Source organism: Caproiciproducens sp. MSJ-32, assembly GCF_018918055.1.
In the GTDB taxonomy this organism is placed as follows: Bacteria; Bacillota; Clostridia; order Clostridiales; family Clostridiaceae; genus Clostridium.
This window is the reverse complement of sequence record NZ_JAHLPS010000036.1, coordinates 1-44,260: the sequence shown is the minus strand read 5'-3', so window position 1 is coordinate 44,260 and position 44,260 is coordinate 1. Positions and strand designations below refer to the sequence as shown.

Below are 44,260 nucleotides of genomic sequence, written 5' to 3'. Positions count from 1 at the left end.
ATTAAATTTTCTAGTGTCCTGTAATTGAGTTATTCCATTTCTGCGAAATGCGGAGCGCCATCTTTTACCTGATAGTTCAACACGTTTCATACCTAAAATATCTATGTTAAATCCACATTCCTCAAATATTTCTCTTGGGAACTTTCCACTTTGATTTTCAATTATAAATCTTCTTTTAAATTCATCTGTGTATGTAATTCCTTTACTACTAACTTTTTTTACATATTTATTTTAAATAGAAATTAGTTTTTTATTATTTAAGATAAATTATTACAAAGATTTTAAAATTAATAAAAAAATAATGAAAAAATATCCATAAAGTGATATTATAATATTATAATATAACATTATGTAAAAGTAGGAGAATTATGAGTAACAGTAGTAGCTTTATTAAAAAAAGAAGAAGAAAAAAATTAATTAAGAAATTTACTTTAGGATTTTTGGTTATAGTGGTTGGAATAATTATATTTATTTATAAAGCACCAATTTTTAATTTAAAAGACATAAAGGTTAATGGACTTGTCACATTAACAAAGGAAACAATTCAAGAAATGTTAAAATATGAAATAGGCCAAAATATTTTTACTATTAATTACAAGGAAATGGAAAATACTTTAAAAGAAAACCCATATATAAAAAGTGTCAAAATAACAAAAAATGGTATTAATTCTTTAGATATAAAAATTGAGGAAAACAAGATTGGTTTTTATAGTCTTAGAGATAATACTATTTTTACAATTAATAATGAAGGAATAATAGTGGAAGAATTAACAACAATAGAAGATAAAAATTTAATAAAAATTGAAGGAATAGATTTAACTAATAAATCTATAGGACAGAAGATTTTAGATGATAAAAATGTATCTCTTATATTAGATGAATTCTATAGAATGGAAGAAGTTATTAGAGAATATTATCAAATTTCTAAATTAAATTTGGAAAATATAAATAACATTAGTTGTTACATAGAAGATATCAAAATAATATTGGGAAATAAAAATAATTTACAAGAAAAAATGAATTTAGCCTTGAATATAATAGAGCAAGAATTTACTGAAAAAGGATATTCAAAGGGATACATAGATTTAAGTTTTGAGGGTAATCCAGTGATGAAAGTAGAAAAGTGAAGAAAGGAGATAGCTTTGTGAAAAAGATCACATCACAGATATTTGTTGCGGTAGTTTGTGCAATATTAGGTTTTTTATTAGCTCATCAATTTAAAATGTTAAATGAGAAAAATAAAGGGACAATAGCTAATCAAAATCTAGATATTATTGCAGAAATTGATGCATTAAATAAAGAAAAAGAAGAATTGCTTAAGGTAAATAGCGAGTTGTTAGAAGAACTAAAAAAATTAGAAGAAACAGCTGCAACAGAAGGTGCTATGGAAGCTGAAATAAAGAAACAACTTGATAATAGCAGAATGCATTTAGGATTAATAGATGTTAAAGGACCAGGTATTATTATAACAATAACACCAAAGACAAATATTTTTGGTGGAAATTCTACAGACACAACAAGAAACATAAGTGAAAGTGAAATTGTTCATATTGTAAATTCATTGAGATATATAAGAGCTGAAGCTATTTCTGTTAATGATTATAGATTAACTCCTCAAACAGGAATTAAGGATTCAGGAGGATGGATTTGGATAGGTAACGAAAAAATAAATCCTAAGGATAAAATCGTTATAAAGGCAATAGGAGATAAGGAATCTTTAAGTTATGCGGCAAATTTCGTAGGAGTTTTAGATTATGGAGCACTTCAAAATTATTATAGTGAAGTAAAAGAAAGTGATGAAATTATAATAAGGAAAACAAGTCAGACAATTCGAAGTGAATTTATAAGTCCAGTTGAATAGGAGGAAAGAGAGTATGATAGCACTAATCGGACTACTAATAGGAGTGCTTCTTGGATTAATTTTAAATATAAATATACCACAAAGCTTATCACCTTATTTATCAGTAGCTATATTAGCTTGTCTTGACTCGGTATTTGGAGCTGTTAGAGCTACTTTATCTAATAATTTTAAAGCTGACATCTTTATTTCTGGTTTTTTTGGAAATGCGGCTTTGGCGGCAGTTTTAGCATATTTAGGTGATAAATTAGGAATACCTATATATATAGCAGCAGTCATTGTTTTTGGTGGAAGAATATTTGATAATTTTGCAGTTGTTAGAAGGTTATTGATTGAAAGGTTAAAATCTCGTAATCGAGGTGATTAAATGAATTTTACTAAAGGAAAGCTTTTTATTCTTATTGGTGGAATTATAACTGGATTTTTTATAACTAATAATATTGGAAAAACTGCTAAAATTACAAGTAATTTTTTAAGTTCTCAGGAATATCAAGATGCAATAGAGGAAAGAAATAAATTGTTAAGAGAAATTGAAAATATACGTGAAGAAAATATAGAGTATCGCTTTAAAATTAGTAAATATAAAGGGAATAGCCCAGAAAAAACACAAAAGATTATTGAAGATATGAAAAAACAGTTAGCTGATTATGGCCGATTATCTGGTATTAATGCTGTAACTGGACCAGGGGTTGTGTTAACAATTCAAGATGGGGAATTTAATAAAATATTAGATACTCAGGCAGACATATGGAGAAAAATATTTCATGAGGATGATATGGCATTAGTCTTAAATGAAATAAGAAATACAAGCGCTGAAGCAATTGCAATAAATGATAGAAGAATTTTACCTAATACAGGTGTTAGTTGTTCTTGGGCTTTTATTGGTTTTGAAGATGATGCTAAAGAGCATCCTCCTTTTTATATTTATATAATAGGTAATCCAGATGAATTAATGACTTCATTACTAGCTGAAGATAGTTATATTCAAAAATTAATATTAAGGGAAATTAAAGTTGAAATAGAAAAAAGAGAGGAAATTGTCATTCCTGCTACTTTTCAAAATACTATAGCGAAATATATGGAAATCTATGGTGAAGCTTTTGAAAATAAAAAATAATCTATTTTTTTGAAGGATTTTTGCTATTTTTGAAGAATATTTTTAATTGAGTATAATTGAATTTATACTTCTTTAGGAGGAATTATATTGAGTATTAAAGAAGAAATTATTAAGATTAGAAATTCTATTCCAAGTGATGTAAAATTAGTTGCTGTATCAAAAACAAAACCTATAGAAGATATAATGGAAGCTTATGAAGTTGGTCAAAGAGATTTTGGTGAAAATAAGGTTCAAGAATTACTAGAAAAAGAAAATTCTCTTCCAAAAGATATTAATTGGCATTTAATTGGAAAACTTCAGACGAATAAGGTAAAATATATAGTAGGAAAGGTATGTTTGATACATTCCTTATCAAGCATAAAATTATTAAATACTATAGAAAAAGAATATTCTAAAAAAAATATGATTGCAAATACATTAATACAAATAAATATAGGTAGAGAAGAAAGTAAAAACGGAATTTTACTTGAAGATTTGGATGTGTTAATAGAAGCTGTTGAGAAATGCAGCTATTGTAAAGTGAAAGGTATTATGACCATAATACCAAAGGGTACAGACGAGGAAAATAGATTTTATTTTAAAGAGATTAAAAAAATATACGATAATTTAAAACAAAAACAATTTAAAAATATTTCTATGGAGATATTATCTATGGGAATGTCAAATGATTATAAAATAGCAATTGAAGAAGGAGCCAATTTGATTAGAATTGGTCAAGTAATATTTGGAAAAAGAGTATTAGGAGGTAATAATAATGGCTAATGTTTTTGGAAAATTTAAAGAGATGATAGGTATGGGAGATGATTATGAAGAAGAATTAAATGAATTTGAAGATACAGCTTTAGAAGAAGAATATGAGGAGGAAATCGAACCAATTATATCAAAGCAAAAAGGAAATAAAGTTGTAAATATTCATACTACGGCTACTACTAAAGTAATGATTACAAAACCTAATAATTATGATGATGCTAGAGAAATTGCTGATGCAATTAAAGCTAGAAAAATAGTTTTAGTAAATGCTACAACATTAGAAACTAAAATTGCTCAAAGATTGGTTGATTTTATTAGTGGAGCTTGCTATGTATTAGGAGCAACATTACAAGAAATAGAACAAAGAGTTTATTTGCTTTCTCCTTCTAATGTAGAAGTAACTAATGAACTTAAAAATGAACTAAGTTCAAAAGCTTTATTTAATTGGAATAAGTAGAAAATTAATAATATATTTTAAGATTATATGAGTATGAGGAAATACAGAAGATGATAAAAAAAGAATTATTATTAAATACTTTTAATGAGGAAGATCTTAATATAGCTATTAAGGTATATGAAAAATATAAACTTGCTTATGAAAAAGGTATACCTGTCTATGTTAATGAATTTATTTCACCTAATATTTGGTACTTCTTTTTAAAAAACTCAAAAAAATCAGAAGTATTAGTAGAAACATTTGGGGTTTTTGAAGAAGCTGAAAGAAGAATAATATTTTTTAATAATTTTTATAATTCCTCATATCCTGTTAAAATTTTAAAAATTAATAATAAATCTAATTTTTCAAAGTTAGAACATAAGGATTACTTAGGGGCAGTACTCTCTTTAGGAATTGAGAGAAGTAAATTAGGTGATATTGTAGTAGTTGAAAATACTGCTTATTTTCCTGTTTTAGAGGAAATAAGCGAATACATAATTAATAATTTATCTAATATTGGGAGATCACCAGTAGAGATAATTGAAATAAGTGAGCATAATAGCTTACCTAAAATAAGTTTTGAAGAGACTGTTGCTAATGTAGTTTCAATGCGTTTAGATAATATTGTTTCAAAATTAGCTAATATATCAAGAAGCAAAGCTGCTCAAAGTATCGATAATGGGAAAGTGTTAATCAACTATGTAAGAGCGAAAGATAAAAGTCAGGAAATTAAGAAAGATGATAGACTTACAATAAGAGGAATAGGTAAATTTGTAATAGGAGATTTAGTGGGGGTTAGTAAAAGCGGTAAAATAATGGTTAATATAAAAAAATATAAATAGAGGTGATATTATGAAGCTTACTCCTATGGATATAAGCAATAAAGAGTTTAAAAAAGGCTTTAGAGGTTATGATATTGAAGAAGTTGATGAATTTATAAATGAAATAATAGAAAATTATGAAAATCTTTATAAAGAAAATTCAAGATTAAAAGAAAATTTAGCTAGAGTAAATGAAAAATTAGAACATTATATTAAGATAGAAAATACAATTCAAAATACTTTATTACTAGCACAAAACGCAGCTGAGCAAGCAAGAGAAAATGCGCAAAAAGAATCTGAATTAATAATAAGAAATGCCAATGAAACAGCTAAGAAAATTTTAGATAAAGCTCACAATGATGTAGTGCAAATTAATGATGAATATGAAAAAGTAAAACAAGAATTTATTAAATTCAGAGCAAAGTTCAGAAACTTTATGAATGCGCAAACTCAAACTTTTGATGAATTAGAAAAAGATTTAATAAAAAATTACAATGTTTTAGAACAATTAGAGGAAGAAAATTATAGTAATGAAATAGAATTAACTAATAAAAATATAGAAGAAGTAGAAGAAATTTACTCAGATGATATGAACGAAATAAAAAGCTTCTTCGTTGAAAATAAGTAAATTAAATCCCTTATAAGGGATTTTTTATTGCATTATTGTTATAATCATCTTAATATATAATATTATGTTAAGTAATAGAAAACGGAGTTTTGTTATGGAAGAATTCGCTATAAAAATAGAAGACGAAAAAAATGTTGGAATTCGAATAGATAAATATTTAGCTCTTATTTTAGAGGGGAAATCAAGATCTTTTATTCAAGGGTTAATTGATTCAAATTCTATTGTTGTAAATGGAAAAGAGATAAAAAGTAATTATAAGTTAAAATTAAATGATGAAATAAGAGGAATAATAGAAGAACCTATTGATTTTGAAGTAAAGCCAGAAAAAATAGATTTAGATATAATTTATGAAGATGATGATCTAATTGTTGTAAATAAGCCAAAGGGAATGGTAGTTCATCCTGCACCTGGTAATTATAGTGGAACTTTAGTAAATGCTCTTCTTTATCATTATAAAGATTTATCAAAAATTAATGGAGAAGTAAGGCCAGGAATTGTGCATAGAATTGATAAAGATACTTCAGGAATTTTAGTTGTGGCAAAAAATGATGAAGCTCATAAAGATTTAGCTGAACAATTTAAAGAACACTCAATAAAAAGAGAATATTATGCCCTTGTTGAAGGAAAATTCAGTAATATTGAAGGAACAATTAATAAACCTATTGGAAGAAATAAAAAAGATAGATTAAAAATGGGAATAGTAGAAGATGGAAAAAGAGCTATTACTCATTATATTGTTTTAGAACAGTATAATAATAACTTATCTTTAATTAAGTGTATTTTAGAAACTGGTAGAACTCATCAAATTAGAGTTCATATGGCTTCAATAAATCATCCCTTAGTTGGTGATACTGTTTATGGGAGTAAGAAACAAAAATACAAATTACAAGGGCAGGTTCTTCATGCTAAGACTTTAGGTTTTATTCATCCAAGGAGTAAAGAATATATAGAATTTACTTCTGATTTACCAGATTATTTTATAAAGCTGCTAGAAAAATTAAGAAAGTAAATAGAGGTGTGATTTATGAAATTAAAGGCAAATTTATTAGATGATAAAGCTATTAAAAGAACATTAATAAGAATATCCCATGAAATTATTGAAAAAAATAAAGGTACAGATGATTTAGTATTAATAGGTATAAAAAGAAGGGGATATCCATTAGCACAAAGAATTGCAAAAAATATAGAAAATTTTGAGGGAGTAAAAGTCCCTGTTGGGGCTGTAGATATCACTCTATATAGAGATGATATAACAGAAATTATAGGAGAACCCATGTTAAATAATGAAAATATAGGTGTAGATGTAGCAGGTAAAAAAGTTGTGTTAGTAGATGATGTTCTTTACACTGGAAGAACAGTAAGGGCTGCCATTGATGCAATAATGGATGTAGGAAGACCCCAACAAATTCAATTAGCGGTACTTATAGATAGAGGACATAAAGAATTACCAATAAGGGCAGACTATGTAGGAAAGAATATACCAACTTCAAAAAGTGAAATTGTAGCAGTTGAAATAGAAGAAATAGACAATATAGAAGGTGTTAAAATATACGAAGGAAAATAGAGGAGAGAATATGGAATACAAATTAATTGCAACAACAACCTTTGGATTAGAGGGGATAACTGCTAAAGAGTTAAAATCCTTAGGCTATGAAAATTTAAGAACTGAAAATGGTAAGGTACATTTTGAAGGTGATGAAATGGATATTGCTATAGCCAATATCCATTTAAGAACTGCAGATAGAATTCTTATAAATATGGGAGAATTTAATGCTGTAACTTTTGAAGAACTTTATCAAGGAACTAAAAAGATAAATTGGAGTGAAATAATACCTAAGGATGGTATTATGCATGTAAATGGTAAGTCCGTAAAATCCACTCTTTATAGTGTACCAGACTGCCAATCAATTGTAAAAAAAGCTATAGTAGATAGTATGAGTGCTTCTTATGGAATAAAAGAATTTGAGGAGTCTGGTCCTTTATATAAAATTGAAGTTTCAATATTAAAAGATAAGGTAACTCTAACGATTGATACATCCGGACCAGGACTTCATAAAAGAGGATATAGGGAAGAAGCTGGGATTGCCCCTCTAAAAGAGACTTTGGCGGCAGCAATGGTTTTAATTTCAAGATGGAAAGAAGACTTTATTCTTATAGATCCATTCTGTGGTTCTGGAACAATTCTTATTGAAGCAGCTATGATAATGCAAAACATAGCTCCTGGACTTTGCAGAACTTTTACTTGTGAAACATGGCCAACTTTTGATGAAGAGATATTCGAACAAGTAAGAGAAGGTGCTGAAAGAGCTATTAAGAATAAAAATATTAAATTATTAGGCTATGATATAGATGGTAAAGTTTTAAAGGTTGCTAGAAGCAATGCTGAAAAAGCCGGAGTTGCTAAATATATAGATTTTCATAAAAGAGATTTTATGGAATTCTCAAGTAGTGAAAGATATGGTTTTGTAATATCTAATCCTCCTTATGGTGAGAGACTTGGAGATAAAAAAGAAGTAGAAGAATTATATAGAAGATTTGGTGAATATAAAGGAAAGTATAGGAGTTGGGATTTTAATATTCTAACTTCATTTGAAGGTTTTGAAAAGCCCTTTGGAAGAAAAGCCTCTAAAAATAGAAAATTATATAATGGAAAATTAAAATGCTACTATTATCAATATTTTGACAATGAGTTAATAAAGAACGAAGGTAATATGCTTATTAATTATATTTAATTTTTTTAAGTTTACTTTTATAGACTTTAATAACCTTATTCTTAATAAAAACTGCTGGAAATTTTCCAGCAGTTATATTTTTGTTAGCTATTATAATTTATGCTTTTATTGAACTTTTGGAAGGAAATTAATAAATTATTTTACTGATTATAAACTATTCTATTTCCGTTAAAATTAAATTTATTAAAATCTAATGGTTTTACCGTTATAGAAGAATTAGTATGGTAAATAACCATGCCTGGTTTTGCTCCATTAGGCTTTTTTAAATTTTTTACTTTAGTATAATCAACTTCAAGTTTTGATGAATCTCTTCCTTTACTATAGTAAGCTGCAATAATGGCAGCTTCTTCTAAAGCAATTTCTGAAGGGCTTTCACTACATAAAATTACATGAGAACCAGGAAGATTCTTTGTATGTAACCAAATATAATTTTTATTTGCAAATTTTAAACTTAAATAATCATTTTGAATATTATTTTTTCCTACATAGATATCTATCCCATCAGAGGAAATAAAATGCATTGCTTTAGATGATTTTTCACTTTTTGAATTTTTATAACTTCCTTTTGCTTTAAGGTAGCCGGTTTCAATAAGTTCTTTCTTAATTTCGTCTATTTCTTCATAACTATCGCAATTTTTAATATTAGTTAATACTGAATTGAGGTAATCAAGTTCTTCTTTATTCTTTTCTAACTGTTCTAAAGCAGATTCTTCTGATTTTTTTAATTTATTATATTTTTTATATATCTTTTGAATATTTTCTGATGGAGTTAAATTTTCGTCAAGTTGAATTGTAATATAATCATCAGCCTTTTCACTGAAAAAGTTAAGTAAAGTAATTTCTTTTATTCCTTTATCAAGCATATATATATATGAAGTTAATAAATCACCTTGGATCTTGTATTTTTCTTTATCTTTTGCTTCTTTTAATATTGAATTTAGTTTTTTACTTTTATTATTACACCTTTCAATATTTGTATTAATAAGTTTTTGAAGGTCTGTAGATCTACTTGATAATCTATCTTGTTTATCTTTAATAAAATAATATTCTTCAAGTAATGTTGACGGACTATTAAATTCTAATGTATTATATTGAGAATTTTCTTCAAATAAATTTATACAATGAAAGTCTTTATATATTCCATTATCAGAATAAATAGTAAAAATAAAATTTTTATCTAAATTTTCTATGAAAGCTTTAAAGAAATTAAAAATTTTTTCAAGATTTATGGTATTATTATCTTGTGGCAATTTTTCGTAAAGAGCTTTTGATAGAGTTTTTCCAATACCAGTAAAAACTTTAGAAAAAAAGTTTTCATCTATGCATAATTCTTGAGAAAAAGAAATAAACTCTTTTATGCTAAAGTTAAATGGATTTAATTTATTTGAAGTTGGAGGATATACATATTCAACCCCAGGATGTAAAATTCTATAACTATTTACATCCGAAGAAATGTGTTTAATACATTCCATTATTTTATTATCTCTTTCTCTAACGAGAGATATATTACTATGTCTTCCCATAATTTCTACTATCAAAATATATTTACTAAAAAAGCCTAATTCATCGGTATTTTCTATTAAAAGTTTGATTATTCTATCTCCATTAACCTGAGAAATATCTGTTATTTTTCCACCTAATAGATATTTTCTCATTACCATAGTAAACATAGGAGCTTTAATTGGATTTGTTTTGCTTATATTAGTGAAATGTATTCTAGGAAACCTTGATGAAGCAGAAATTAACAATTTAATATTTTTTCTATCTTTACGTAAAGTTAATATCACTTCATCTTTTTCTGGTTGATTTATTTTATCTATTTTAGCATCAATAATAGATCCTTTTAATTCTTTTACAATGCTATATAAATATATACCATCTAATGCCACCTTGATCATCCTTTCTTTGGTAATAAGGATAGTATACATATAAAAATTAATTTTATCAATAAGATAAAAGTAAATAATAATATATAATCGGAAAGGCTGAATTAATTTGAAATGGTGAAATATTATAAAATAAGTAGTGAACCAAAAATAAATAAATTAGTAAAAAAAATAATTAAATACCTATTAATAATGTCTAGTATTTTCTTAATATCCTGTGGTAATACTGAAGAAATAATAGATAATCCTTTAAAAATTAATAGTGGCTCAATAATTAAAGAAAATTTAGGCAAATATGAATTTTATAATTTAATTAATAATTCATATAGTGCAGTAGAGAACAATAACATACCATTATTTTATGATATAAAAAGTAATAATTATATTTTTAATGAAAATGGAGAAATAAAATTAAATTATTTTGGAAAGAAGTTAATTTTAGATGAGGAAGGGGAAATAATAGTTCCTAAGTTATCAATAGGAGGAAACTATATTTCATATTTTGTTAAAGAAGATTTTTTGAAATTAATAATTAAAGATTTATCTAATTCAAAGCTTATAAAAATAGACAGTAATGTTGCTATTTCAGGTTATTTAGTAGATTGGCTTAATGAAGATACAATTATATACTATGGAGTAGATAAAGAAAAAAATAATGGTATTTTTAGTTATAATATAAAAGAAAAAAAAGAAGAACTTTTGTATAAATTAGATATTGGATTTATAGAATTCTTAAAAGTAGATGGTAATAAAATTTCTTTTGTTCAAGTTAAAGAGAATCATGATAAAGTTTTAAAAATATTAGATGAAAGCGGTAAAATTATAGATGAAATAGACAAAATTCTTGATATTAGTGATATAGAGATAAAAGCTGATATAATTTATTTTTTGGGAAAAATTGAGAGTAATGATTATTCCTTATATAAGCATAAAAATAATATTACAAAAAGATTGATTTATGATTTCCCTAAAATTATAAATTTGGAAAAAGGTCTTTCAAAAGATTATAATGGAAATATACTTTTTATGGGCAGTGATGAGAATTATAATTTAAATGGTGTTTATTTATGTGAAGATGAAACTATTAGTATAATTAACTCTAATGAAAGTAATTATTACTTTATAGAATTTAAGTAAGAATATTTATAATAAACATTATAAATATTCTTATTTTTTGCAATTAAATGTATATAAAATACAAAAATGTAAATAATTATAATGGTGATTGTATGAAGGAGTTTAACATTGAGATAGCAGATGTAAATTTAGAAATTGCAAGAAAAATAAATAAAAGCAGGGCATGTAAAAATAAGTATTTGCCAATAAAAATAGAAAATAATGAGTTATTATTATTAATTTCAAATGAGAATATTAAAGATATTAAAGAATTAGAATTTTTGTATTCTTCCAAGATTAAGCTGAAATTAATAGATGAAGAGTATCTTTTAGCCCTTATTGATGCTGTATTTTTAGGTCAAAAAGAGAATATATTAGAAGAACTCCTTAAAAGGGCAGTAAACCAAAACTCTTCAGACATACATTTTGAACCTCAAAAAGAGGATGTGTTAATAAGATTTAGGATAGACGGAATTTTACATCCAATTTATAAACTTAATTATGAAGAATATATAAAATTAATTACTAAGGTAAAAGTTATGGGGAATATGGATATAACTGAAAAAAGAAGACCCCAAGACGGAAAATTGTATCATAAAATCCATGATAAGAATTATGATTTAAGATTATCAACAATACCTATATTATATGGAGAAAAATTGGTAATAAGGATACTTTATAGTGAGGTATTTAATTATAATCTTGATAGCTTAAATTTGAATTTAAAGCAAAAAAATAAATTAAATAAAATAATAAGCTTAAACAATGGCCTTGTTATAATTAATGGTCCAACTGGCAGTGGTAAATCAAGTACTTTATATTCCATTTTAAAAGAAATAAATAATAAGGAAATTAATATTACCACTTTGGAGGATCCAATTGAAGTAATAATAGAAGGAATAAATCAAATGAGCTTAAATCGAAAGGCTGGAGTAACATTTTCAAATGGCCTTAGAAGTATATTAAGGCAGGATCCAGATGTAATAATGGTTGGAGAAATAAGAGATGAAGAAACAGCAAAGATGGCTGTAACAGCTTCATTAACTGGACATAAGGTTTATTCCACAATTCATACTAAGACTCCTGGAGAAGTATTTTATAGATTAGAAGATATGGGAGTAAAACCATATTTAATAAAAGATTCATTAGTAGGAATCATTTCTCAAAGATTAATAAGAACTCTTTGCAATGAATGCAAAAGAAAGGAAAAATTGTATAGTTTAGATACGGGAAGTTTTTACAATTATATTAGTAAAGGCTGTAGATCATGTAATTTTACTGGATATAAGGGAAGGAAAGCTGTTAGTACAGTTGTGCTAATTGACAGCAAGGATAATAAAGAAGAAGTATTTGAAGAAATTCAGAAGATAGGGAACAATGAAATGATTGATAATTTAAAGGAATTATTAATACAGGGGGAAATATCTATAAGAGATTATAACAAATTTTTAATTGAAGAAGGTTTGGCCTATGAGGAAAACAAAATTATTTGCTAGTAAGAGAGATAGTAATAGCTTAGCATTAATTGCAGGAAATATGGCAGCCTTATATGAAAGTGGAATATCATTTTTACTAATTATGGATTTGCTTATAGAGCTACCTGTAAAGAAATGCTATAAAGAAAGTCTATATAAAATTAAGGAAGAGATTAAATCTGGAAAGACTTTAGAAGATGCCTTTAGTATTTATAAAGATTTATATCCAGAATTTTTTATAGGTATGATATCCTTGGGTGAAAAAAGTGGAAATTTAAATAGAGTTCTTAAAGGAATTGAAAGATATTATAAAAAAATTAATTATATTAGGGAAACAATATTAAATGCATTATCATATCCTATTATACTTTTGGCATCAATTATAATATTAATATTATTAATTTTTTCTATTATAGTTCCAAATTTATATAGTTTTTTTATTGATTTAGATATGGAAGTACCTTTAATATTTAGAATTGCTAATGAATTAAGTAAATTTGGTAAAGAAAGTCCCCTTTTACTGCTTATTTATATCATTTTTTGGGGAATTTTACTTCCATATTTTACATTAAAAGGATTTTTTAATAAATATATAAAAAGATTTTTTGTGAAATTTAAAGTTATAAGAGATTTTTATGAACTAATTTTCCTATTGATAGTAACTATTATTATTCAAAGTGGCGTAAGCTTGACTAAAGGTCTTATTTTTACGTCTAATAGTTTTAAAAGTTCTATATTAAAAGAAAAATTAATAAACTTACACAATAGCCTTATACAAGGAAAAAGTATTTCTGAAAGTCTAGAAAAAAGTAAGGAATATAGCAATTATACAATATCAATTATAAAATTAGGTGAAGAAAGTGGATCCATAGAGGATAGGTTAGACATTTTAACAGAGTATTTAGAAAGTAAAGTGATAAAAAATATAAATAAATATCTTACCCTTTTACAGCCAGGAATGATTATATTTATGGGAGGAATGGTTATGGTTTTTATTATTATTTTTGTTCTTCCAATTTTTGATTTGCTTTCAGGAAGTGCTATTAGATGAAAAAGAGAGCTTTTACTCTTATTGAAGTTATTATTGTAATTTCAATTCTTTCAATAATTTCAGGAATTACTTATATAGGGATAAATAATTATTTTAAAACAAAGAGCAAGTTAACTTTTGAAAGTACAGTTTCTGATGTTAGGAGATTATTAAGCTATGGTAAGCAATATTGTAGAAAGTATAAGGTAAAAGGATATATTCTTGTGGATATAAGGGGTAAAACAGTTCAGTTTAGTACTTTTGATTTAAATCATAATATAACTAAGGAAATAGAAATAGATAAAGATATTATAATAACTAGCAAGTTTAATAGTAATAACATAGAAATAAGTGAAAAAGGTTTTATAAAAAGTTCAGGAACTATCACTATTATTTATAATAATGAATATAAAAAGGAGATAAAAGTAGGGGTAGGAAATGACATAATAGGCATAAAGGATGGGGATTTAATAGAGTGAAAAGAAAAAAAGGAAGTATATTAGTTGAAGCAATTATAAGTTTATCAATTTTATTATTAGCTGCTTCAATTTCTGCAAATTTAATTAAATTTATGCAAAAATCTTTTATTATAAGGGAAGAAAGAGAAAGGGCAAATAGATTAGCTTATGCTATTGAAAATGAGATAAAACATAATCTGAAAATTGAAGAAATACTCAATGAATTAAATATTAATACTTATATTAAATATGAATTTTCACAGGAGAATTTTGAAAAGCTTTTAAGTATGCCTCTATTTAGTTTAAATAAGGGTGAAGGGGTAGAAATTAAAATTAAAGAAGTTAATGAGAATAATACAATATTATTAATGAATATTACTATTAAGGATAATACGGGGGCTATTTTAAGTGAGAGGGAATTTGTTAAAACAAATTGGGTTAAAAGATAAGAAAAAAGCTTATACATTAATTGAATTGGTAATAGCCATTGCTCTAGAATTAATAGTATTAGGAGTATCTTTTCAAATAATTTTAACTGCATATAAAAGTTATAAAATCTACAATGAGAAATCTATTATAAATGATTCCTTTGATGATGCACAATTGAATATTGATAGATTATTAAAAAATGAAATGATTGAAAATATTGAAATAATTGATAATGAGATTATTATTTATTACAAAGAAAAACATTCTGAGAGTTCAGTATATAAAAAGCTAATAAGGTTAGATAGTCTTAATAATAAAATTATAATCGAAACTTTTAATAATAATTTAAGAATAGGTGTAAATGTGGTTCTGAGGAATGTATCCGAATTTACAATAATAAATAAGGAGAATATATATTACTTAATTATAACAAATTTAAATGGAGAAAAGAGGATTCAATGTTTATAAAGAAAAAATTTAAAAAAGGATTTATTTTATTACAGGCTTCTATTGTTCTTATGCTTACTATTTTCATAGCTTCATTATCATTAAAAATAATTTCAAATAATTTTTTAAAATCTAAATTATACTACAGTTATGAAGATCTCAGTAGTTTAAATTTTAATGAAAGCGAATTTTTACAACTAGCTATTGAGGCCATAAATTTAGATTTATCTTCTTATGAAAATTTAAAAAATAAGGCTATAGAAAATTCAAAGGAAGTAAAAATTTATTCTAATAGTAATTATAAGAGTTTCTCAATTATTCATAATAGCAAAAAATTATATATGGTAGAAGCAAAAGGAAATGGGAAAAGATATATAGGACTTGATGAAGTAATAAAAGATGATAAATTATATTTAGTGCCTAATAGCTATAGAACGGATTATATATTATAAATAGGAGGGCTTATGCAAAGTATCCTTGGAGTTATTAAAGATAAATATTATTTTAAAGGTAAGGAATACAGTATTTATAAGCTAAGAGATTTACAAGATAAGCTAAATAATAATAGAAAAATTATTATATTTGATGAAAATATATTTATTAAGAAATATAAATTCGAAGGCAAATATTTGGAGAAATTTGTTGAAGAGAAGATAATAGATGAATTTTCTAATAGAGAGGAACTATTATTTCATTATGAATACAGAAAAAAAGATAAGATAATTTTTTTATATTCAATAAGGAATATTATATATAATGAATTATATAAAAATATTAAATCTTTGGAAATAAATCCTATTCAATTTTGGCTTAAGAGTTATATAAGTAAAAATAATAAAATAAAAAATTATGTAGCTATTTTCAAATTTTTTGATAAATATTATCTAATTGATGTTGAAGATAATATTATAATTAATTCTTATATTTATAGAAATTTAGATGAATTAAAAAAGATAATAAGTGAAATTAATAAGCAAATAATTATAGATACTTTAGTTTCAGATTTAAAAGTTGATAAAGCTTTTATAGAAGGAAAGGCTGGAGAAAAATTATATGAAAAATTATGTAAAAAATAAAAATTTCATACCTATAGATTATTTTGAAAAAATAAATGAAAAAAATAATATAGTTCGAAAAAGGTTATTAGATATTTTAATTTTAATTAATATTTTTATCTTTCCAATTACAATTAGTAACTTAAAAAATTATAAATCTGAATCTGCAGTTGAAGTTATCAGCATAGTTGAAGAGCCTAAAAATAAGGAAAATATTCTAACTTTTATTGAGGAAATAGATAAGGACATTATTAAATTAGAAATTATAAATGGAGCAGGAACTATGAAAATTAGAAATATAGATAAAATATATAATATTGAAGAAGCAAATAAAATAAAGATTATGTCAATTTCTAAGGATAAAGATAAAAAATATATCGTAGGAGTAGAAAGATGAAAAAAAGAGAAATTACTTTAGTAATTGTATTAATATTAACCTTTTTGCAAATATTTTTATTAAGATATAAGGATGTTGAGAAGAAAAATGAAATTACAGAATGTATAAGTGAAGTAAAAACTGTTAAAAATATAAAGGATATAGAAAATGAATTAACTTTAATAAAAAATTTAGAAATTATTAATTATAATAAAAAAGAAGGAAGTTGGATTGGAAGACTAATTATAGAAGGTAGTAAAGATGAGGTTTTAGAAGCATTTAATAATTTAAAAGACTACAGAATAAATAACTATAGTATTAAATACTATGAAAATAAATTAGCTTTAGAGTTAGAAGTAGAAAAGATTTGATACCATATTAATCAAGTTAATATAAATAATTGCTTTTATTAATAAATTTTGATAAAATATTTTTGTTATGTCATAGAATAATATGACTAATGAGGCAATAATAAGTTAAATTAAATATTGAAAAGTTTTGGAGGGATATTTAATGATATCAGCAGGAGATTTAAGAAAAGGTACTACTTTTGAGTATGAAGGACAAGTTTATACTGTTATAGACTTCTTACATGTTAAACCTGGTAAGGGAGCTGCTTTTGTAAGAACAAAGCTTAGAAATGTTATTTCTGGTGGAGTTACAGAAACAACTTTTAACCCTACTGCTAAATTACAAGAAGCTGTAATAGAAAGAAAAGAAATGCAATATCTTTATTCAGATGGAGAATTATATTACTTCATGGATCAAGAAACTTTCGAGCAAATCCCATTAGAATATGAAAAAGTAGAAGATGCAATAAAATATTTAAAAGAAAATATGTATGCAATTATTAAGTTCTATAAGGGAGAAGCTTTCTCAGTTGAACCACCAAACTTTGTAGAATTATTAATAACTCAATGCGATCCAGCTGTTAAAGGAAATACAGCTACAAATGCTATGAGACCTGCAGTATTAGAAACTGGAGCTGTTGTTAATGTTCCAATGTTCGTTAATGAAGGAGATACTATTAGGGTAGATACTAGAACTGGCGAATACATGGAAAGAGTATAAGATTATAGTAAAGGCTAAGTTAAAACTTAGCTTTTTATTATAATTTCTTATTAAAAATAAAATTGCTTGTAAAGGAAAGTGGTTATGGAAAATATTAAGGAAAAAATAGAAATGTTAAAGAAATACATAACAAATGTTAATAATGAGGAGTATAAAAATATTTTTAATAACATCTTATCTGTAATAGATGATTTAACAAAAGTTACTGAAGAGTTAATTGTAAGGCAAGAGTCATTAGAAGAAAATATTCAATATTTGGATGAAGACGTAACTGGATTACAGGATGAGTTATTTGAAGAAGTAACTATTGAAGATTTAATTGAAATGGATAATGAGTTTGTTGAAATTAATTGCAAAAATTGTAATAAGTCTTTATTTGTAGAAAAAGAAGCTGTAGATAATAATAAAAAAATACCATGTCCTTTCTGTCATAACGATGCAATTTAATTAATATAAATTAATAGGATATGTTTTAAATTATTCGAAAGAAGTAATTTAAAACATATCCTATTTTATTTTTTAAAATATTTTACATATTTAATTATAAGTATGAATATTATTTGATAGGAAGAAATAAGTTTAAGTATAACCTTAGAAAAGGAAGTGGGAAATTGAGATATGAAGAAATTTTAAAAGTATTACCTCAAGATATTAATAAATTAATAAAAGATATATTAATAGAAAAGCCGGTCCAAGAAATTAGAATAAAGATAAATAAACCAATATTAATATATTTATCAGCTAGTGAAATTCTTCTTCCTTATTTAGTTAAAGAAGAAGATTTAAAGCAAATACTTGTTAAAATATCTAATTATTCTTTATATGCTTACGAAGAAGAAATAAAACAAGGTTATATAACAATAAAGGGTGGTCATAGAATAGGAATAGCTGGTGAATGTGTTTTAGTGAATAGGGAAATAAGAACAATTCGAAATATTTCCTCAATAAATATAAGAATATGTAGAGAAGTTATAGGTTGTTCAAATGAATTAATGAAATATATCAGTGATAATGATAGAGTTTACAATACATTAATTGTTTCTCCTCCTAAATGTGGTAAAACGACAATATTAAGAGATATAGCAAGGAATATTTCAGATGGAATGCCTATTATAGGACTTAGTGGGAAAAAAGTAAGTATTATAGATGAGAGAAGTGAAATAGCAGCTTGTTATAATGGAGTTCCACAGTTAAATGTTGGGATAAGAACTGATGTATTAGATAATTGTTTAAAGAAAGAAGGTATGATTATGGCCATTAGAAGCTTATCGCCAGATATCTTAATTTGCGATGAAATTGGAACAAAAGGGGATATAGAAGCTTTAAATATGGCTTTTAATTCTGGAGTAAATATTGTTGTAACAATTCATGGATATAGTATCGATGATATTTTTAACAGAAATATTTTTAAAGATCTATTAGAAAATAGAATACTTGAAAGAATTGTTATTTTAAGCAATAGAAATAGGGTTGCTAATATAGAAAAAATATATTCGGTAGGAACAAAGGGGGATGTAGTTTGTTTAAAGGGTTAGCATATATAGTAATTTTTCTTTCATGTAGTTATATTGGCTTCTATTATGGAGAAATTTATAAAAAAAGAAGTAAACAATTAAATAACGTATTGAAAGCAACTCTTTTTTTAAATAATGAAGTCATATATGCAAATACTCCTATGCCTGAGGCATTAAAATATATCTCTTTCAAAGTAGATTCACCAATAAAAGATATATTGATTAAAGTTTCAGAGAAACTCCTTTTAGGCGAAAGTAATAGTATTTATGAATCTTTTAAAGAGGAATATGAAAAAATGAGTTCAGAATTTCATTTGCATAAAGAAGACTTGAGGATTATTAAAGATTTTTTAAATTCCTTAGGTGAAACTGGAGTTTATGGACAAGATAAATTATTTAATTTAACTATTGAAAATTTAAAAATTAACTGTGGATCTGCAGAAGAAATAGCAAAAAAGAATGTAAAAATGTACAGAAGTTTAGGAATATGCATAGGTGCAATGATAGTAATATTTTTAATATAAAGAAGGAGGGAAATTTATGCTAGATGTAAGTTTAATTTTTAAATTAGGTGCAATGGGAGTGCTGATTATTGTAATAGATAAGATATTAAAGGTTAGTGGCAAAGATGATATTGCTGTAATAACAAATATTGCAGGAATAGTGATAATACTAATAACATTAATTGGTCTTATCAGTGACTTATTTAGTGCTGTAAGAACCATGTTTATGTTTTAGGTGATGTTATGGAAATCATTCAAATAGTAGCTTTTGCACTTTCAGCGTTATTCCTTTATTTGATTTTTAAAGATAGAAGAAGTGATATAGCAGTATTAATTTCTGCCGCTGCAGGAGTAATATTATTTTTATCAGTAATTGGAGAATTAGGTGAAATAATTAACTTTATAAAGGATATAACAAGTAAAACAAATATAGATCTTGTTTATATAGGAGTTGTTGTAAAAATACTAGCTATAGCTTATTTAGCAACCTTTTGTAGTGAAATATGTAGAGATGCGGGTGCATCTAGTATAGGAAGTAAAGTGGAATTTTCAGCTAAAATTCTAATATTAGCATTAGCAATTCCAATACTTATGGCTGTCCTTGATTCCATACTTCAAATATTATAGGTGATGAAATGAAAAATAGGGCTATATTTAAAAATAAAATAATTGTTATTCTTTTAGGTATATTTTTCTCTTTGATATTTTTTCCAAGAAATATAACTTATGCAGATGATAAAAATAATAATTTAGCATTAAATGAAAAAATTGATGAGGTGGAAATTAAGAATCAGTTAGAGTCACTATATAATTATATAAATAATATGAAATTAGATGTTGAAATTTTGAATGAATTAGATCCTGTTCAATATATAAAAAGCTATATAGAAAATGGCGAGGGTAATCTATCGTTTAAAACTATTTTAAATTCAATTATTAATTTTCTTTTTAAAGAGGTAAAAACTTCCTTAACCTTATGTATAAGCATTATAGCAATTGCTATTATATGCTCTTTAATTAAAAATTTACAAGCTGCTTTTTCAAATGACAGCATAAGCAATATAGCATTTTTTGCTTGTTACTGTATATTAATAATTTTGCTTACTAAATCTTTTATGGTTTCAATAAATATAGCAATTGATTTAATAAATAAATTATCCGATTTTATGGTAGCCATATTACCTGTTTTAGTTATGATGATAAGTACAATTGGAGGTTTTGCTCAGGCTGCGACTTTAGATCCTATAGTACTGGCAACAACAATAATAATTCCAAGAATATATAAAACAATAATAATTCCATTGATATTAGTATCTTTTGTGCTTCAATTTATAAATAATATATCAACTGAATATAAAATAAGTAATTTATGTAAACTTACTAAGCAAATAACGGTTTGGTTTCAGGGGATTATTTTAGTTACTTATATTGGATTTTTAACTGTGAGAGGAATAACTTCTTCTACAATAGATGCAGTAACTTTAAAAACTACTAAATTTGCAGTAGATAATTTTATTCCGATAGTTGGTAAGGCTTTTTCAGACGCAATATCTTCAGTAGCAGGATATGCATTAATAATAAAAAATGCTGTAAGTGCCTTTGGATTATTAATAATAGTACTTATGATGTTATATCCAATAATAAAATTAATATTGATTTCAATAATATATAAGCTTTCAGCATCTGTAATTGAACCAATAGCAGATAAGAGAATTACGAGTTCCATCGCAGCTGCCTCAGATTCTGTAACTTTATTAATATCCTGTGTACTTTGTGTAAGTTTAATGTTTTTTGTAATTATAGGGATAATCGCATCGGCTGGAAAATTTGTAGTAGGAGGCTAAAGAATTATGGATCTAATCATGGAATATGTAATTACCCTTGCGACGATGATAATTTTAATTTCAGCTATAGAGTTAATAGCTCCAGACAATAGTATGAAAAAATATTTGAGATTTATATTAGGATTAATATTAATTGCTGTAATGCTTTCACCAATAATAGATATATTTTCTAATAAAGAAAATGTAATAGTAAGTAATATTGCGGAATATTTTGAATTAGAGAAGGAGGATGGTAAAAGTATTGAGGTAAGTAACAATAAAAAATATAGTAGTTCTACTTTAGAAATATTCAAAAAAAATTTAGAAAGAAACTGTAATAGATTGCTAAAGGAAAAATTTGATCATCAAGATTTTGATAGTAATATAGAGTGTAATATTAATACTGAAAATATAGAATATTCCATAGAAAAAATTAAAGTAGGAGTTAAAGATAGGGGAACTTCAAAAATACAAAAAGTAATAATAAATACTAAAGATGAAAATAGAAATAATGAAAATATAGAAAACAAGGATGAAATAGTAAGTTACTTAATGGAAACTTTTGCTGTAACAAAAGATAAAATAGAGATATATAAAATCAATGGATAGGAGTGAAAGAATGGGGAATAAAGATTTTAAAAAGGAATTAACAAAAATTGTTAATGATAAGAAGTTTTTAAATGTAGTTTGTATAGCATTGATTTTAGCCTTTTTATTACTTGCAATTAGCTTCCTAAATACTACAAGAAAGAAAAGCGAAAAGTCTGTTAGTGTAAGTGGTGAAGAAACAATAGATATTATCAGTAATGAAGGTAATGATATATTCAAAAATTATGAGGAACAGCAGAAAAATGAGTTGAAAAACCTTTTACGTAAAATTAAGGGAGTTGGAGAAGTTGAAGTAATGATTTATTTTAAAAGTGGAGAAGTAAAAGTGCCAGCAACTGAAGATACAACCACACAATCATTTACAGAAGAAAGTGATAGTCAAGGTGGAAAGAGAACCAACAATCAGCAAACAGATGGTACAAAGGTTGTAATGGCTGGAAATGGAAGTACTACTGAACCATATATTCTACAAGTTAACAAGCCTGAAATATCAGGAGTTGTTATTGTAGCTGAAGGTGCGTCGAGCAGTAAGGTGAAATATGATATTCAAGTAGCAGTTTCAAGCCTATATGATATTTCAATAGATAAAGTGAATGTATATCCTATGAAAGATTAGCATATAATTTTATTGTAAAATAGATGGGGGGAATTAAAAATGACAAAAAAACAATTTGGTATTATTTTTACGCTAATGGCTCTTATAGCTTTTGTAGGAGTATTAGCAGCAAAACTAAATGCTTCAGGCCTAAATGATCCAACAGATCTAGGTCAAGCTATTTCACAAGCTAACTTAGAAGATAAAAAGGATGATAAAAAGGACGATAAAGAAACTTTAGGAACACAAGATTATTTTTATAGTTTAAGAAGTGAAAAGGAGCAATTGAATTCTGCAACAATACAACAACTTAAAGAAGTTATTGAAAGCGAAAATACTGCTCAAGAAGAAAAAGATTTAGCAAATAATGAGTTAATTGAAAAGACTATGTTAATTAATCAAGAAGGACAAATTGAAATAAGCGTAAAAAATAGAGGCTTTGAAGATGCATTATGTTCAATTGAAGGAAATAAAGTAAGAATTGTAGTAAGAGCAGATGAATTAACAGAAGATGACACTATAGCAATTCAAGAAATTGCTGAAAATGTATCTGGAATCAGTGATGTAATAATCGAAGCAAAATAATTCATTGTAATATAATTATTGATTTGTTATAATATACCTAAGAAAAATGGTGTTTAGTAACACTTAGGAGGTAATTACATGGAAAAAATGAACAATGAAGAAACTATGGGAATTGTAAAAATTTCTGATGAAGTTGTTAGCGTAATAGCTGCTATAGCTGCAGAAGAAATAAAAGGTGTTGTAGATTTACAACAAGGTGTTAATAACATATCACAACTGTTAAAAGGGAAAAAAGCTTTAGGAAAAAATGTAAAAGTTACTTTAAATGAAGATAATGCAGTAATTGATTTATACTTATCAGTTGAATATGGAATTAAAATACCAGAAGTAGTGAGAGCTGTTCAAGAAAATGTTAAGAAAACTGTTGAAACTATGACTGGTTTGAAGGTAGAAGCTGTTAATGTAATTGTTCAAAACATTTACCTACCTAAAACTGAAAAAGAAGAAGCAAAGGAAAACTAATATCACCCTCTGATTTTTCAGAGGGTGTTTTTCTTGTGATTTAAATAATTTTAGTGTAGTATATTTATTGATTAAAAGAATATATAAAGTCAATAATATAGATACCAAGGAGGATAATATGAACAAAAACAGAAAAAGATCCAGAGAAATTGCAATGGAATTATTATTTAGTATGACTATAAACAAAAACACATTAGAGGAAACTTTTAATACCTTTATAGAAGAATACGAAATGAAATTAGAAATAATAGATGCAGAATACATAAAATCTATTTTGAAAAAGGTAGAAGATAATAAAGAGGAAATTGATGCAAGAATAGAAAAATCTTTAAACAAATGGTCAATAGATAGGATATCAAAAGTAAACTTAACAATATTAAGAATAGCTATAGCCGAGATGCTTTATTTTGATGATATACCTGAAAAAGTATCTATTAATGAAGCAATAGAATTAACCAAAAAATATTCAGATGAAAAAAGCGTAGCCTTTGTAAATGGTCTTTTAGATAATACTTTAAAAAACAAATAATTATCAAAAGGGAGAGGACTTATGGATAATATAATAGATGGAAAATTAATTGCAAATGAAATAAAAGAAGAAATAAAAAAATTTGTACAATTAAGAAAAGATAATAATAAAAGGGAACCAATGATTGCTTCAATATTAATTGGTAATGATGAAGGGTCTGTATATTATATAAACAGCCAAGAAAAATTAGCTTTATCATTAGGATGTAAATTTAAAAAAGTCCTTTTAGAAGAGGATATAGAAGAAAAAGATCTAATTAATATAATTGAAGCTTTAAATAATGATAATGAAGTTGATGGTATTATTGTACAATTGCCTCTTCCTAAGAAATTAAATGAAAAAAAAATAATAAATATAATATCCCCTAAAAAGGATATAGATTGTTTAACTTATATTAATCAAGGTAAATTGTATTCTGGGGAAGGAGAAATAATTCCTTGTACACCTAAATCTATATTAACTTTATTAGAAAAGTCAGATATTAATTTAGAAGGGAAAAAAGTTACAGTTATCGGAAGAAGTAATATTGTTGGTAAGCCTGTTGCACAATTAATGTTAAGTAAAAATGCAACAGTTACAATATGTCATTCAAAAACAAAAAATCTTAAAGAAATTACAAGAAAAGCTGATATTATAATAGTTGCCATCGGCAAACCAAAATTCTTAACAAAAGAATATGTAAAAGAAGGAACAATTGTAATAGATGTAGGAACTTCTTCTTTAAATGGAAAGATAACTGGTGATGTTGACTTTGATGAAGTTAGTAAAATTTCAAAACTTATTACCAAGGTTCCGGGTGGGGTTGGTGCCTTAACGACTACCTTATTAATAAAGAATGCATGTGAGGCGTTAGAAAGAAATGAAAATGAAAACATTAACTGTAACGGAGTTAAATAATTATATAAAAAGAATATTAGATAATGATTTTATCCTTAATAATCTTTTAGTAAAAGGAGAAATTTCTAATCTAAAATATCATTCTAGCGGTCATATATACTTTTCATTAAAAGATTCTACTAGTAAAATAAACTGTGTAATGTTTAAAAGTAATGCCTTAGAGCTTGATTTTATATTAAAAGAGGGAATGGAAGTAATAGCAAGCTGTAGATGCTCTTTATATCCGGGTTTAGGTTCGATGCAGCTCTATGTAAATAAACTTCAAAAGGAAGGCTTAGGAGAATTACATATAAAGTTTGAGAATTTAAAGAATAAACTTGCAAGGGAAGGATATTTTGATCAAGAACATAAAAAGTCAATTCCTAAAATGCCCAAAAGAATAGGGGTAGTAACTTCGGAAACAGGAGCAGTAATAAGAGATATAATAAATGTAACAAGACGTAGAAACAGTTTGGTTGATATTTTATTATATCCTGCCCAAGTTCAAGGTGAAGGGGCATATAAAACTATAATTGCTGGAATTGAGTTTTTTAATAAAAATAAGAATGTTGATGTTATAATTATAGGTAGAGGTGGAGGTTCTATGGAAGATCTTTGGAATTTTAATGAAGAAGATCTTGCAAAAGTGATTTTTAAATCTAAAATACCTATTATTTCTGCTGTAGGTCATGAAGTTGACTTTACTATTTCAGATTTTGTTAGTGATTTAAGGGCATCAACGCCATCTCAAGCAGTAGAAATAGCAGTTCCTCTCGAAGAAGATATATTTTCTGAAATAGATAATTATAAGATTAAGTTAAATGAAATAATAGATAAAAAGTTGTCATATGAGAGAGAAAGGCTATTAAATTATAAAAAATTTCTTTCTCTAAACAATCCAGAAATAATAATTTCAAATTCATATTTAGAACTTGATAGATTCAAGAATGACCTAAATAAAATAATAGAAAACAAGTTGGAAAAAGAAAAAATGAAATTAAAGTCTTTAAGTGATATTCTTCAGGCGCATAATCCAATAAATGTTTTAAATAAAGGATATACAATTATTAAGGATAATAATGATAATATAATTTCATCTAGAGATAAAATAATTGATTTAGAGGAAATAAAAATTATTTTTAAAGATGGAGAAATAAAAGGGAAATTTACTTCCTTAAATTAAGGAGTTGAGAATATAATGGCTAAAAAAGAAACTTATGAAGGTATGATTCAAAATCTGCAAGAGATTTTGAATAATATGGAAAATAATGATTTGCCCTTAGAAGAATTAATGAAAGAGTATGAAGCGGGAGTTAAATTGGTTAATAAATTATATAAAAGTTTAAATAATCTGGAAGGAAAACTACTTAAAATAAAAGATAATATGGAAGTGGAGTTTGAAAATGAAAAAGTATGAGGAGTTTAAAAATCAAATTAACGAGAAGCTGCAAAAATATTTTCAAAATAAGGGAAGTTATAATAAAATAATATATGAATCAGTAAGCTATAGTTTAAATATTGGAGGAAAGAGAATTAGACCCCTATTATTTTTATTGACTTATAACTTATATAAAAATGATATAAGTGAAGTTATTGATATGGCTTTAGCAATTGAAATGATTCACACATATTCTTTGATTCATGATGATTTACCTTGCATGGATAATGATGATTTAAGAAGGGGCATGCCAACAAATCATAAGAAGTTTGGTGAAAATATTGCTGTTTTAGCTGGAGATACATTATTAAATGAAGCAGCAAATTTATTAATACGTTTTTCCCTCGAACATGATAGAAGCGCCTTAGTTGCTTCAAATGAAATTCTAAAAGCGTCTGGTCCAGAGGGAATGATTGGGGGCCAAGTTGTTGACATAATAAATGAAAGTAAGAAAATCTCAAAAGAAGAACTTTTATATATGCATAATAAGAAGACTGGAGAATTAATAAGGGTTTCTGTAGTAGCTGCAGCAATAATTGCTAATGCTCCAAAGGAAGATATTGAAATACTTAATGAATTTGGAAAGAAATTAGGATTAGCTTTTCAAATTAAAGATGATATATTAGATCTAACCGGTGATGTAAATAAACTTGGTAAAAATACAGGAAGTGATCAAAATAATCACAAATCAAACTTTATTAGTTTATTTGGTTTAGAACATTGTGAAAGAGAATGTGAAAGATTAACAAATGAATGTATAAAATTGCTTGAATGCCTTTCAAAAGATACTAAATATTTAAAGGATATAACATTAGATTTATTAAATAGAGAGTCTTAAAGAAAGAAAGGTTAAAATATGGGAAAAATACTTGATAAAATAATTACTCCGGAAGAAGTAAAAAAACTAAACAATGTTGAATTAGAAGTTTTAGCAGAAGAAATTAGAGAGTTTTTAATAGAATCTGTTTCTAAAACTGGAGGGCATTTAGCCTCAAATCTTGGAGTAGTAGAGTTAACTATAAGTTTATTTAATAGTTTTGATTTAGAGAAAGATAAAATAGTATGGGATGTTGGTCATCAATGCTATGTTCATAAGATATTGACTGGAAGAAAAGATAAATTTGATAAATTAAGACAATATAATGGTCTAAGCGGCTTTCCTAAGCGAAGTGAAAGCAAATATGATACCTTTGATACAGGTCATAGCAGCACCTCAATTTCTGCAGCTCTTGGAATGGCAAGAGCAAGGGATATAAAAAAAGAAAAAAATAATATCATTGCAATAATTGGGGATGGTGCCTTAACTGGAGGTATGGCATTAGAAGCCTTAAATGATGTTGGTTTTAATAAAACAAAGCTAATTGTAGTATTAAATGATAATCAAATGTCAATTGCTCATAATGTAGGAGGCTTATCAAATCATTTAAATGCTTTAAGAGTAGAACCTAAATATAATAAATTTAAATCAACTGTAAATGCTACTTTAAAATCCAATAAAACAGGAGAAAAAATAGCAAATTATATTTCTAAATTTAAAGGAAGTATAAAACAGTTCCTTGTTCCTTCGATGTTATTTGAAGATATGGGATTAAAATATATTGGTCCCATAGATGGGCATGATATTAATATGATGTCAAAAGTATTTAATAAAGCAAAAGAAATTGATGAACCAGTAATAATCCATGTAGTAACATCTAAAGGAAAGGGATATGAATTAGCAGAAAGAAATCCTAATAAATATCATGGGGTTAGTCCTTTTGATTTAGAAAGTGGAGAGGCTTTAAGCAAAAGTAAAAGAAATTACTCTAAAGTATTTGGAGAAGTTATTTCAGAATTATCAAGAGAAGATGATAAAATTGTTGCAATAACTGCAGCTATGCCTGATGGAACTGGTCTTACAGATTTTGCGAAAGAGTTTCCAAAAAGATTCTTTGATGTGGGGATTGCAGAAGCACATGCAACTACATTAGCAGCTGGATTAGCTAGTGCAGGAATGAAACCAGTTTTTGCGGTATATTCAACTTTTCTTCAAAGAGGCTTCGATCAATTGGTGCATGATGTATGTATTCAAAACTTGCCTGTAATTTTTGCTATTGATAGGGCAGGTATAGTTGGAGAAGATGGAGAAACTCATCAAGGAATTTTTGATTTATCCTATCTATCAATTATGCCCAATATGACAATATTGGCACCAAAACATCTTGATGAATTAAAGCTTATGCTTAAATGGTCCTTAGATTTTAATGGGCCTGTAGCAATTAGATATCCTAAAGGTGGAGATCTTCCTGTTCCTATAAAGCCAATTGAAAAAGTTAAATTTGGACAGTGGGAAGAAATTGATGATGGTGAAAAATTAGCAATAATAGCTGTAGGAAAAATGGTACAGCATGTAGTTTTAGCAAAAGAAATATTAAAAATGCATAATATCAATCCTAAAATAATTTCAGCGACTTTTGCAAAACCATTAGACGAGGGAATGTTAAAAAAATTGGTTAAAGATGGTTATGATATAATAACTGTGGAGGATAATATTAAAAATGGTGGTTTTGGAAGTTATGTATTAACGAAATTAAATGAAATGGGATTTAATAAGAAAATCAAATTATTAGGCTTTAATAATTTTGTACCTCAGGGAAGTTTAGATATCCTATATAAAGAAAATCAATTAGATCCAGAAGGTATTGCTAAGCAAATATTAGAATTTAAATAAAGGAGATAAAAAATCTGTGAGAAAAGAGAGATTAGATGTATTACTAGTTGAAAAAGGAATATTTCAATCAAGGGAAAGAGCTAAAGCGGCAATAATGGAAGGAAAAGTATTTGTTGATGGTATAAGGGTAGATAAGGTGGGAACCAAAATAGATGCTGAAGCAGATATAGTTTTTAAAGGTAATCCCATTGCCTATGTAAGTAGAGGTGGATTAAAGCTTGAAAAAGCAATTAATGAGTTTGGCATCAATTTAAAAGATAAGGTGTGTCTCGATATCGGTGCTTCTACTGGAGGTTTTACAGATTGCATGCTTCAAAATGGAGCTAAAAAAGTATTTGCTATAGATGTTGGATATGGACAATTTGCATGGAAGTTAAGAACAGATGAAAGAGTAGTTTGTATGGAGCGAACTAATATAAGATATGTAACTTTGGAAGACACAAAAGAACCTTCAGATTTTGCATCAATTGATGTATCCTTTATATCTTTAAGAACTATAATGCCTGCAACATTAAATTTATTGAAGGACAATGGTGAAGTGGTTGCTTTAATAAAGCCCCAATTTGAAGCAGGCAGGGGAAAAGTAGGCAAAAAGGGTGTTGTAAGAGACATTAATATACATAGAGAAGTAGTTCAAAATATAGTAGAATTTTTACTAGAGAACAATTTAAAGATAATAAATTTATCTTATTCACCAATAAAGGGGCCTGAAGGAAATATTGAGTATTTAGTTTACTTTTCAAAGGATATAAATAAGGAAAGTAATTTTAAGTTTGAGGATATCGAAAAGGTCATAAATGAATCTCATAAAATACTATAATTTAATTATAAGGCTTCAGGTTTAACTGAAGTCTTATAAAGATATATAAGAATATAATAAATGCAAGGGAATGAGGTTATGAAGAGAATTGCTATTGCTAGAAATCCTTCCAAAGATAAAGATAATAAATTTATAGGGAAAGTACTAGAAAAGATCAAGGAATATTTTAATGAGGCAGAAATTATTTTATTAAATAGCTATGAAATAGATGATTACAGTTTTGCAAGCCCTTTGGATTTAATAATAGTATTGGGTGGAGATGGTACCATATTAAGTGTTGCAAGGGGAATAAATGGCAAGATTAAGGTTCCTATATTAGGAATAAACATAGGAAATTTAGGCTTTCTTACGAGTATAGAAATATCAGAAATTGGTAAAGCTTTTGAAAAAATTAAAAATGGCGATTATATTTCTGAGGAAAGGATGCTTTTAACTTGTGATTTTCCTCTTGAAAATGAAAAGGATAAATCCTTAGCTTTAAATGATATTGTTATTTTGAGAGAAACTTTATCAAGAATGATAAATTTTGAAATATTTATCGATGGAAAAAGATACTGTAATTTTAAGGGGGATGGTCTTATAATATCTACCCCAACTGGTTCTACAGCATATTCCTTTGCAGCAGGTGGACCATTTATTTATCCTGATTTAGATGTAATAATATTAACTCCGATTTGTCCTCATACACAAGGCATTCATCCTATTGTCTTAAATAGTCATAGTGTGATAGAGATAAAAGCAGAAAATGGCAAGGGAGAGGCCTTTGTAAATTTTGATGGTCAAAAAGCAATAAAATTAACTGATAATATTCTTGTAAGAGTTAAAAAAGCTGATGAATATGCAAATATTATATTGTTTGATGATTACGATTATTATAAAATACTAAGATCAAAGATTTTAAATAATTGTAGAGAGTACGAAGGTGATTAAATGAAATCAAAAAGACATGAAAAAATATTAGAAATAATAAATAGAAAGGACATAGAAACTCAGGAAGAATTAGCTGAAGAACTAAAAAAAGCTGGCTTTGATGTTACTCAAGCTACAGTTTCAAGAGACATAAAGATTTTAAAATTATTAAAAGTACAAGGCATTAATGGACGATATAAATATGTTGAACCTACAAAAGAAGAAAAAGATATAAATGATAAATTAGAAAGTATTTTAATTAATGCTGCAGTTTCTGTTGAGAATGTAGATAAAATTGTTGTAGTAAAGACCCTTACAGGATCAGCAATGGCTGTTGCAGAAGCTATTGATAAGCTGTTTGATAAGGAAGTTGCTGGTACAATAGCTGGAGATAATACAATTTTTATATTAGTAAGAACAATTGAGAAGGCTGTTGAATTAGTAGAAGATGTTAGAAAAATGATTTTGTAAAGGTGATATAATATGTTATTGCAATTGAATATAAAGAACTTTGCATTGATTCAAGAGTTATCAGTAGAATTTGGGAAAGGCTTTAACATCTTATCAGGAGAAACTGGTGCAGGAAAATCAATATTAATAGACACTATTGATTATGTATTAGGAGGAAAATTTTCAAAGGATTTAATAAGATATGGTGAAAATAAAACTTATGTTGAAGCAATTTTTACAATAGAAAATCAAGAAATATCAAATTTATTGAAAGAATTAGAAAGCGAAGAAGATGATTTATTAATAATATCTAGAGAGACAACTCTTAATGGTAAAAGTATTGTAAAGGTTAATGGAAAGTCTGTTGTATTATCTTTTATAAGAAAGCTAAGAGAAAAGCTTTTAGATATTCATGGACAGCATCAAAATCAAAATTTATTAGATAGATCTTCTCATATATATTATTTAGATGATTTTATAGGAGACAATGTTAATAAATATTTAAATGATTTTGAACTATTAAGAAATGAACACAATGAAATAGTTAATAAAATTAAATCCCTTAATGGTAATACAGATAGGGAAAAATTAATAGATTATTTAAAATTTCAAATTGAAGATATTGAAAAGGCAAATCTGAAACTTGGTGAAGAAGAACAGTTAAATGAAGAATTTAATATTTTAAATAATGCTGAAAAAATCTCTTTAGCATTAAATAAATCCTATTCTATTTTAGATAATTATAATGAAGGAATGTCTGTAATTGAAGGAATTTCCAAAGTAATATATGAGCTTTCTTCTGTTGAGAAACATTTAGAAAAGATAAAGGAAAAAAAAGATCGACTTGAGGAAATTTTATATCTATTAGAAGAGATTTCGAGAGATATAAGGGATATTTCATCAGAAATATATTATGATGAATTTGAATTAGAAAAAGTAAATTCTAGAATATATGAAATCAGTTTATATAAGAAAAAATATGGAGAATCTATTGAAGATATATTAAAGTATTTAAACAAATTAAAGCTTCAATATGATGAGCTTATTAATTCGGAAGAAGTAATTAAAAAGTTAGAAATTCAAAAAAATAAAATAGAAGAAAAAATGAAAGAATTAGCTTCAAAAATACATGATGTAAGAGTGGAAAATGCTTTGCTTTTGGAAGAAAAAATAAAATATGAATTATCTTATATAGGAATGGATAAGACTGATATAAAGATTTTAATAGAACAAAAGGAAGATTTTAATGAAAGAGGTTTTGATGAAGTTTCTTTTATGATATCAACAAATCCTGGAGAGCCACTTAAATCGTTAGAAAAGGTCGTATCAGGAGGAGAATTATCAAGAATAATGTTGGCTTTAAAATGTGTATTTATTGACAAAGATAAAATTCCAACATTAATATTTGATGAAATTGATACTGGTATTAGCGGTTCCATTGCAAAAAGAGTTGGTGAAAAAATGTATCAAGTTGCAACAAAGCATCAAGTATTATGCATTACGCATCTTCCACAGATTGCAGCTTTGTCTGATTCTCATTACTTTGTTTCAAAAAAGATTGAAAATAATAAGACATTTACTCAAATAAAGATATTAACTAAAGAAGAGAAAATAAATGAAATCGCCAAGATGACTAGTGGAGACGAAATAAGTAACCTAACTATAGAAAGTGCTTCAGAAATGGTAAAACTTGCAACATTAAAAAAGGAAGAAATCTTGAAAGCCATATAAATTAAATACATAAAAATATATAATTTTGCAAAAAATAAAATCATAGCAAAACGCTATGATTTTATTTTTTTATAATCATAAAAAATTACTAGCAAAGACTTACAGCATAATCTTAAATATTCAGGGAAAGTTAATTATAACGAGGAGGAGATAGAATGAGAAAATCTAAGGTAAAAATTACATATATAGCTAGCGCTCTAATATTGATCCTAAGTATAATTACCTTCCTGAGTTTAAGTAAAATACCAGAGACAATTTATGTATCTAATTCTGTTGAAGCTTCAAATATGAATAATATATCTTCGAATTTTCTAATTAAAAATTATGAAGTAGATAAAGATAAGATTGAAATAAAGTTATTAGGTTTAATACCATTAAAATCAGTAAAATTATCTAAGATAGGAGATATAGAACTTTATCCAGGTGGAAATACAGTAGGAATAAAATTATCAACTAAAGGGGTTTTAGTAGTTGGATACTCTGATGTTAATTGTGAAAGAGGTCAAGTAGAAAGTCCAGCTAAAAGATCAGGTATTCAGCTTGGAGATGTTATAACTAAAATTAATGGAGAAGAGATAGAAAATTCGAAGGATTTATTAAGAAAAATAAATGAACTTAAGGATTCAAAGATTATATTGCAATATATAAGAAATGATGTTTCAGAGAGTAAGGAAATAAATTTAGAAAAGGAAGAAGATGGATATAGACTTGGATTATGGGTAAGAGATTCAACAGCTGGTATTGGAACATTAACTTTTTATCACAAAGAAAGTAAAATATTTGGAGCTTTAGGTCACCCAATAACAGATGGAGATACAAATGAACCATTTATAATAAAAGATGGTAATCTTCTAGACTCCTCAGTTATAAGTGTTAAAAAAGGTGAAAAGGGAATGCCTGGTGAATTAAAGGGATTATTTTTAAATGAAAAAGAAGGAATTGCAATTATTAAGAAAAATACTGAATCAGGGATTTTTGGAGTTGCTAATAAAAATATTACAAGTAAAATTACCAATAAACCAATGAAAGTTGCCTTCAGAAATGAAATAAAAGAAGGAAAAGCTCAAATTATTACTACGATAGATGAAAATGGACCAAAATATTATGATATAGAAATTATTAAATTATTACCACAGGATGAGCCAGGTCCAAAAAGCATGTTAATAAAAGTAACAGATGAAGAGCTTCTTGAAAAAACAGGAGGAATAGTTCAAGGGATGAGTGGAAGTCCTATTATACAAGATAATAAGATAATTGGAGCAGTAACTCATGTCCTTATTAATAAGCCAGATGTAGGATATGGAATATATATAGAATGGATGTTAAAAGATGCAGGAATAATAAATTAGGAGCCAATAGGCTCTTAATTTATTAATTTAATTAAATAAAAAAATATCTTACAAATTATACAAAAAAATTTAGAAAAAATTGTAAAAAGGAGCTGTTAATATAAAATTATTTATGCTATAATTATGGTAAATTGTTAATGAAAACATTGTTTTTTAAAGATTTATCTATATTAATAATATTAATAGATGAATTTTAAAAAATAAATAAATATCAAATAACATAATCTTAGGAATTATTTTGGAAATATGGGGGAGAGAAGTATGAAAGACTCAAAAATTTCAGTTTTAATAGCTGACGACAATAAAGAATTTTGCAGTATTTTAAATGACTATTTATTGAACCAAAAAGATATTGTAGTTACAGGAGTAGCTAAAGATGGAAGAGAGGCATTAGAGTTAATTCAAGAGAGAAAGCCTGATTTAGTTATTTTAGATATTATAATGCCACATTTAGATGGACTTGGAGTCTTAGAAAGATTAAATTCAATGAATCTTGATAAAATTCCAAGAATAATTGTATTATCTGCTGTTGGACAAGATAAAATTACACAAAAGGCTATTACATTAGGGGCTGATTATTATGTAGTAAAACCATTTGATATGGATATATTCACAAAGAGAATAAGGGAAATGTTTAATGGAAGTACAGATGAAATAGTTAAAAAGCCTACAACAGTTATTGATAATACAGTAAAAACACAAAGCAAAGGTGAAATGGATCTTGAATCTGAAATAACTAGTATAATCCATGAAATAGGAGTTCCTGCACATATTAAGGGATATATGTATTTGAGAGAAGCAATAACTATGGTAGTAAATGATATGGAGCTTTTATCAGCAGTAACAAAGGAACTTTATCCATCAATTGCTAAAAAATATAATACAACTGCTTCTAGGGTAGAAAGGGCCATAAGGCATGCTATTGAAGTTGCATGGGGCAGAGGACAAGTTGATGCAATTAATAAGTTATTTGGATATACAATCCATAATGAAAAAGGTAAGCCTACAAATTCTGAATTTATAGCTATAATTGCTGATAAATTAAGATTAAGAAATAAGGTATCTTAAAGTATTCCTTAAATTTTTGAAAATTAAAGTGAATAAATTATTATAACACTTTCATTTGCAATGAGTAAATGAAAGTGTTTTTATATTTTATTGCAATTTATTCTAATAAGTAATTTATCAGTTTATTAAAGTAAAGGTGTAGGAAAAATAATAGTATTCAATTAAAAATTATAATTAAAAAATTTATAAATTAGTTAATAAACAAAGAAACTGTTTCATAGTATTAATTATGGAACAGTTTTTATGTTATAAATAAAAAGTTTTACATATATTCAATTATGAATAATAAGTAAAGTTTAATCATATTATGTTTTATAGCTGTTTTAAGGAGGAATAATATGGACATCATAAGAAAAATTAATTCAAACTTCAGGGATAATAAAATTTTCTATTTACTAGTTGTTTCATTCTTCTTTGTAGGCATATTACTGGGCTCATATACCATAAAATATATGGATGGAGTAGATGCAGATAGTTTATCTAAATATTTTACTGAATTTATTAAAAGCTTAAATTTTCAGCAGGTAGAAAATAAGGAACTTTTAATAAGTATTATTAAAAATAACATTATAATTATTTTACTTATTATAGCCTTAGGATTTACTAAGTTTGGTGCACCAATTATTTTAATTATTGATTTAATCAAAGGTTTTACTCTAGGATATACCTTTAGCTTTCTATTAACGACCTTTGATGGAAAAGGATTATGGATAGCTTTAGTTTCAACTGTTCCACAAAATATTTTTTATATCCCATTTTTCATTGGAATAAGTATAATTTCTTTGGAATTATCTTCTTTAAAGTTTAAGTTAAAATTTTTTAGTGGACAAGGAACTAAAATAAGACTAGAGTCTTTAACGATGAAATATGGATTTTTTTTAATTCTCTTTTCAATAGGAGTATTAATTGAGTGTTACATGAGTCCAGGCTTGATAAAATTTATCTTAACAAAAGTTTATAAATTAACCTAATCTAATGAAGATAAAGAAGGATTGATAAGTTTTTTGTCGAATAAATAATATGTTAGGATAGGGGAGAATTATGAAAGAAATTGTGAATGATTACAAGGAAGCTTTACTTAAAAGTCATAAAAGTGAGAATACAGTATATGCTTATGTAACTGATGTGAACTTATATGTTAAATATTTAAGTAGTAAGAATTTAAATATAAATGAAACCGATAATGTATCAATCTCATCATATATTCAATATTTATTAGGACAAGGAAAATCAGAAAGATCAATAAACAGAATAGTAATAAGCTTGAGAAGCTTTTATAATTATTTAAAAGATCAAGAAGTAGTAGATGAAATACCTAAGATATATTATAAAAATACATCAACATCAAAAAAGCTACCAGTTATTTTAACTGTAGAAGAAGTAGATAAAATTATAAAAGTAATCGATAAAGATTCAAATAAAGGAATACGTGATAATGCTTTACTTGAACTTATGTATGCTACTGGAATGAAGGTTTCAGAAATTATAGGAATAAAAGTTGATCATGTAAATTTGGAATTGAGTTTTGTAAAATGCTATGATAATAAAAACTATGAAAGGTTAATCCCTATAGGAAGAAGTGCAGTAAGAGCTTTAGAGGAATATTTAAAAATTAGGGAACAAATTGCTTCGGCAGGTGTGGACAATCTCTTTGTTAATTTAAATGGTAATCGCTTAACAAGACAAGGAGTTTGGAGAATTGTAAAAGAATATGCCCATAAAGCGGGAATAAAAAAGGAAGTAAATTTAAATACCTTCAGACACTCTTTTGCAGTACATTTATTGCAAAATGGTGCTAATGTTAGAGCTGTACAAAAGTTACTTGGTAATCAGGTATTAACCTATATGGATACTTATTATGAAATAATAAATAATGATAAAATAAACATAGTATATAAAAACTCCCATCCTAGAGCATAATAATATTTGTAACTAAAATAAGCTGATATAATAAAATTTAAATCTAAAATTAAGAAAAAGAAATACCAAATAAGATGCTAAATTAGATTACAAAAAATAAAATTTATATATAAAAACTAGTGAAAAATAAATTAGGAGGAAAAATTTATGAGAATGTATGACATCATATTAAAAAAAAGAAAGGGTATTGAATTAACTAAGGAGGAAATTGAGTATTTTGTAAATGGGTATACTAATGGAGAAATTCCAGATTATCAAGCATCTGCATTGTTAATGGCTATCTTTTTTAATAAAATGTCAAAGGAAGAAACAAAGAATCTTACTATGGCAATGGTAAATTCAGGAGATAAAATAGATTTATCATCTATAAAGGGAATTAAAGTAGACAAACATTCAACTGGTGGAGTTGGTGATAAGACAAGTATCTGTTTAACACCTTTAGTTGCGTCTTTGGGAGTTCCAGTTGCTAAGATGTCTGGAAGAGGTCTTGGTCACACTGGTGGAACAATTGATAAATTAGAATCCTTTAAGGGATTTTCAGTAGAACTAACAGAAGAAGAGTTTATTAAGAATTCAAATGAAGTTGGAGTTTGTATAGTAGGTCAAAGTGCTAATTTAGTACCTGCCGATAAAAAATTATATGCTCTAAGGGATGTTACTGCTACAGTGGAAAATGTTTCATTAATAGCATCTAGTATTATGAGTAAGAAAATTGCCTCTGGGGCTGATGCCATAGTATTAGACGTAAAAGTTGGAGAAGGAGCTTTTATGAAAACTCCTGAAGCAGCAAAAGAATTGGCTAGGGAAATGGTTGATATAGGAAATTCCCTTGGAAGAAAGACAATAGCAGTAATTTCTGATATGGATCAACCTTTAGGTTATGCTGTTGGAAATGCTCTAGAAGTTAAAGAGGCGATAGAACTTTTAAAAGGAAATGGACCTAAGGATTTATTAGAATTAACTTTAACATTAGGAAGTAATATGTTAGTTTGCGCTAACAAAGTAAGCAGCTTTGAAGAAGGAAAAGCTTTACTAGAAGAAAACATAAAGAATGGAAAAGGTCTTGCAAAATTAAAGGAATTTGTTATGGCACAGGGAGGAGATGCATCCTATATTGATGACTTAGATAAATTTCCTAAGGCTAAACATATAGTTGAGGTAAGAGCTTTAAAAGATGGAGTAATTTCCAAAATTCATGCTGAGCAGGTTGGAATTATTGCTATGAAGATTGGTGCAGGAAGAGAAACAAAAGAAAGCAATATTGATTTGGCAGTTGGAATTGTATTCAATAAGAAAAGAGGAGACAAAGTTAAAAAAGGTGATGTATTAGCATATATTCATAGTAATGATGAGAATAATATAGAAGAAGCTAAAAATGAATTATTAAATAATATAATAATTTCAGATAGTTTAGAAAAGGAAACTCCATTAATTTATGATATAGTTAAGTAATGTTTAATATTAGTTAATAGGATAAAAATATGATGTAGTATGAAAATACTATATCATATTTTTATTTTTTTTGGTAATAATAAGCTTGAAAGGAGGAAGTAAAAAATGAATAAAAATCTAATAAAGAAAATTATAATAATGGTTTTAGCTATTAATATTGTAAATACAATCCCTGCAAAAGCAATAACTGATCCTAGCAATGATTTTTACGAAGATATTGTTGATTATTCTTATATGCTAACAAATGAGAAAGCATCAACAGAGGGAGGAATAAATGTTGATGCAAAATCAGCTTTGTTGATGGAGCCAGTAACAGGAAAAATAATTTATGAAAAAAATATAGATGAAAAATTTGCACCGGCTTCAGTTACGAAGATTATGACTATGCTTTTAACTATGGAAGCCATAGATAGCGGAAAAATATCTTTACAAGATAAAGTAACCTGTAGTGAAAATGCAAAAAAAATGGGGGGCAGTACTATGCTTTTGGATACAGGTGAAATTAGAACAGTTGAAGAATTATTAAAGGGTGTTGCCATTGCATCTGGTAATGATGCATCAGTAGCTTTAGCAGAATATTTAGCCGGTACAGAAGAAGCTTTTGTAGAAATGATGAATAAAAGAGCTCAAGAGTTAGGAATGAAAAATACTACTTTTAAAAATTGTAATGGTCTTCCTGCAGAAGGGCATCTTTCTACAGCTAGAGATATTGCAATAATGTCAACTGAACTATTAAAGCATCCTGCAGTATTAAAGTACACTGGTACATATATGGAAACAATATCAGAAGGAAGAAGGACACCTATAGAACTAGTCAATCATAATAAATTAGTTAGATTTTTTGAAGGTTGTGACGGATTAAAAACTGGTTATACTCAGGAAGCTAAATATTGTATTTCAGCTACAGCAACAAGAAATGGAGTAAGAATGTTAGCAGTAATTATGGGGGCTCCAACATATAAAGTTAGAAACAGAGATGCAAGTATGTTAATGAACTATGGCTTCTCTAAATTTGAAGGTAAAAAGCTGTTTACTAAAGATCAAGATGTAGATACAGTATATCTAAATAAGCAGACAGATAAGTTTATAGTTGCAAAAGCTAAGGATGACCTTATAGCTATAGTACCTAAGGGTACAGATAAAGAGATTGAACAAAAGATAATCTTAAATGAACCTAAGAAAGAATATAAAGCTGGAGAAATCATAGGTAAATGTGAAGTATATCTAGGAGAAGATAAAATTGGAGAAGTTGAACTTTATTCAGATAGAGATATTAAGGTTGGCGGATTCCTAGAAAACTTTAAATTTAATATGAAGAATATGTTTAGAAAGGGTATTTAATTGGAGGCTGTTTAATGCAGCCTCTTTTTAAAACTATTGTCCTTTAATAAAAAAATTGATAATATATTCATAGAAAATGTTAAAGGATGATGATTACATTGGAAATGCCAAAAATAAAAATAGCAAATTTTGAGGGACCTTTTGATTTGTTATTACATCTAATTAAAAAACATGAAATGGATATTTATAATATTGAAATAAATAAGATTACAAATCAATATATTCAATATTTAGATGAAATGAAAACAATGGATTTAGAAATTACTTCAGAATTTATCGTTGTAGCAGCCAGCTTAATTGAAATAAAATCTAGAAAACTACTACCAGTGTTTAAGGAAGAGGATAAGGCTGAAGAAGATTTAGAAAAGAATCTAGTTGAAAAATTAATAGAATATAAGAAATTTAAAAATGCTGCTTTATTTTTAAAAGACAAATATCTTAATACTGGGGAAGTATATACTAAAAAACCAGAGTTAATAAAAGAAAATAAATTCGAAAAAAAGGAAGAAGATTTATTTAAAAATCTTACATTATTTGATTTATACAACATATATAATACGCTGCTAGAAAATTTCTTAAATAAGCAAAATAATAATAACAGCATAGAAGAAATTGAAGAAAGAATATATTTGGACAAGTTTAAAATTGAAGATAAAATGGAAGATTTAATTAGTAAAGTTTTGAAGGAAAAGATAGTTAGATTTAAAAGTTTAGTGGAATTATCTAGTTGTAAAATTGAAACAGTAGTAACCTTTTTAGCTTTATTAGAGCTAATAAAAATGAGAAGAGTAAAAGCTTATCAAGATAGGATTTTTGGAGATATTTTAATTGAAGGGAGAAGGGAAGTTGAATAATATAGAAGGAAAACAATTTGAGTTCGAAGAGCTTTCATTAAAACCTATAGCAAAGTCTGTTATAGAATCTCTGCTATTTGTTAGCGGAGAACCATTATCATTAAAGGATTTAAGCAACGCTCTAGAAATGCCTAATAAGTATTTAAAGGAAGTTTTAGAAGAAATGATTCATGACTATGAAGAAGATGAAAATAGAGGAATAAAAATAATACAAATAAATGGTGAATTTCAACTTGTTACAAAGGAAAAAAATAGTGATTATATTCAAAATCTATTAAAGAAAAATAAAAGACAATCCCTATCTCAAGCATCATTAGAAAGTTTAGCAATAATAGCTTATAAGCAGCCAATAACAAGAATTGATATAGATGAAATTCGAGGAGTTAAATCTGAAAGTGCAATACAGAGATTAATAGAAAAAGACTTGATAAAAGAAGTTGGAAGATTAGATGTACCAGGAAGACCGATATTATATGGAACAACAGAAGAATTTTTAAGACAATTTGGCTTAAAGGAATTAAAAGATCTTCCAGACTTAGAAAGTTTTGAAGAAGAATTAAGTAATAGTGAAATTGTTAAGGAAATAGAAGAAGGCTAAAAGACTAGCCTTCTTATTATTTATTAAATAATTTTCCTTATGATTAATATAAATTATTGGAAGAAGAATCGCTTTCATCAATGTTTGTTATATTATTGGATGAAGTATTTTCTTCAGGATCTTTTTCTTGCTTTTTCTTGTCTAAGTTAAACATTCCCTTTATATTATCTAAAATTTGAGGTATTGAATCTAAGACTTTATCGTAAGGATGTTCATGATCAACATTAAGAAGTCTAACAGTATCCTTTCTAACAATTAAGAAAGCTACTGGCTTAACAGTTACTCCTACACCGGAACCCCCTCCGAAGGGATGTTTAATATCTCTTGTTGGTTCATTTTTTATTGGGGGGCCAAATTCAGAACCACCAGATGCAAAGCCAAAGGATACTTTTGATATTGGAACTATGCATGTTCCATCACTTGTTTCTATGCTGTCGCCTATTACGGTATTAACATCAATCATTTCTTTTAAGTTTTCCATTGTACTTCTCATTAAATTCTCAATTGGATGTTGTTCATTACCCATGTATTTTTTCCTCCTTTTTAAGAGTTCCCTCTATAATTTCAAAACTTTTTAGCATTAAAAATAATATATATATAATATTTGCTAAACTTAGATAAAATATACTTCTTATATTAAAAAACAAGGTTTTTGTGTTAAATTTAGGTTCAATTGATATATTAAATAATTTTAAATTAAGAAACTTACTTAAAATAATTTTTAAAATATATGGAATATTGCAAAAAATACCATATAAAATTGCACAAAGAGCTGCATCTTCTAAGCCAAAGGATAAAGAACCTTCAAAATTTATAGAAGGTTTAAACCTGCTATTTTTCATTTCTCTCAAAAATTTTTTAGGAGATAATTTTTTATTTTTATAAAATTTAATAATTCTATTTCTTTTTTTCTTGCTTTGAACTAAAGGTTTTTTCTTGGCATTGCTAGGTAAAGGGTATATTTTTTTATTATATAATTTAATAATTAATTCATTATTTTCAAAAGCTATATATATTTTTAAAGGAATTGGTAAAAATAAAAATATAATTATAAGTATAAAAATATAGACAATTTTCATAAGACTTCCTTTCATAAATTTATGAATATTATTAAAAAGTTTGAGTTAATAATAAAAATGTTTAAAAAATTACATTATGAATAAACTAGTCATAGAAATTAATGTAGAAGGTGATATTATAATGAAAAAATTAAAAAAAGTTATTTTTCTTTTAATATTCATATTATTGCCATTACTCTTTAATATATATACAATTAAACCTTTAGCAAAAGAAAATGCTTATAGTAATGATATTTTAAATAGAGCAAAGCCTTTAAGGGTTTCTGCTAGAAATGCAATAGCTTTTGATTCAAAAACAAAAGAAGTACTATGGAATCAAAATGGTTATGAAATTGTTCCAATGGCAAGTACAACAAAGATTTTAACAGCAATTGTAGCAATAAATTATGGAAACTTAGATGAAAAAGTAGTGATTAGTAAAAATGCAGCATCAATTAGAGGCTCTGTAGTTGGTTATAAAGCGGGAGAAGAAATAACTATAAGAGAATTACTGTTTGGTCTTATGTTTAGGTCAGGAAACGATGCGGCAATTGCAATTGCAGAAGGGATTGCTGGTTCTGTAGAAGCTTTTTCAAATATTATGAATGATTATGCAAAAAGCCTTGGAGTTTTAGATTCCCATTTTGAATCTCCTCATGGATTAGATAGTCCAAAACATTATTCCTCAGCCTATGATTTAGCATTATTAACAGCTAAGGGAATGGAATATGAGGTTTTCAGAGAAATAGTTGGTGAAAAATCAATAAGTAAAGAAAAATATAATTTTACAAGAGATTATCAAAATATTAACAAGATTTTATATAGAATACCTACAGCAAACGGTGTAAAAACAGGCTATACAGGAGGGGCAGGAAAGTGTTTAGTATCTTCCATTAGGCACAATGATAGAAATATAATTATTGTTGTATTAAATTGTCCAAATAGATGGAATGAAACAGAAAAAATATATAATTATATTAAAGAAAATTATAACTTTGAAGATACAGCTAATTCAAATATTATTGAAAGAGAAGGAATTGCAGGTTTAGGAAAAGTAATCGAAGATAAAGATATAACTTATGGATATAAAGAAATAAACATTAATGTAATAGAGGTTGATAACATTTATAAAGAAGAAGCTGATAGAGAAAATATATTAGAATATGCAGAAGATATTTAACTATCTTTTGCTTTTTTTTAAGCAGATAATAATGTAACAAAATCATGCTGTAGAAAATACTCTATTATTGTATAAAAATTGATTGTGTAAAGTAAATATGAAAAAATAGCGTAGCTACATGTATAATTACACAATATTGTTCAGTTTTTCTTTAAAATTTAAAAAAATTGATTTAGAAAGCTTGTTTTAAACAAAAAATGG

General features: G+C 26.3%; 54 protein-coding genes and 1 pseudogene. 51 read left to right on the top strand and 4 right to left on the bottom strand.

Annotated features, from left to right (window positions below; translation table 11 throughout):
- Nucleotides 1-231: pseudogene (locus KQI16_RS04215) on the bottom strand (HTH domain-containing protein); the annotation flags it as partial.
- A 137-nt stretch (nucleotides 232-368) separates the two neighbouring features.
- Between KQI16_RS04215 and KQI16_RS04210 the strand changes: the two are divergent.
- From KQI16_RS04210 to KQI16_RS04160, 11 genes are all read left to right on the top strand, one after another.
- Nucleotides 369-1,127 (top strand): cell division protein FtsQ/DivIB, encoded by a 759-nt coding sequence (locus tag KQI16_RS04210; RefSeq protein ID WP_216432457.1) that lies wholly within the window; start codon nucleotides 369-371, stop codon nucleotides 1,125-1,127.
- 17 nt (nucleotides 1,128-1,144) lie between these two features.
- Nucleotides 1,145-1,861 (top strand): DUF881 domain-containing protein, encoded by a 717-nt coding sequence (locus tag KQI16_RS04205; RefSeq protein ID WP_216432456.1) that lies wholly within the window; start codon nucleotides 1,145-1,147, stop codon nucleotides 1,859-1,861.
- Nucleotides 1,862-1,874: 13 nt separating this feature from the next.
- Nucleotides 1,875-2,225, top strand: coding sequence for a small basic family protein (locus KQI16_RS04200; protein ID WP_216432455.1), 351 nt, complete (start codon nucleotides 1,875-1,877; stop codon nucleotides 2,223-2,225).
- Entirely contained in the window at nucleotides 2,226-2,975 is a 750-nt protein-coding gene (locus KQI16_RS04195) for a DUF881 domain-containing protein (protein WP_216432454.1), read from the top strand. It abuts the gene before it with no gap.
- 87 nt (nucleotides 2,976-3,062) lie between these two features.
- Nucleotides 3,063-3,737 carry a YggS family pyridoxal phosphate-dependent enzyme gene (locus tag KQI16_RS04190; protein ID WP_216432453.1) on the top strand — a complete coding sequence of 225 codons (675 nt, stop codon included), beginning with the start codon at nucleotides 3,063-3,065 and terminating at the stop codon, nucleotides 3,735-3,737.
- On the top strand, nucleotides 3,730-4,182 hold the full coding sequence (locus KQI16_RS04185; RefSeq protein WP_216432452.1) for a cell division protein SepF: 453 nt from the start codon (nucleotides 3,730-3,732) through the stop codon (nucleotides 4,180-4,182). Before KQI16_RS04190 ends, KQI16_RS04185 begins: the two co-directional genes overlap by 8 nt.
- Nucleotides 4,183-4,232: 50 nt before the next feature.
- On the top strand, nucleotides 4,233-5,003 hold the full coding sequence (locus tag KQI16_RS04180; protein ID WP_216432451.1) for a YlmH family RNA-binding protein: 771 nt from the start codon (nucleotides 4,233-4,235) through the stop codon (nucleotides 5,001-5,003).
- Between the two features lie 10 nt (nucleotides 5,004-5,013).
- Nucleotides 5,014-5,610, top strand: coding sequence for a DivIVA domain-containing protein (locus KQI16_RS04175; protein ID WP_216432450.1), 597 nt, complete (start codon nucleotides 5,014-5,016; stop codon nucleotides 5,608-5,610).
- Nucleotides 5,611-5,704: 94 nt separating this feature from the next.
- Nucleotides 5,705-6,619, top strand: coding sequence for an RluA family pseudouridine synthase (locus KQI16_RS04170; RefSeq protein WP_216432449.1), 915 nt, complete (start codon nucleotides 5,705-5,707; stop codon nucleotides 6,617-6,619).
- 15 nt (nucleotides 6,620-6,634) lie between these two features.
- Nucleotides 6,635-7,174 (top strand): bifunctional pyr operon transcriptional regulator/uracil phosphoribosyltransferase PyrR, encoded by a 540-nt coding sequence (gene pyrR, locus KQI16_RS04165; protein WP_216432448.1) that lies wholly within the window; start codon nucleotides 6,635-6,637, stop codon nucleotides 7,172-7,174.
- A 10-nt stretch (nucleotides 7,175-7,184) separates the two neighbouring features.
- Nucleotides 7,185-8,342, top strand: a complete 1,158-nt coding sequence (locus KQI16_RS04160; RefSeq protein WP_216432447.1) for a THUMP domain-containing class I SAM-dependent RNA methyltransferase — start codon at nucleotides 7,185-7,187, stop codon at nucleotides 8,340-8,342.
- Between the two features lie 140 nt (nucleotides 8,343-8,482).
- Here KQI16_RS04160 and KQI16_RS04155 read toward each other — a convergent pair whose 3' ends face one another.
- Entirely contained in the window at nucleotides 8,483-10,231 is a 1,749-nt protein-coding gene (locus tag KQI16_RS04155) for an Rqc2 family fibronectin-binding protein (protein WP_216432446.1), read from the bottom strand.
- A 111-nt stretch (nucleotides 10,232-10,342) separates the two neighbouring features.
- On the opposite strand from KQI16_RS04155, the gene KQI16_RS04150 reads away from it, so the two are divergent.
- From KQI16_RS04150 to scpB, 39 genes are all read left to right on the top strand, one after another.
- Nucleotides 10,343-11,365 carry a hypothetical protein gene (locus KQI16_RS04150; RefSeq protein WP_286172868.1) on the top strand — a complete coding sequence of 341 codons (1,023 nt, stop codon included), beginning with the start codon at nucleotides 10,343-10,345 and terminating at the stop codon, nucleotides 11,363-11,365.
- A gap of 92 nt (nucleotides 11,366-11,457) precedes the next feature.
- Nucleotides 11,458-12,840: a GspE/PulE family protein gene (locus KQI16_RS04145; RefSeq protein ID WP_216432445.1), complete on the top strand. Its 1,383-nt coding sequence runs from the start codon at nucleotides 11,458-11,460 to the stop codon at nucleotides 12,838-12,840.
- Nucleotides 12,815-13,870 carry a type II secretion system F family protein gene (locus KQI16_RS04140; RefSeq protein ID WP_216432444.1) on the top strand — a complete coding sequence of 352 codons (1,056 nt, stop codon included), beginning with the start codon at nucleotides 12,815-12,817 and terminating at the stop codon, nucleotides 13,868-13,870. The genes KQI16_RS04145 and KQI16_RS04140 overlap by 26 nt, the downstream gene beginning before the upstream one ends.
- Nucleotides 13,867-14,328 carry a prepilin-type N-terminal cleavage/methylation domain-containing protein gene (locus KQI16_RS04135; RefSeq protein ID WP_216432443.1) on the top strand — a complete coding sequence of 154 codons (462 nt, stop codon included), beginning with the start codon at nucleotides 13,867-13,869 and terminating at the stop codon, nucleotides 14,326-14,328. Before KQI16_RS04140 ends, KQI16_RS04135 begins: the two co-directional genes overlap by 4 nt.
- Nucleotides 14,325-14,756 (top strand): type IV pilus modification PilV family protein, encoded by a 432-nt coding sequence (locus KQI16_RS04130; protein ID WP_216432442.1) that lies wholly within the window; start codon nucleotides 14,325-14,327, stop codon nucleotides 14,754-14,756. Before KQI16_RS04135 ends, KQI16_RS04130 begins: the two co-directional genes overlap by 4 nt.
- On the top strand, nucleotides 14,728-15,204 hold the full coding sequence (locus tag KQI16_RS04125) for a prepilin-type cleavage/methylation domain-containing protein (protein ID WP_286172867.1): 477 nt from the start codon (nucleotides 14,728-14,730) through the stop codon (nucleotides 15,202-15,204). The genes KQI16_RS04130 and KQI16_RS04125 overlap by 29 nt, the downstream gene beginning before the upstream one ends.
- Nucleotides 15,195-15,635: a hypothetical protein gene (locus tag KQI16_RS04120; RefSeq protein ID WP_216432441.1), complete on the top strand. Its 441-nt coding sequence runs from the start codon at nucleotides 15,195-15,197 to the stop codon at nucleotides 15,633-15,635. The genes KQI16_RS04125 and KQI16_RS04120 overlap by 10 nt, the downstream gene beginning before the upstream one ends.
- A 12-nt stretch (nucleotides 15,636-15,647) precedes the next feature.
- Nucleotides 15,648-16,259, top strand: coding sequence for a hypothetical protein (locus KQI16_RS04115; protein WP_216432440.1), 612 nt, complete (start codon nucleotides 15,648-15,650; stop codon nucleotides 16,257-16,259).
- The gene (locus KQI16_RS04110; RefSeq protein WP_216432439.1) at nucleotides 16,237-16,635 is read left to right on the top strand and encodes a hypothetical protein; all 399 of its coding nucleotides are present in this window, start codon (nucleotides 16,237-16,239) and stop codon (nucleotides 16,633-16,635) included. Before KQI16_RS04115 ends, KQI16_RS04110 begins: the two co-directional genes overlap by 23 nt.
- Entirely contained in the window at nucleotides 16,632-16,985 is a 354-nt protein-coding gene (locus KQI16_RS04105; RefSeq protein ID WP_216432438.1) for a hypothetical protein, read from the top strand. The genes KQI16_RS04110 and KQI16_RS04105 overlap by 4 nt, the downstream gene beginning before the upstream one ends.
- 142 nt (nucleotides 16,986-17,127) lie before the next feature.
- A complete protein-coding gene (gene efp / locus KQI16_RS04100; RefSeq protein WP_216432437.1) occupies nucleotides 17,128-17,685 on the top strand; it encodes an elongation factor P in 558 nt (185 codons plus the stop codon).
- An 84-nt stretch (nucleotides 17,686-17,769) separates the two neighbouring features.
- Nucleotides 17,770-18,132: a CD1247 N-terminal domain-containing protein gene (locus KQI16_RS04095; RefSeq protein ID WP_216432436.1), complete on the top strand. Its 363-nt coding sequence runs from the start codon at nucleotides 17,770-17,772 to the stop codon at nucleotides 18,130-18,132.
- A gap of 164 nt (nucleotides 18,133-18,296) precedes the next feature.
- On the top strand, nucleotides 18,297-19,220 hold the full coding sequence (spoIIIAA, locus tag KQI16_RS04090) for a stage III sporulation protein AA (protein ID WP_216432435.1): 924 nt from the start codon (nucleotides 18,297-18,299) through the stop codon (nucleotides 19,218-19,220).
- Complete coding sequence (gene spoIIIAB / locus KQI16_RS04085; protein WP_216432434.1) at nucleotides 19,205-19,723, top strand: stage III sporulation protein SpoIIIAB; 519 nt, start codon at nucleotides 19,205-19,207, stop codon at nucleotides 19,721-19,723. The genes spoIIIAA and spoIIIAB overlap by 16 nt, the downstream gene beginning before the upstream one ends.
- Before the next feature lie 16 nt (nucleotides 19,724-19,739).
- A complete protein-coding gene (gene spoIIIAC / locus KQI16_RS04080) occupies nucleotides 19,740-19,937 on the top strand; it encodes a stage III sporulation protein AC (RefSeq protein WP_216432433.1) in 198 nt (65 codons plus the stop codon).
- Nucleotides 19,938-19,945: 8 nt separating this feature from the next.
- Nucleotides 19,946-20,329 (top strand): stage III sporulation protein AD, encoded by a 384-nt coding sequence (gene spoIIIAD / locus KQI16_RS04075; RefSeq protein WP_216432432.1) that lies wholly within the window; start codon nucleotides 19,946-19,948, stop codon nucleotides 20,327-20,329.
- An 8-nt stretch (nucleotides 20,330-20,337) separates the two neighbouring features.
- Entirely contained in the window at nucleotides 20,338-21,546 is a 1,209-nt protein-coding gene (gene spoIIIAE, locus KQI16_RS04070; RefSeq protein WP_216432431.1) for a stage III sporulation protein AE, read from the top strand.
- A gap of 6 nt (nucleotides 21,547-21,552) precedes the next feature.
- Nucleotides 21,553-22,134: a stage III sporulation protein AF gene (gene spoIIIAF, locus KQI16_RS04065; protein ID WP_216432430.1), complete on the top strand. Its 582-nt coding sequence runs from the start codon at nucleotides 21,553-21,555 to the stop codon at nucleotides 22,132-22,134.
- A gap of 10 nt (nucleotides 22,135-22,144) precedes the next feature.
- Nucleotides 22,145-22,750, top strand: coding sequence for a stage III sporulation protein AG (gene spoIIIAG / locus KQI16_RS04060; RefSeq protein WP_216432429.1), 606 nt, complete (start codon nucleotides 22,145-22,147; stop codon nucleotides 22,748-22,750).
- A gap of 39 nt (nucleotides 22,751-22,789) precedes the next feature.
- On the top strand, nucleotides 22,790-23,314 hold the full coding sequence (locus KQI16_RS04055; RefSeq protein WP_216432428.1) for a SpoIIIAH-like family protein: 525 nt from the start codon (nucleotides 22,790-22,792) through the stop codon (nucleotides 23,312-23,314).
- 78 nt (nucleotides 23,315-23,392) lie between these two features.
- The gene (locus tag KQI16_RS04050; protein ID WP_216432427.1) at nucleotides 23,393-23,776 is read left to right on the top strand and encodes an Asp23/Gls24 family envelope stress response protein; all 384 of its coding nucleotides are present in this window, start codon (nucleotides 23,393-23,395) and stop codon (nucleotides 23,774-23,776) included.
- A gap of 118 nt (nucleotides 23,777-23,894) precedes the next feature.
- Complete coding sequence (nusB, locus tag KQI16_RS04045) at nucleotides 23,895-24,305, top strand: transcription antitermination factor NusB (protein ID WP_216432426.1); 411 nt, start codon at nucleotides 23,895-23,897, stop codon at nucleotides 24,303-24,305.
- Between the two features lie 21 nt (nucleotides 24,306-24,326).
- Nucleotides 24,327-25,202, top strand: coding sequence for a bifunctional 5,10-methylenetetrahydrofolate dehydrogenase/5,10-methenyltetrahydrofolate cyclohydrolase (locus tag KQI16_RS04040; RefSeq protein ID WP_216432425.1), 876 nt, complete (start codon nucleotides 24,327-24,329; stop codon nucleotides 25,200-25,202).
- Nucleotides 25,165-26,364, top strand: coding sequence for an exodeoxyribonuclease VII large subunit (gene xseA / locus KQI16_RS04035; RefSeq protein WP_216432424.1), 1,200 nt, complete (start codon nucleotides 25,165-25,167; stop codon nucleotides 26,362-26,364). The genes KQI16_RS04040 and xseA overlap by 38 nt, the downstream gene beginning before the upstream one ends.
- 15 nt (nucleotides 26,365-26,379) lie before the next feature.
- A complete protein-coding gene (gene xseB, locus KQI16_RS04030; RefSeq protein ID WP_216432423.1) occupies nucleotides 26,380-26,598 on the top strand; it encodes an exodeoxyribonuclease VII small subunit in 219 nt (72 codons plus the stop codon).
- The gene (locus KQI16_RS04025; protein WP_216432422.1) at nucleotides 26,585-27,457 is read left to right on the top strand and encodes a polyprenyl synthetase family protein; all 873 of its coding nucleotides are present in this window, start codon (nucleotides 26,585-26,587) and stop codon (nucleotides 27,455-27,457) included. The genes xseB and KQI16_RS04025 overlap by 14 nt, the downstream gene beginning before the upstream one ends.
- Before the next feature lie 18 nt (nucleotides 27,458-27,475).
- Nucleotides 27,476-29,329: a 1-deoxy-D-xylulose-5-phosphate synthase gene (gene dxs / locus KQI16_RS04020; RefSeq protein ID WP_216432421.1), complete on the top strand. Its 1,854-nt coding sequence runs from the start codon at nucleotides 27,476-27,478 to the stop codon at nucleotides 29,327-29,329.
- A 16-nt stretch (nucleotides 29,330-29,345) separates the two neighbouring features.
- A complete protein-coding gene (locus tag KQI16_RS04015; RefSeq protein ID WP_216432420.1) occupies nucleotides 29,346-30,149 on the top strand; it encodes a TlyA family RNA methyltransferase in 804 nt (267 codons plus the stop codon).
- Nucleotides 30,150-30,227: 78 nt separating this feature from the next.
- The gene (locus KQI16_RS04010) at nucleotides 30,228-31,079 is read left to right on the top strand and encodes an NAD(+)/NADH kinase (protein WP_216432419.1); all 852 of its coding nucleotides are present in this window, start codon (nucleotides 30,228-30,230) and stop codon (nucleotides 31,077-31,079) included.
- The gene (locus KQI16_RS04005) at nucleotides 31,080-31,529 is read left to right on the top strand and encodes an arginine repressor (RefSeq protein WP_216432418.1); all 450 of its coding nucleotides are present in this window, start codon (nucleotides 31,080-31,082) and stop codon (nucleotides 31,527-31,529) included.
- Nucleotides 31,530-31,541: 12 nt separating this feature from the next.
- Nucleotides 31,542-33,239: a DNA repair protein RecN gene (gene recN / locus KQI16_RS04000; protein WP_216432417.1), complete on the top strand. Its 1,698-nt coding sequence runs from the start codon at nucleotides 31,542-31,544 to the stop codon at nucleotides 33,237-33,239.
- 155 nt (nucleotides 33,240-33,394) lie between these two features.
- A complete protein-coding gene (gene spoIVB, locus KQI16_RS03995; RefSeq protein ID WP_216432416.1) occupies nucleotides 33,395-34,588 on the top strand; it encodes a SpoIVB peptidase in 1,194 nt (397 codons plus the stop codon).
- Between the two features lie 261 nt (nucleotides 34,589-34,849).
- Entirely contained in the window at nucleotides 34,850-35,656 is an 807-nt protein-coding gene (gene spo0A / locus KQI16_RS03990; RefSeq protein WP_216432415.1) for a sporulation transcription factor Spo0A, read from the top strand.
- A gap of 338 nt (nucleotides 35,657-35,994) precedes the next feature.
- Nucleotides 35,995-36,627: a stage II sporulation protein M gene (gene spoIIM / locus KQI16_RS03985; RefSeq protein ID WP_216432414.1), complete on the top strand. Its 633-nt coding sequence runs from the start codon at nucleotides 35,995-35,997 to the stop codon at nucleotides 36,625-36,627.
- Nucleotides 36,628-36,697: 70 nt separating this feature from the next.
- Nucleotides 36,698-37,576, top strand: coding sequence for a tyrosine-type recombinase/integrase (locus KQI16_RS03980; RefSeq protein WP_216432413.1), 879 nt, complete (start codon nucleotides 36,698-36,700; stop codon nucleotides 37,574-37,576).
- Nucleotides 37,577-37,723: 147 nt separating this feature from the next.
- The gene (locus KQI16_RS03975) at nucleotides 37,724-39,028 is read left to right on the top strand and encodes a pyrimidine-nucleoside phosphorylase (RefSeq protein ID WP_216432412.1); all 1,305 of its coding nucleotides are present in this window, start codon (nucleotides 37,724-37,726) and stop codon (nucleotides 39,026-39,028) included.
- A 234-nt stretch (nucleotides 39,029-39,262) separates the two neighbouring features.
- Nucleotides 39,263-40,369 carry a D-alanyl-D-alanine carboxypeptidase family protein gene (locus KQI16_RS03970; protein WP_286172869.1) on the top strand — a complete coding sequence of 369 codons (1,107 nt, stop codon included), beginning with the start codon at nucleotides 39,263-39,265 and terminating at the stop codon, nucleotides 40,367-40,369.
- 98 nt (nucleotides 40,370-40,467) lie between these two features.
- Nucleotides 40,468-41,223, top strand: a complete 756-nt coding sequence (locus tag KQI16_RS03965; protein ID WP_216432410.1) for a segregation/condensation protein A — start codon at nucleotides 40,468-40,470, stop codon at nucleotides 41,221-41,223.
- Nucleotides 41,216-41,821, top strand: a complete 606-nt coding sequence (gene scpB / locus KQI16_RS03960) for an SMC-Scp complex subunit ScpB (RefSeq protein WP_216432408.1) — start codon at nucleotides 41,216-41,218, stop codon at nucleotides 41,819-41,821. The genes KQI16_RS03965 and scpB overlap by 8 nt, the downstream gene beginning before the upstream one ends.
- A 43-nt stretch (nucleotides 41,822-41,864) precedes the next feature.
- Here scpB and ytfJ read toward each other — a convergent pair whose 3' ends face one another.
- Both ytfJ and KQI16_RS03950 read right to left on the bottom strand, forming a co-directional pair.
- The gene (gene ytfJ / locus KQI16_RS03955; RefSeq protein WP_216432407.1) at nucleotides 41,865-42,347 is read right to left on the bottom strand and encodes a GerW family sporulation protein; all 483 of its coding nucleotides are present in this window, start codon (nucleotides 42,345-42,347) and stop codon (nucleotides 41,865-41,867) included.
- Nucleotides 42,340-42,900 carry a DUF2953 domain-containing protein gene (locus KQI16_RS03950; protein ID WP_216432404.1) on the bottom strand — a complete coding sequence of 187 codons (561 nt, stop codon included), beginning with the start codon at nucleotides 42,898-42,900 and terminating at the stop codon, nucleotides 42,340-42,342. The genes ytfJ and KQI16_RS03950 overlap by 8 nt, the downstream gene beginning before the upstream one ends.
- Nucleotides 42,901-43,021: 121 nt before the next feature.
- On the opposite strand from KQI16_RS03950, the gene KQI16_RS03945 reads away from it, so the two are divergent.
- The gene (locus KQI16_RS03945) at nucleotides 43,022-44,059 is read left to right on the top strand and encodes a D-alanyl-D-alanine carboxypeptidase family protein (protein WP_216432403.1); all 1,038 of its coding nucleotides are present in this window, start codon (nucleotides 43,022-43,024) and stop codon (nucleotides 44,057-44,059) included.
- Nucleotides 44,060-44,260 lie beyond the last annotated feature (201 nt).

Bases quoted from the DNA above. Each gene is read 5' to 3' on its own strand.
- KQI16_RS04050 (WP_216432427.1), top strand. From the start codon at position 23,393: ATGGAAAAAATGAACAATGAAGAAACTATGGGAATTGTAAAAATTTCT.
- spo0A (WP_216432415.1), top strand. From the start codon at position 34,850: ATGAAAGACTCAAAAATTTCAGTTTTAATAGCTGACGACAATAAAGAA.
- KQI16_RS04135 (WP_216432443.1), top strand. From the start codon at position 13,867: ATGAAAAAGAGAGCTTTTACTCTTATTGAAGTTATTATTGTAATTTCA.
- KQI16_RS04010 (WP_216432419.1), top strand. From the start codon at position 30,228: ATGAAGAGAATTGCTATTGCTAGAAATCCTTCCAAAGATAAAGATAAT.
- KQI16_RS04105 (WP_216432438.1), top strand. From the start codon at position 16,632: ATGAAAAAAAGAGAAATTACTTTAGTAATTGTATTAATATTAACCTTT.
- KQI16_RS04170 (WP_216432449.1), top strand. From the start codon at position 5,705: ATGGAAGAATTCGCTATAAAAATAGAAGACGAAAAAAATGTTGGAATT.
- spoIIIAF (WP_216432430.1), top strand. From the start codon at position 21,553: ATGGATCTAATCATGGAATATGTAATTACCCTTGCGACGATGATAATT.
- KQI16_RS04200 (WP_216432455.1), top strand. From the start codon at position 1,875: ATGATAGCACTAATCGGACTACTAATAGGAGTGCTTCTTGGATTAATT.
- xseB (WP_216432423.1), top strand. From the start codon at position 26,380: ATGGCTAAAAAAGAAACTTATGAAGGTATGATTCAAAATCTGCAAGAG.
- spoIIIAC (WP_216432433.1), top strand. From the start codon at position 19,740: ATGCTAGATGTAAGTTTAATTTTTAAATTAGGTGCAATGGGAGTGCTG.
- spoIIIAG (WP_216432429.1), top strand. From the start codon at position 22,145: ATGGGGAATAAAGATTTTAAAAAGGAATTAACAAAAATTGTTAATGAT.
- KQI16_RS04175 (WP_216432450.1), top strand. From the start codon at position 5,014: ATGAAGCTTACTCCTATGGATATAAGCAATAAAGAGTTTAAAAAAGGC.
- KQI16_RS04160 (WP_216432447.1), top strand. From the start codon at position 7,185: ATGGAATACAAATTAATTGCAACAACAACCTTTGGATTAGAGGGGATA.
- nusB (WP_216432426.1), top strand. From the start codon at position 23,895: ATGAACAAAAACAGAAAAAGATCCAGAGAAATTGCAATGGAATTATTA.
- spoIVB (WP_216432416.1), top strand. From the start codon at position 33,395: ATGAGAAAATCTAAGGTAAAAATTACATATATAGCTAGCGCTCTAATA.
- KQI16_RS04210 (WP_216432457.1), top strand. From the start codon at position 369: ATGAGTAACAGTAGTAGCTTTATTAAAAAAAGAAGAAGAAAAAAATTA.
- efp (WP_216432437.1), top strand. From the start codon at position 17,128: ATGATATCAGCAGGAGATTTAAGAAAAGGTACTACTTTTGAGTATGAA.
- KQI16_RS04195 (WP_216432454.1), top strand. From the start codon at position 2,226: ATGAATTTTACTAAAGGAAAGCTTTTTATTCTTATTGGTGGAATTATA.
- spoIIIAD (WP_216432432.1), top strand. From the start codon at position 19,946: ATGGAAATCATTCAAATAGTAGCTTTTGCACTTTCAGCGTTATTCCTT.
- spoIIM (WP_216432414.1), top strand. From the start codon at position 35,995: ATGGACATCATAAGAAAAATTAATTCAAACTTCAGGGATAATAAAATT.
- recN (WP_216432417.1), top strand. From the start codon at position 31,542: ATGTTATTGCAATTGAATATAAAGAACTTTGCATTGATTCAAGAGTTA.
- KQI16_RS03945 (WP_216432403.1), top strand. From the start codon at position 43,022: ATGAAAAAATTAAAAAAAGTTATTTTTCTTTTAATATTCATATTATTG.
- KQI16_RS03970 (WP_286172869.1), top strand. From the start codon at position 39,263: ATGCTAACAAATGAGAAAGCATCAACAGAGGGAGGAATAAATGTTGAT.
- KQI16_RS04005 (WP_216432418.1), top strand. From the start codon at position 31,080: ATGAAATCAAAAAGACATGAAAAAATATTAGAAATAATAAATAGAAAG.
- KQI16_RS04025 (WP_216432422.1), top strand. From the start codon at position 26,585: ATGAAAAAGTATGAGGAGTTTAAAAATCAAATTAACGAGAAGCTGCAA.
- KQI16_RS04055 (WP_216432428.1), top strand. From the start codon at position 22,790: ATGACAAAAAAACAATTTGGTATTATTTTTACGCTAATGGCTCTTATA.
- KQI16_RS04140 (WP_216432444.1), top strand. From the start codon at position 12,815: ATGAGGAAAACAAAATTATTTGCTAGTAAGAGAGATAGTAATAGCTTA.
- xseA (WP_216432424.1), top strand. From the start codon at position 25,165: ATGAAAATGAAAACATTAACTGTAACGGAGTTAAATAATTATATAAAA.
- KQI16_RS04145 (WP_216432445.1), top strand. From the start codon at position 11,458: ATGAAGGAGTTTAACATTGAGATAGCAGATGTAAATTTAGAAATTGCA.
- dxs (WP_216432421.1), top strand. From the start codon at position 27,476: ATGGGAAAAATACTTGATAAAATAATTACTCCGGAAGAAGTAAAAAAA.
- KQI16_RS04095 (WP_216432436.1), top strand. From the start codon at position 17,770: ATGGAAAATATTAAGGAAAAAATAGAAATGTTAAAGAAATACATAACA.
- pyrR (WP_216432448.1), top strand. From the start codon at position 6,635: ATGAAATTAAAGGCAAATTTATTAGATGATAAAGCTATTAAAAGAACA.
- KQI16_RS04185 (WP_216432452.1), top strand. From the start codon at position 3,730: ATGGCTAATGTTTTTGGAAAATTTAAAGAGATGATAGGTATGGGAGAT.
- KQI16_RS04040 (WP_216432425.1), top strand. From the start codon at position 24,327: ATGGATAATATAATAGATGGAAAATTAATTGCAAATGAAATAAAAGAA.
- KQI16_RS03950 (WP_216432404.1), bottom strand. From the start codon at position 42,900: ATGAAAATTGTCTATATTTTTATACTTATAATTATATTTTTATTTTTA.
- ytfJ (WP_216432407.1), bottom strand. From the start codon at position 42,347: ATGGGTAATGAACAACATCCAATTGAGAATTTAATGAGAAGTACAATG.
- KQI16_RS03980 (WP_216432413.1), top strand. From the start codon at position 36,698: ATGAAAGAAATTGTGAATGATTACAAGGAAGCTTTACTTAAAAGTCAT.
- KQI16_RS04120 (WP_216432441.1), top strand. From the start codon at position 15,195: ATGTTTATAAAGAAAAAATTTAAAAAAGGATTTATTTTATTACAGGCT.
- KQI16_RS03975 (WP_216432412.1), top strand. From the start codon at position 37,724: ATGAGAATGTATGACATCATATTAAAAAAAAGAAAGGGTATTGAATTA.
- spoIIIAE (WP_216432431.1), top strand. From the start codon at position 20,338: ATGAAAAATAGGGCTATATTTAAAAATAAAATAATTGTTATTCTTTTA.
- KQI16_RS04115 (WP_216432440.1), top strand. From the start codon at position 15,648: ATGCAAAGTATCCTTGGAGTTATTAAAGATAAATATTATTTTAAAGGT.
- KQI16_RS04180 (WP_216432451.1), top strand. From the start codon at position 4,233: ATGATAAAAAAAGAATTATTATTAAATACTTTTAATGAGGAAGATCTT.
- KQI16_RS04150 (WP_286172868.1), top strand. From the start codon at position 10,343: ATGGTGAAATATTATAAAATAAGTAGTGAACCAAAAATAAATAAATTA.
- KQI16_RS04110 (WP_216432439.1), top strand. From the start codon at position 16,237: ATGAAAAATTATGTAAAAAATAAAAATTTCATACCTATAGATTATTTT.